Consider the following 57,671-nt stretch of genomic DNA (forward strand, 5'->3'; position numbering starts at 1 on the left):
CTGTTTAGCGGCAAGTTTAGACCCCATCACCTCAATCGAATCAGGAGCTGGTCCGATAAATATCAGGTCAGCAGACTTTACTTTTCTTGCAAAATCCGCATTTTCCGAAAGAAACCCATATCCTGGATGTATTGCATCCACTCCCAGTTCCTTACACACAGCAATGATTTTATCCCCCAATAAGTATGACTTTGATGATGCTGGAGGTCCTAGGCAAACTGCTTCATCAGCGAAAAGTACATGTGGCGAAAGTCTATCTGCCTCACTATAAACTGCTACTGTGGCAATGCCCATTTCCTTGGCTGTCCGCATGATACGTAAGCTAATCTCTCCCCTATTCGCAACTAGTATTTTATTGATTTTCGACATTATAGTTGGTATTAAAAGCTAAAATTTTGGGTTTTGGCTAAATAAAGAAAATATTCTGAGCTTTGTTAAGAATCGTTTGTTTCAGCGTCGTTTTTTGCTTGGCAGGCATTTAAGTTTTATTTTTGTCGGATTTTAATGAACAGATCATTAAATCCAATATCACTTAAATTCGAAAAGCTTTGGATCTATTTGCAAAATTAAAAATGAACATGGGCCCTTTGGGCAAACACTCCGAGTTTGCAGACGGCTATTTCTCCTTTCCAAAATTAGAAGGGGAAATTGCTCCAAGAATGAAATTTCAGGGGAAGGATGTTCTAACCTGGAGTTTGAATAATTACCTAGGCCTAGCAAATCATCCTGAAGTACGTAAAGCTGATGCTGATGCTGCTGCCCAATATGGCGCCGCCTATCCTATGGGTGCACGTATGATGTCAGGGCAGACCAGCCTACACGAACAGCTAGAGGATGAATTAGCAGCCTTTGTCAATAAAAAGAAAGCCTATTTATTGAATTACGGTTACCAAGGAATTATGTCTGTCATCGATTCACTCCTTGATAGAAAAGATGTAGTTGTCTATGATTCCGAATGCCATGCTTGTATCATTGATGCATTGAGAATGCACTTGGGTAAGCGCTATGTTTTCCCTCATAATGACATAGAAAACTGCGAAAAGCAACTTGAGAGAGCAACCAAACTTGCCCATGAAACCGGCGGCGGAATACTTGTGATTACAGAAGGTGTATTCGGTATGACTGGTGATCAAGGTAAATTAAAAGAAATCGTTGCATTGAAGAAGAAGTTTGACTTCAGACTACTTATTGACGATGCACATGGTTTCGGTACTTTGGGAAAAACAGGTGCAGGTACAGACGAAGAGCAAGGTGTACAGGATGAAGTGGATCTTTACTTCTCAACTTTTGCGAAGTCTATGGCAAGCATCGGAGCGTTCATCGCGGGAGATCCAGAGGTAATCCTGTATTTGAGATATAACATGCGTTCTCAGATCTTTGCTAAATCACTTCCAATGTTGTTGGTAGCTGGTGCCTTGAAGCGTCTTGAGCTGCTGAAAAATCAGCCTGAACTAAAAGATAATCTCTGGAAAATCGTGGAAGCTCTGCGCAAAGGACTTCATGACAACGGGTTTAGCACAGGAAAATCCAACTCCCCTGTCACCCCAGTAGTACTTAATGGAACTGTAGGCGAAGCAGCGGCACTGACCAAAGATTTAAGAGAAAATTATGGCATCTTCTGTTCTGTAGTTATCTACCCAGTAGTACCTAAAGGAATGATTATCTTGAGATTAATTCCTACGGCTGTGCACACCATCGAAGATGTGGAAGAAACCATTACTGCATTTGCTGCAATAAAAGAAAAACTGACCAGTGGATTCTATAAGAATTCTGAATTAGCAATTTCGTTTGGTGAGTAAAAAAATTCAAAAAAAATGCCCTCAGGATTGAATTAGCAAGTATTTGGGCTATATTGAATTACAATAAACTTATCAACAACTAAAAAAAACACTTTTACTATGAGCAAATTTAGTGAAGTAAGCGAACTCGTTAATTCTCTTAAAGACGATTTTGAAAAGTTCTACGAAAAAGGTAATCAGGCAGCTGGTACACGAGTAAGAAAAGGAATGCAAGACTTGAAAAACATGGCTCAGGACATTCGCAAGGAAGTTCAGGACAAGAAAAATGCAGGATAATTCCAGCAACAAAAAAGGTGACTGATCAGTCACCTTTTTTTATGTACCTAAGATTACAAGTGGAGCTTAATACTCCACTTTATTATTTTCCTGATTTATATCAGCTAGTCTTTTACTAGGATCAATCTCGATTGATTTGATTGTATCAGATTTTTTGTTGAGGCGAATTGTCTTCGTCAGATTTGTCCAAGGCCAGTCTTCAGAAATTATGCGGTTTGGTTCATTTGTTTCCGGAGCTTTTTCTCCCCTCATTATCTCTAGAGGCAAATATACCATTTCAGAAGTTCCATCTTTATATGTAATCACTAAATCTACTGGCATTGGCATCAAGCCTATGCGCTCTAGTGTAATTGCTGTGCCTTCTCCATCTGCCTTAACATCCTTGATTCCGTAATCAATTGTTTTGGTGGTGAAAACGAAGTATTCTTTATACCAATCCAGTTCCAAGCCACTTTCCTTTTCCATCACACGGATAAAGTCATTAACATTTGGATGTTTGAAACCCCAGGTGTTCCAGTAGCTCAGCATACCTCGGTCTCGAACCTCATCTCCTATAACATATCCCAACTGGGCTAAGAAAACTGCTCCTTTTGAGTAAGCCGCAGAGCTGTAGGCAGAATTTGTATGGTAATGATCTGAATGGGTACTCATAGGCTCCTCCAACTTAGAAGAAACTAATCTATAGTATCCTGAATAGGAACCTTTCAAAGGGTCTTCACTAGGTCTGAAAATTTCTGACATCGCAAGGGAGGAAGCATAGCTGGTAAATCCTTCATCCATCCATGGGTAAAGAGCTTCATTTGTTGCTAAGACCCCCTGGAACCAGCTGTGAGCTAGCTCATGAGCCATTACTCCTACAAGACCGTTTAAGTTACGTCCCCCAGTTACCAAAGTTGACATTGGGTATTCCATACCTCCATCTCCTCCTTGAATGACAGAGAATTGCTTATATGGGTATTGACCAAAATGCTTAGACATAAACTCAATCGCTTTAGGAGTATATTCCTTTAGCTTTTCCCAGTTTTCAATGACATCGGGAGATGGAATATATAAATGGTGTACAGTAATACCATTTGACATTTCTACTTTATCATGACGATACTTAGGATCTGCGGCCCACATAAAATCGTGAACTTTTGGAGCTTTGAAATGCCAGGTAAGCTTATCTCCTTTTGGCTGAGTTACTTTAGCTTCTTCGTCCTCATAGCCATGGCCGATTTCATTCGGGTTTTGCAAATAGCCAGTTCCGCCAAGAACATAAGTTTTGTCGATGGTAATCTTCACATCAAAATCACCCCAAATACCATAAAACTCCCTTCCAATATATGGATTGGCATGCCAACCTTGTTCATCATACTCGGACATTTTAGGATACCACTGAGACATGGAATATCTGACACCTTCTCCGCTATCTCGTCCTGATCTTCTGATCTGAATTGGAACTTGTCCGGAAAAAGACATTTCAAATTTAGCTTCGGAGTTTGGCAATATCGGTTCAGCAAGTTCTACCTCCAGAATAGTACCTACTTCACTGTATTTTAAATCTTTACCATTCATCTTCAGGCTACTAACTCTCAAGTAACCGATTTCATCAGGCTTCAATTTGCTAATCCGGTCCCCAACTCTTCGATCAGGGTCAGCTATACTTCTGGATCTCTCATCCATCATACTTCCTGGCTGGAAGGCGTTGTAATACAAGTGATAGAACACCCTGTCTAGCGTATCCGGAGAATTGTTTGTGTAAATCAATACTTGATTTCCTGTGTATTGATTTGTGTTGACGTCCATCTCGACGTCCATTTGATAATTAGCAGCCTGCTGAAATCTGCCTGTCTGAGCTATCGCGGCGCTACTAAGAGCCATCAAAAGAAAAAGCCCGTAAAAAGGCTTTACCAAGTTAATATGCATAGTAATTAAGTTTTTACAAAGAAAACCAAAATGGCAAATCAGCCCAAACCACCCGTAAAAAACAATGGCACTGTAAGTAAGTCCAGTGCCATGTTATTATATAGGTATTTTAATTATCGTAGTGCTTAGTATAATATTCCTGATATGCCCCAGAAGTCACACCATCAAGCCAATCTTGATTTTTAAGATACCAATCGATTGTGATTTCTATTCCCTCTTCAAATTGTAGACTTGGCTCCCAGCCCAGTTCTTTTTGTATTTTGGTAGCATCGATCGCATAGCGCAAGTCATGACCTGCGCGGTCTTTTACATAAGTGATCAACTTCTCGGAAGTCCCAGGAGTTCTACCAAGTTTTTCATCCATTTTAGCACAAAGAAGCTTTACGATATCGATGTTTTTCCACTCATTGAATCCGCCTATGTTATAGGTTTCACCTTCTTTTCCTTTATGAAAAACTGTATCAATCGCTCTGGCGTGGTCTTTAACAAAAAGCCAGTCGCGGATATTCTCACCCTTTCCATAAACCGGAAGAGGTTTATTGTTTTTTATATTATGAATGCAAAGCGGAATCAGTTTCTCCGGAAAATGATTTGGCCCGTAATTGTTAGAACAGTTCGAGACTACCGTTTTCATTTTGTATGTATTAGCGTAGGCACGCACAAAATGGTCTGAAGATGCTTTTGATGCAGAGTAAGGTGATTGTGGGTCATATGGCGTGTCTTCCAAGAAGAACCCCCCATCGTGCAATGAGCCATAGACTTCGTCTGTTGACACATGGTAAAAAAGATGTTCTGATAGATTCTCGTTCCAGAATTCCTTTGCTGCATTTAGCAAATTCACCGTTCCGAAAACATTGGTTTTTACAAAAGCCAGTGGATCAGTGATAGATCTATCCACATGGGATTCTGCTGCCAAGTGAATAACGTCTGTGATATTATGTTTTTCAAAAATAGCCGTGAGAGCATCAGCGTCTTGAATATCAGCCTTCTCAAAAATATAATTAGAAGCTCCTTCTACTGCTTTGAGATTTTCTAGATTTCCTGCGTAAGTCAATGCATCTAAATTGACTATCTTATACTCAGGATACTTTTCTACGAAAAGTTTTATAACATGGCTACCGATAAATCCGGCTCCACCTGTAATCAAAATTGATTTATCCATCTTATTTCTTATAATATTCTAAATACCACTCGGTGAATGATTTTACTCCTTGCTCTATGGATGTATCAGGTCTATAGCCGGTGTCCCTCACCAAATCTGAAACATCGGCATGTGAAGCCATTACATCTCCCGGTTGCAATGGAAGCATATTCATTTTAGCTTCCTTGCCCAAACCTTTCTCCACAGCATGAATGTAATCCATCAATAAAACAGGAGAAGAATTTCCTATATTATATACTTTGTACGGCGAATTGGAACTTCCGGGATCGGGGTTTTGAGCATCGAAATCAGCATTAGGGCTTGCTGGTCTATCTGCTACTTTTATCACTCCCATCACTATATCATCAATATAAGTGAAGTCACGTTTCATATTTCCGTAATTAAAAACATCAATCGGCTCGCCTTTTAAGATTGCTTCTGTAAACAGAAACAATGCCATATCTGGTCTTCCCCACGGACCATAAACTGTAAAAAATCTTAATCCCGTAGTAGGAATATTGAAAAGATGACTGTAGGTATGAGCCATTAATTCATTTGACTTTTTCGAAGCCGCGTACAGGCTGACCGGGTGATCCACGGAATCTGATGTGGAAAATGGCATCTTTTCATTTGATCCATATACAGAGCTGGAAGAAGCATATACCAAATGCTTTACGGGATGAAAGCGGCAACATTCCAGAATGTTAAGGAAAGCCACAATGTTACTGTCGATGTAAACTTCAGGGTTTGTTAGAGAATAGCGAACACCAGCCTGTGCAGCCAGATGAATCACCACATCGAATTTTTCTTGTGAAAAAAGATCAATTAATGGATCTTTAACCGAAAGATCCAGCTGAATAAACCTATATCCACTAAAACTACCCGATTGGACGACTTTACCTTTCTGTACCTCATCACGATTGATTCCCATATGGGATAATCGTGCATATTTAAGATTGACATCGTAATAATCATTGATAACATCCAAACCCACAACCTCATCCCCTCTTTCCAAGAGTTTTTGGGCAACGTGAAATCCAATAAATCCGGCAGTTCCGGTAACTAGGTACTTCATCTATTTTTCATTTTTTATACAGACCTTGTCGCGTACATGATATCTAAGAGCCATCAGAAGAATTCTCTCAAGTTTAACAATTAATGACGCACTAGTCATGTTCGGCTTCAAAGTTAAAAATTCAGTTTTTCTGTTGACCAAATATAAGTTATTCCTCTCTATCTGATCCGGAAAGGATCAATTGGTATTGAGCTAAAATCTCTCTCTGGATCTTTTCCCGATCGTAATTTTCTATAATTTCCCTGTATAGATTAGCTGCCAACTCAGCCATTTTATCACGCTTCACATAAGCAAATTCCATTGCTTCTTTTAATACCTCTACGTTTTTCACAGGGAAGATCAATCCGGTTTTTTGTTGGGTTATTATATCTGTATTTCCAATAATATCCGAACAAATGATTGGCAATTCCATCGCTCCAGCTTCCAAAAGCACATTTGGGAAACCTTCCCGGTGAGAAGGATGCACGAGCACATCTGCCAAAGCAAGATAATGTGCTACATGATCAGTCCAATCAATCTGTACAATTCTAGGATGGTCCGTTATAATTTTTATGGTCTCGGGATCTAGTGGATTGAGATCTTGCTCAAAACTACCAAGTAATACAAGCTTCGATTTACCAACTATTTTGCTGCTAAGAAAAGCATCGACTAATTCCTGAATTCCTTTATCTTTCACAAGTCTACCCACAGAAAGAATAATGAAATCATCTTCTCCAGGAAGAATCCTCATAGTAGCAGCAACCAGGTGATTTTCCTTCAATACTTCTCTATTGAATTTTTTTAGGTCCACTCCATTTGATGAGCCCTTTCCAATCACCGTAAGTTTATCCGGAGGACATAGCTTATTTTCTATAACAAAATTCTTCAGGCCATTGGAATTTGGCCATACGTGTGTCGCGTAAGAATAGGTAAGCTTTTCCATATTTTCCAAAAGCCCTCTTTTACCCCCTTCTGCTACCATGTATGGAATGCCGGCAAGTGTGTGGATTCTTATCCTCACTCCTGCCAATTTCGCAGCAATCATACCCAGCAGGCCGGCTTTTGGAGTATGTGTATGCACGATTTCCGGTTTCTCTCTTTTAATCAACTGATATAATTGCCAGAGACATTTCAGATCCTGGAAAGGTGTAATTTTTCGGGTAAAAGGAATAATTTCATGCTTAGAACCTTCCGCTTTGATTACTTGAGGAAGCTCTCTACCGTCAGCGCTCACCATTAATACTTCCCATCCTTGGTCCCTCAAAAATTTAATTTGCCCGGCAAGCAATAATTTTAGTGAAATTGGAACAGTGGTGATTCGAATAAGTTTTGGCATCAAAAAGGAATTCTATATAAAAAGCGAAGGTAAAGCTTTTGTAATTTCTATCGCGGAAAAAGTGCAAATGGTATTCCAAAGTGGACTTTTATATAATTTCAATTATTCTGATTTCGACTTTATTTTTTTGGTTAGACCCAACTATTCTTATTTCTTTCGAAAAAATTGGCCAACCCCAACCATGAATTACAGAGACATTTTCTATAGTATTAGAAAGTTCACCACCTTCAGACATTAATTTGTCGATTTCTTCCTCAGAGGCATTTGGCATCATAGTTTTCAGTACCAACTCAGTCTCGGAAATCAATTGTTCTGAATTAGCTTCTGAAACTGAAACTATTCTATAATCATTATCATCTGGAAAAATCTCCTCCAACAAAACGTTTACTTGGGTTTCCAATCTATTCTTCCCAAGCACATTTGCAGAATTTATCACACCGGACAGTTCCTCACCAAGTTTGTATTCAGCGCCATGAAAATTAAGAAACTGCAATATATCTTTGATGCTTTGGGTTTCAATTGAATTTTTATTCCGATAGTTTTTAAAAGTTTGATCAACCATTTCATCAATCTGCGGAATATTACCAAACATTAATTTGAGGGTATCACCAGCCTTTCTATAAAACTCACTTATTTCCTCGACGTTGGTCACTTGCTGAAAAGCACCATACTCATCTGTTCTAAATTTCACCAAGGAACCCTCCGTAATAGACAGCATTTTATCGATAAAGTATTGATAAGTGGAATCTCTTTCTCCCAAATCAAAAGTGAATTCTCTATAAGTCCAGGAAACCTCATAATTAGCTGCAGTGCTATCCAAAATTTCCATATCTACCAAGTAACTTACCTTATTCCAATTGCTAGTGTCTTGATTGATAAGATCAAAAGATTCCAGAGATATTTGATAGGTATTTATCTCTTTATGATTCCAATAGGCAATGGTTCTGACCGTGGAATCTTCCATGTTAATTTGTGAATATGAGATTTGAGAAATGACCATGAAAATGATCAATAGCAATACTTGTCTTTTCATAAACATTACAATTGCCCGCAAGAAAGCTAATTTCTAAATCAAACTATCATTTATTTATTCAAAACGGGTATAATTTATTTTATGAAATTTTTTCTAAAAATGGGCGGGAATGTATACCCAAGAATTATCAAAGGAAGCTTCTATTAATCCCCTTCTTCCAACTGAAAAATCTCTTCAAGACTTACCGAAAAGATCCTAGAAATCTTAAGTGCTAACACTGTTGAAGGCACATACTTCCCAGCCTCTATGCTGTTGATAGTTTGTCTGGACACACTTACTTTTTCCGCCAAATCCTGCTGAGTCATATTATGTCGTGCCCGTTCTACTTTAATAGAGTTTTTCATATAGAAATTAAAAAAACCAAACCTGCTATAACCTGGTGAAACCTATGCAAAAGAATCATAGAAATATTGATATGAATCAGTCTTTGGTTGCCATAAACTTCTGGTATTGAAATGCGGCATAGACGTAAGCATTCAGTAGGAATAAAACCAAGTAAGCTGTGAAAATCTCTGAGGTTATTCTGTCAAAACGCAGGTAATTTATCAGCATTAAAGCAGCAACACCCCAAATCAGCCAATAAGACCCAGTTTGGAAAGCTTGGAGCCGGAATGATTTAATCATTTCATCTTCCTCTTTTTCTCTGGAAAGATTTAACAAGCCAAATCCTATTGCCCAGCAACCATAAATCACTTGAGTGGATTCATTAGGACTAATGTCCATTTGGGAAAATGCCATTCCAATTACTAGTAAAACCGGCAATGGAAAGAACAGATAAGCAACTTTCTTCCATGCTGGAGAAAGTAAGGGTACATGTAAAATTGATTTCTCTTTCATATGATTAAATTTTCTGGACAGCTGAATGAAATATCGCATGATCTATAAAATTACTAAGTGGAATGATACACTTAATACTCGATTTATAAGTCAAATTTATTTTACCAAATGTAAAACAAACTTTACTTAATGTCAAAAAATTTTGTCTAATAAATAGCTTTTTATTATTGAAGTTAAAAACTATAGATCCATTATGTCCTGTGAATTCTGACATAAACAGCCTATTTGTTTACCTTTAATTAATAAATCCAATAAATAATTATTTTCTATGATTTCGAAAATGAAAATAGCCATAATAGGTTGTGGCAATCTGGGTGCTTCCATTGCAAACGGACTTTTAAGACGGGAAGATTTTGATCCAAAAAATCTCACACTTACAAAAAGACACTTGGATAGCTTAAGTGGATTTGCTGTATTAGGATCAAATATCCAAAGTGATAACCTCTCTGCTGCGGCAAATGCTGATATTGTTATTCTGGGTGTCAAACCCTACAACGTCACTCCTATTCTGAATGAAATCAAGTCGTCACTCGATCCTAAGAAACAGATAATCATATCTCTGGCTACAGGAATATCGCTAGAGGAAATGTATCAGGTGATCGATCCTACAAGTATAGCATTCCGTGCGATGCCAAACATCGCTGCGGATATTCAAGAGTCTGTCACATGTATTTGCTCTCAAAATGCAAATCCTGATCAGATTAAGTTGGTTTCTGAACTGTTTGATGGAATAGGCTTTACCATTCCTATCGACGAAAGCCTAATGGAAGCAGCTACCGTATTAGGCGCATGTGGAATTGCATATGTTTTGAGATTTATGCGGGCAATGATTCAGGGAGGAATTCAAATTGGATTTGATTCGGTCACAGCAAGTAAAATTGTAAACCAGACGGTAAAGGGCGCCGCCGAACTTATGATTCAAAAAAATATCCACCCGGAAGCTGCTATTGACAAAGTGACTACTCCGAAGGGTTGCACCATAGTTGGATTAAATGAAATGGAGCATCAGGGATTCAGCTCTGCGATGGTTAGGGGCGTGATTGCGAGCTATGAGAAAATTGCTAAAAATTGATATCGCAATTAATTATTAATTTTCAAGGAATATTAAATCTAATTCAGGAAAAATTAATATTTATTTAAATAAGAATAGCTTTAAGATTGTTTTTCTTTTGAATCTTTTCAGTAGATTTGTCTTGGGTGATAAACAACTTTTGCTATTCCTTTTTCAATGACACGATTTTTAAAGGAAGGACTGTTTGGTACTTTTTCTTCCTTCCTTTCATGTTTTACTTATCCACAAAAAATCCTTCTGGAAATTCCAGAAGGATTTTTTGTGGATATTAGTGAATGCTTTTTCTAGTCAAAAATTTCCTCAAGTTTGGCTCTTAAGCTTGGCCCGCGTAGATCTTTTCCTATAATTTTCCCATCAGGGTCAATCAGATATGTCGCAGGGATTGCATCGATCTGGTAAAGATCTGCCGCAACAGAATTGAAATACTTTAGGTCGGAAACTTGTGTCCAAGTCAATCCATCCTCGGCTATAGCCTCTACCCAATCTTCTTTGGCTCTGTCTAAAGAAACACCGAAAACTTCAAAACCCTTTTCTTTATATTGATTGTAAAGCTTTACCACATTTGGGTTTTCTTCACGACAAGGTTTGCACCATGCAGCCCAGAAGTCAATCATTACATATTTACCACGAAGATCAGACAGCTTTACAGTTTGTCCAGCTGGATTTGGAAGTTCAATTTCCGGAGCTATTTGTCCCATAGAAAGTGCCCTCATATCATCCAATTGCTGCTTAAGTTGAATAATTGTCTTTGTCTCTGGATACTTTTCGTCGAGTTTGGCAACAAGACTATCCATAAACTGAAATTCATTTTTCGGATTCAATAAGCCGATTGCAGCTAATGAAGCAAAACTATCGCCCATGCTATTAATAACTTTCTTCACTTCAGTAGATTGGTTACTCTCTAATGCCATTGCATCAGTTTGAATCTTTTTAATCTCTTCAGTATTGTTGTCACCCATTGCTTTGTAATAAGCCTCATTGAGTGCATTTACTTTTGCCTGATATTCTTCCATCAGTTTTTCGATTTTCAGCATTTCCTGGCTATCCTTGGAACCTTTGATAGCTAGACTTTCTGGTTCAGAAAAATCGTAAGTAACTTCTACATCATCTTTAAATAGGGCTAATCTCACAGACTTTTGACTGTAAAGGTTTAACTCATAGAAAGTTGGAGAATCCACAGCTACTTCATAACTGAACTTACCTTTGTCGTCCAGCTGAAGGGTATCCAAAACTTTTGGTCGACTATCGGTAAATTGAGATAGTATCACAGCTCCCGCAGGTGCATTTTCTATAGTTCCTGAGATTTGGACCTTCCCATCATTCGTCTGCTTTTCCTCGCATGAGAAAAAGGATAACAGAGCAAGTAGTATGATTACGTTCATTCGATTAAGCATGGGTTATTTCTCTAATAATTCTGTCAATAATTTTGTAGCGACTTTAGGATCAGCTTTACCTTTGGATTGTTTCATCACTTGGCCCATAAATAAGCCCATCAACCCTTTTTTGCCTGATTTGTACTCTTTCACCTTCGCAGCATTTGCAGACAATACTTCTTCCACAATTGGTTTTAGAGATGATTCGTCGCTCTCTTGAATTAGGTTCAGACGCTGCGCTATTTCTAACGGTGATTCTGTAGTACTCTTGAGCATCTCGGGATATAGATTTTGAGATGCTGCCGTATTGCTTACTTTTCCTGCATCGACCAAAGTGATCAATGCTGCTAAGGAATCCGTACTAATGGGAAAATCTGTAATGGTAACCGATTGTCCGTTTAAGTACGATTTCAGTGGACCCATCATCCAGTTAGACGCTGCTTTATAGTTTTGGGTTTTGGAGCAAAGCTCATCAAACCACAAAGCAACTTCCTTTGCCTCCGTCAAAAAGCTCGCATCGTAGACTGGAAGGCCATATTCATGCACAAACTTCTTGTGTAGATCTCTCGGCAAAACGGGCATGGTGCCTTTAACAGCATTCAGCCATTCATCGGAAATCACTACAGGACTCAAGTCTGGCTCAGGGAAATAGCGGTAATCATTCAAATCCTCTTTGGTACGCATACTGGCAGTGAGTCCGGTATTAGCATCAAAAGTTCTGGTTTCGGAGATCACCTCTTCACCTGCCTCTATCAAACCTATCAGACGCTCATGCTCATGCTCTATAGCACGGAAAACATTGCGGAAGGAATTCATGTTCTTCACTTCCACTTTTTTTCCCAACTCGGTTGAGCCCTTCAACATCACGGAAACATTGGCATCGCAGCGAAGCGAACCTTCCTCCATATTGCCATCACAGATTTCAAGGTATTTCACCAGCTTTTTCACCTCAGCAAGGAAAGCATACGCCTCCTCTGGACTATGAATATCCGGTTCAGTTACGATTTCTATCAGTGGAGTACCGGCACGATTGAAATCCACCAAAGTATCAGCCTCTTCCGCTAGGTGAATCGATTTGCCAGCATCTTCTTCCATATGCACGCGATTCAGAATCACATCCTTTTTGCGGCCGTCAGCTAGCTGAATTGGAACAGTCCCTCCTACACAGATAGGACCTTTGTCCTGAGTGAGCTGGTAGCCCTTTGGAAGATCAGGGTAAAAGTAATTTTTGCGGGCAAAGACATTATGTTTGGTAATTTCAGAATTACAAGCCAATCCCATCTTGATGGCATAAGCAATTGCCTTTCTATTTACCTTGGGCAGAGTGCCAGGGTGTCCAAGAGTGATAGCAGAAATCTGAGTATTTGGAGCTTTTCCATACTCATTGGCATCAGCGGCAAACATCTTACTCTCAGTCAAAAGCTGCGCATGCACCTCAAGACCGATCACTAACTGATATTTATTCTTTAATTCTTCACTTAGCATCCGCGCTTGTTTTTCTGATTTCTAAAGATATAACTCCTTGGCTTTGGTTACTACATTTTCTAGTCCAGCTAGATTTTTTCCTCCAGCAGTGGCAAAAAATGCTTGACCACCCCCTCCACCTTGGATTTCCTTAGCTAGTTCTCTTACTATTTGACCAGCATTTAGATTTTTGCTTGAAATTAATCCTTCGTCAATAATAACAGCGATTTGTGGTTTATCATCGACTTTGGCAGCTAAAATCACAAAAGCATGCTCCATTTCATTTTTCAGCTCATAAGCCAGTTTCTTTAAAGAATCCGCATTTGGAAGTTCCACTTGGGCTATCAAGGTATTGATACCTTCACCAGCTTTAAACTGCTTGAGCAATTCGACTTTCACGCCAGAAGCTTTCTCCAAATGCAAAGCCTCAATTTCTTTTTTTAGATCATTCCTCTCCTCAAGCAAAGACTCAATTGACTTCATCAGATCCTTGGGATTCTTCAGCAATTCCTGAATTTCCTTCACCAAGCTCTCCTGCTTACGGAAATATTCCTCAGCAGCCTTTGCTGTAATAGCTTCGATTCTTCGGACACCGGACGCGCTGGAACCTTCAGAAACGATCTTGAATAATCCAATCTTACTAGTCTGAGGCACGTGCGTTCCTCCACAAAGTTCTACGGAGAAATCTTTATCAAATGTAACCACACGCACAAAGTCTCCATATTTTTCTCCGAAAAGCGCCGTAGCTCCTTGACCTCTTGCTTCATCTATCGGCACATTTCTTTGCTCTAAAAGCGGAATATTCTGTCTGATTTTCTCATTTACTATATCCTCAACTTTTGAGATTTCCTCATCGGTTAATTTGCTGAAATGAGAGAAATCAAAGCGAAGCAAATTCTGATTCACTAAGGAACCTCGCTGCTGAATATGATCTCCAAGAACCTCTTTCAATGCAGCCTGAAGCAAATGCGTAGCTGTGTGATTATTCTCGGTTAAAAAGCGTTTTTCTGCATCGACTTCAGCACCGAACTGAGCTGCTGGATTTGCGGGAAGCTTTTCCACAAAATGAACGATCAAGTCATTCTCCTTCTTTGTGTCAATTACTTTGACTGTTTCGGTATCAGAAATCAGCACACCTGTATCTCCTACCTGACCTCCACTTTCTGCATAAAATGGAGTTTTATCCAAAACTAACTGATACTTGTCGCCTTTCTTATCGGAGATCACGCGATACTTTATAATCTGAGCGTGTGCTTTGAGATAGTCATAACCCACAAATTCAACACCGTTATCTTCGTTCACGATGACCCAATCGCCAGTTTCTGATTCGGATGCTGCGCGGGAACGAGTCTTTTGCGCTTCCATTTCCTGCGCAAAGCCTTTCTCATCCAATGAAAGTCTGCTTTCTCGGGCGATCAATGAAGTTAGATCCAGCGGAAAACCGAAAGTATCATAAAGTTCAAAAGCTGTTTTGCCTGGAATTACATTTTCACCTTTCTCATTCAATTCAGCCTTAATCTGATCTAGCATTTTCAAGCCGTTATCCAAAGTACGAAGGAAGGAAGTTTCCTCTTCGAAAATCACTTTGGATATAAACTCTTGCTGCTGCCTCACTTCAGGGAAAATATCTCCGAAATTATCAGCGATCAGACTTGTCAACTCATATAGAAACGGTTCGTGGAAACCTAAGAAGGTATATCCATAACGAACAGCTCTTCTCAGGATTCTTCTAATTACATAGCCAGCTTTGTTATTGGATGGCAATTGCCCATCGGCGATGGTAAAGGAAATCGCACGGATATGATCCACGATCACTCGGAATGCAATGTCAGTCGGCAAATCTTCGCCGTAGACCTTGCCTGATTTCTTTGCCAAAGCAGCCAAGAATGGTGCAAATAAATCCGTATCGTAATTGGATGTTTTATGCTGGATAGCTCTTACCAATCGCTCAAAGCCCATTCCTGTATCCACATGGGTAGCAGGCAATGGCTTCAAAGATCCATCTGAAACTCTATTGAACTGCATAAATACCAAATTCCAAATCTCGATCACTTGTTCGTGATCGTTGTTTACCAGATCCTTACCTGCTATTTGAGCACGCTCTCCATCCGGTCTTAGGTCAATGTGAATTTCCGAACAAGGTCCACAAGGTCCGACATCGCCCATTTCCCAGAAGTTATCCTTCTTGGAACCCATAATAATACGGTCCTCCGGAACTATCGCTTTCCAAAGATCATAGGCTTCCTGATCAATACTTAGGTTATCGCCAGAATCGCCTTGGAATACCGATACATATAATCTGTCTTTATCAAGTCCATATACCTCAGTCAATAATTCCCAAGCCCACTCGATTGCCTCTTTTTTGAAGTAATCTCCAAAAGACCAGTTGCCTAGCATCTCAAACATGGTATGGTGATAGGTATCTACTCCAACTTCCTCGAGATCATTGTGCTTACCGCTCACTCTAAGGCATTTCTGTGAATTGGCGACACGGGAATATTTAACTATTTCATTACCTAGAAATGCGTCTTTGAACTGATTCATTCCCGCATTTGTAAACATCAGGGTTGGGTCGTTTTTGACCACAATAGGTGATGAAGGAACGTAATGATGCTGTTTGGATTGGAAAAACTCAATAAAGGTGCTCCGTATTTTCTTTGCTTCCATGAAGGTTTTGAGGCAATTAAGAATGCTATTTAGGCCGATCTACAGCCATTTTAATTGGGTGACAAAATTAACAGAATTGATGGTGTTACCTGCATTGGTACGAGAATTTCTCACTTCTGAAAATCTCCCGCAACGGTGCCAATGAGCAATTTCAATTATGTCTAATTTGGAAAATTATAGACATATAAAAATAATTCCACTCATCGGTAATCTCGTAAGTCGTATTTTTCACTTCATAAATCTTTACTACTTTCAATAAAATTTTTAATAACTCAACAATTACTAATGAGCTACCTTGATCAAATATCCTCACCTACATTACTTCTTGACGAAAAAATCTGCCGTGCAAATATCAAACGTATGGCCGATAAAGCTGCACGTCACGAGATGAAGCTTGTTCCGCATTTCAAAACCGCCCAATCTCATCAAATCGGCGATTGGGCAAAGGAATATAATATTACCGAAGTGACTGCTTCCTCGATTAAAATGGCAGAATACCTGACAGGGCAAGGTTGGGTGAATATACATATCGCATTCCCATTCAATCCTCTTGAGATTCCAAAGCTTAATAAGATTGCTGAAAGACAATCCATTTCAGTCCAACTAATTAATGCGCCAACTGCACAAATGCTGGTGGATCAATTAGAACATCCCGTTGGTTTTTTTATTGAAATCGATGCTGGATATGGCAGAACCGGTGTTGAAGTATCTGACTTCGGTTTGATCGAAGAGATCTTACTGATCGCCAAAAAGTCGGACAAACTTAATTTCAAAGGCTTTTATCTACATGCAGGTCACTCCTATTACATGCCGGATATTCCGGCGCTTTATGAGCAAACCAGAAATGCACTCAGCATGCTGAAGCATAAATACAATTCCGAGTACCCTAAGCTGGTAACGCGAACTGGAGATACTCCTGGCTGTGCAGTGATGGAGGACTTTGGTGATATCGATGAGATGGGCCCAGGTAATTTTGTCTTCTACGATTTGATGCAAGTGGAACTGGGTGGATGCGATAAAGAAGACATCGCTGTTTGCCTAGCGGTACCTGTGGTTGATATCAAAAAAGATAGAAAGGAAATTCTAGTTCATGGTGGCGGAGTGCATCTGGCCAAAGATGTCTTGGTAGGTGAAAATGGCCTGAAGAATTTTGGGGAAGTGGTCTACCTTAATGAAAACGGTTGGACAATTCCTGAGGAAAAATCCTTTCTAAAAAGTATTTCGCAAGAACATGGCATCATCAAAGCTTCCGACGAATTGCTCGCCAAAGTGAAAGTTGGAGATCTTCTTGGAATACTTCCTGTCCATTCTTGTATGACTGCGGATTGCATGGGAGAATACATGACACTAGATGGAAAAATGGTGGATCACGCAGAGGGAAGTCGTCAGTAAACAGTTTCAATTTTTAGTAAATTTTCAAACAAACCCAGACAGCAACTCTGGGTTTGTTTTTAGCAAAAGACTAAACCATGATCAAAGACATCAAACTTTTAAATACTGAAGTGCTCTCAGACAATTGGTACACACTTCGTAAAATCACTTTTCAATTCACCAAGAATAATGGTGAAATCATCACGCAGGATCGTGAAGCGTATGACCGGGGAAATGGCGCTACCATCCTTTTATATAATCAGGAAAAGAAAACAGTCATTCTCACACGACAATTTCGCCTTCCTACTTATATAAATGGTAATGAATCCGGGATGATGATCGAGGCCTGTGCTGGACTTTTGGACAAGGATAATGCAGAAGATTGTATACGCAGAGAAACTGAGGAAGAAACTGGCTATGTAGTAAAAGATGTGAAAAAAGTCTTCGAAGCTTATATGTCACCGGGATCAGTTACCGAGATTCTCCACTTTTTTATCGCTGCTTATTCCAATGATATGAAAGTAAGTGAAGGAGGCGGAGTAGATCATGAAGAGGAAAATATCGAAGTGTTGGAAATTCCTTATGAAGAAGCGCTAAAAATGATAAATACCAGTGAGATCAAAGACGCTAAGACGATTATGCTAATTCAGCATTTGAGGTTGCAGGGGATTCTTTGAGATTGTTTACTTAACTTTATTTTCAGACCCATTATGTCCTGGCCTACATTCCCAAATATTCTGAGTTCAACTAATTATCTTCCGTGAAAACTATAGTTAAAAAGATACGATGGTGGGTGTTTTCATTACTGTGCATCACTATTGGCCTTTATCCTATCTTATATTTCATCGTCGATAGAAACTTTGGATTACTCCAATCCAAAGCTGCAGAATTACTCACCAATCCCACTTGGAATACTGCATTCTACACTCATATAATTTTTGGAGGTCTTGCATTATTGATTGGTTGGACTCAGTTTCCTAAAAACTTTAGAGATAGAAACAGAAAGATTCATAAGAAAATCGGAATGGCATATGTCACTTTTGCATTCTTGAGTAGTGTTTCTGGAATTTATATAGCGCTATTTGCCACTGGCGGAATGGTTAGCATAGTAGGATTTGTTAGCTTGGGAATTGTCTGGTTTGTGACCACGATGATGGGATGGCTTACTGCCAAAAAACATGATTTTGATTCACATGAAAACTGGATGATCTTTAGCTATGCTTCATGTTTTGCTGCTGTGACTTTGAGAATCTGGCTTCCAATTCTGATCACCTTACATCATGGAGACTTTATTCCTGCCTATCACATGGTAGCTTGGCTATGTTGGCTTCCAAATATGGTGGTCGCGTTTTGGATAGTCAAAAGAAGGAAAGTTGAAAATAATTTAAACTTAAATATGGGTTGAATTACCATTTCAAACTTAATAAACACCCATGATCGAAATCCTCCTCAAAAACAAAAAGTCAATTAAAGCTCAAACGGTAAACGAGCTATCAGTTTCTGAGCTTGATTTTCATATCATGCAGTTTCTCGATCACAGCAATTCCGATTTGAAATGGCTGGAGCAGAACTATGGACTTGATTTCACTATCATGAAGCATTTTGAGGATATAGAAATCAGCTCACATTTTTTGGAAAATGAATCTCAGGCTGCTTTTCACTTTTCTATCCCCTACTTTAATAAGGATAAAAAATTAATTGAAGAGCCGCTTTTCATAATCATTTCCCAACTTGGGCTATTCCTTTTTAGCAGTTCAAACCTGGATGAATATATCAATGAGATTTATCCTGGCAAAGTCTCTACACTTCGTAAGACTTCTAGCTTGAATGATATTTTCAAATTTCAATTTGAATTTATCTCTGATTATTTCGCAGATATAACCGAAAATCTGAGCAGAAAGATAAAATTCCTTGCAAATGATGTGCTGATAGAAAAGGAATTTTCCCGTGATGTCATGGATATCATTACCCATAATAACTTCAATAACCTATTGATTAAAGAGGCACTTATAGAAACTACGCGTGTGTTGAGGCTGTATCTAAAAAGTGACTGGGAGAAAAAAGCAGATTTAAAAGAAAGCGTGAGAGCTGAACTGAATGACCTCACAGCAATTTCCGATTACATCCAATTCAACTTTGACAGGTTGGACGATCTGAAAGAAAATGTCTCGAATAAGATTGACCTTGAGCAAAACCATATTTTTAAAATGCTTACTGTCGTCACGGTGTGTATATCTCTCCCAACTTTTATTGCCGGCGTTTATGGAATGAACTTTCAAAAAATGCCTGAGTTGACCTATGCTTATGGATATCCGATTATATTGATTTCGATGATTTGCTCTGCAATACTGCCTTTCATATACTTCAAAAGAAAAAAATGGCTGTAAACGGCTTCTAATTATGGCACATAAAAAAGCCCTGATTTGTAGACCAGGGCTTGTGGTTATAGTTGGTTTAGACTTCTCTTAGAAGTATAGCGTTTTTACTCTTCCTTTAACGTCCTTTACTTCCATAAAGACATCGTCTGAATTAAATCCTGTAAAAGAAAAGTTCTTAATAAATCCTTCAGGCTGATCTATTTGCTCTTCGTAAATTACTTTTCCTGAATCAGCAGAATAGACTTTCACATTTACTCCTGGTTCCAAAAGACCGACTACTGCAAGTCTAACTGTATTCTCGTTTAGAGCTTTACCGTAAGCCATCAAAGGAAGATCAGAGGAAGAGATTGGTTTTTCTTTTGTTTCGACAGTATAGACTACCTCTTCATTATTGGTCTCGATACGTACTTGATATTCACCTACAGGAAGGCTTTCCAAATCGTACGGAACCATCACATTTTCATCTTTAACATATACTCTTTTACTGTTGAGATTTCTGCCATCCAGAGTAAGGATAGAGATTTTGGCAGAACCGACACCTTCTTTAAGAGTTACATTTACTTTTTTATAATTAGAATTCACTGTGGAAAGTTCTTTCAAATCTTCGCTTGCGTTTGCTGCGAATGCGCTAAAAGATAGGGCGCCTACTAGTGCTACTGTTAATAGAGATTTCATAATTTGTTGGTTTAATGTTATGCTTTCCTTTATGCTAAGCTCGTACCAAGAATGGATTGTGCTCTTCACCAACAAGCTTTTAAATATTTATTTTTTAACTTTATTAACAGATATTCAGAATTAAATTCCGAATCGATCACAATTTTTTAACAAAACTTGTACAATAAATGGTCACTATCTTGACCGAGTGTATTACAAGCGGACACATTTAGGCTATTTCTCCGGATTTTAAAGTTGCATGACTGATGCTTTGTTAAGGAAATTTAATTTTGAAAATAGCTTGAAAAGATTGTTTTCATTCTTGTGGCATTTTTATTCATGTACACTTCCGAACACATTTTGTCCGATAGGATTCATGTAGCCGAACTAATCCCGGACAAGAGCTAATTTCCTAGCATCATCACTTAATAGAATTCTTACCTAAAGCATTTCATAGAAATGTAAAATTTAACTACCTCCAAGATCGGTTTTTTGGAAAAAAGGTAATTATTGCAGTAATTGTCATCGTGACACAATAGATTTTATTTAAATAAAAAATTAACTGTAATCCCAAAGAATCCTTTTCATGAAAAGAAATTTATTACTCTCCTTCCTAACGATTTTCCTTATTGGAATGAACGCTCAAGCTCAGGAAGCTTTATTTGGCGCTCAGCAAATTACCTCACCGGAAATCCATGAAAATAGTACAGTCACATTCCGGATTTTCGCACCTTCAGCCAGCACTGTTCACGTAACGGGAGATTTTCTTTCGACTGTGAAAATGGAAACTCCTATGGGAGAAATGGATGGCCCAGGTAAGGCCGAACTCACCAAAGATGATAAAGGCATATGGTCTTTCACGTCTGAAATGCTTTCACCGGAATTGTACAGTTACTCCTTTATAGTCGATGGACTAAAAACAACAGATCCCAATAATCCTTTTCTGATTCGTGATGTAGCATCAGTTACCAATGTTTTTATAGTTGGAGAAGGTCAAGCAGCATTATACCGTGTGAAAGATGTTCCGCATGGTACTGTAGCACGTCGATGGTATGATTCCCCTGGATTAGGAATGGATCGCAGACTGACGATCTACACTCCTCCAGGATACGAGCAATCGAATGAAGAATTTCCTGTTCTTTACCTTCTGCATGGCGCAGGTGGGGATGAAGAAGCCTGGATAGCTTTGGGCAGAACTGCTCAAATCATGGATAACCTGATAGCACAAGGGAAAGCTAAACCAATGATCGTGGTAATGCCTAATGGCAATGTAATCCAAGATGCTGCCCCAGGTGAAGGAAATGAAGGTATGTACAAGCCGGCGTTCATGATCCCGAAAACTATGGACGGAACGTATGAGGGAAGTTTTAAAGACATTATCAAATTCGTAGAAACCAACTATCAGGTGAAAGCCGATAAAGCTCATCGCGCTATCGCCGGTCTGTCCATGGGTGGCTACCATACGATGCATATTTCTAGATATTATCCAAATACCTTCGATTACATGGGGCTATTCTCCGCTGCTATCATGCCTCGGGAAGATGCTACGAGTAATGTCTACAGCGATATTGATGGAACGCTAAAAACTCAGATGGACAATGGCTACAAACTCTATTGGATTGCAATAGGCAAAACTGATTTTCTCTATGATGCCAATAAAGAAAATAGAGCCAAATTGGATGATATGGGTATGCCTTATGAATATGTGGAATCTGAAGGTGGTCACATCTGGAGAAACTGGAGAGTTTATCTTACACAGTTTGCTCCACAGTTGTTCCAATAAAACAATAGCCTGCGACTCGAGTAATGCGCAGGCTATTGTTTGTATAACACAAATCCACTGATCATGAAAAAATTAATCGCTCTGCTATTTCTTAGCATTTTGGCAAGTCAGGCAATTGCTCAAATGCCTGCTGTAGGTAAAATGGAATACGCTTCCATGCCAAGTGAAATATTAGGTCAAGACCGGGAGTTTGCAGTTTACTTACCCAAGAACTACGCAAATAATCCAGATAAAAATTATCCAGTGCTCTACCTCCTGCATGGCGGCGGAGATACGCACACTGCTTGGCCTGAGAAGGGACATCTAGCTGCAGCTGCCAATCAGCTCATCGATTCGAAGGAAGCAACTGAGATGATTATCGTTTGTCCTGAAGCTGGAAAAGTCCATATGAATTATTTCAATGATTCCGAATGGAGATACGAGGACTACTTCTTTGAAGAATTGATTCCTTATATAGAATCCAACTATCGAGTAATCGCTGACAAAAACCATCGGGCCGTAGCTGGATTATCGATGGGTGGTGGTGGTTCATTAGTGTACGCGCAGCATCATCCTGAAATGTTTAGCGCTGCTTATGCGATGAGCAGTTATATGTATAGAATGGATCTGCCTTTTCTCGACCGCAATGATCCGGAAACAGAGAAACGTCAAAAAATTGTAGAAGACAATAACACAGTGAAAATGCTACTTAATGCGTCTGAAGAGGATGTTGAAAATCTCAAAACGGTGAACTGGTTTATCGATTGTGGGGATGATGACTTCACCTTAACTCCTAACCTTGAATTTATTGCGGCCTTACAAAAGAAAAACATTCCGTTCCAACTTCGAATTAGAGATGGTGGACATACGTGGGAATACTGGAATTCCGCACTTTACATCGCTCTCCCTCATATATCAAATGTATTTAGGGAACATGCACACTAATGCTTTCAATAAAATAACCCAAAATCATGAATCTAAAATCTATTAAACTATCGATGGCTGCCATTCTTTTATTTGGCAGTTCATACGTAACAAATGCGCAGGAAATATCTGCCATGCAAGCCCCGCAAGTCGTTTCCCCAGAAATTGGTGCGGACAACTCAGTAACTTTTCGGGTGTTTTCTCCAGACGCCAACAAAGTAGAACTTAATGGGAGCTGGATGGGGTTCCGCGATAAGTTACCTTTGACTAAAGCCGAAAATGGCGTTTGGGCAGTGAAAATAGACCCATTGGAATCCTCGATGTATCATTACAATTTTTTCATCGACGGAGTATCAGCGATTGATCCTACCAATCCTGAAGCACTCAGAGATGGAACTAGATATGCTAGTTTGCTGATCGTGCCTGGCGAAGGATCAAAGGTTTTTGAGCTGAATGATACTCCGCATGGAAATTTATCGAAGGTTTGGTATGAGTCACCATCTTTGGATAGCTATCGAAGAATGTATGTCTATACTCCCCCAGGGTATGAAACCGACTCACAAAGCTATCCAGTCTTATATCTATTGCATGGTGCCGGTGGAGATGAAGACGCATGGTCAGCACTTGGTAGAGCAAACTATATTTTGGACAACTTAATTGCCGAAGGTAAAGCAAAGCCAATGCTAATTGTCATGACCAACGGAAATGCATGGCAGACCAGTACTTTAAAAAATAAGTCTGGAATTGGAGCCATCACCCGAGAAAATTATGCACAGTTCCAGGGAAAATTTGAAAAGAGTCTGGTTGAAGACGTGGTACCTTACATAGAGAAAAACTACCGTGTTATCAAAACCAAAGAAGGAAGAGCTCTTGCAGGCTTGTCAATGGGCGGAGGCCACACAATTACTGCGACGATAGAATACCCTGGAACTTTCGATTACATAGGTGTATTCAGTTCTGGTATTTTCGATGCAAATGCAGACATGGCTGCTTTGGAGGAAAAATTCAAAGCTTTGAAAGCTAGTGGAGTGACCAAATACTGGGTGGCCTGTGGAGTCGATGATTTTGTAATGGATTCTAATAAGCGTTTGCTTTCAATTCTGGAAAAAACAGATTTTGAGCACGAATACCACGAAAGTGCAGGCGGGCACACTTGGGCAAATTGGAGAGATTACTTAGCTATTTTTGCACCGATGCTGTTTAAATAATACCTACAAAACTGAAATCGAAGTGCAGTCAAAGCTGCACTTCTTTTTTTTACACTGATTTTTATTCGAAAAGTTAGTTTCTTAGATTAAGCATATCTAACACCTAGTGAACTTAAACTAATGAAGGAATCACAACGAATCCAGAGCCTTTTTGCTAAACAGTACAACCAAGATCCATGGTTGGGAGTAAATTTTGTGGATAAACTAGCTCAGCTTTCTCCCAATCAGGCTGCCTTTAAATTTACTCCCGACGCCAATTCCATCTGGGAAATTTTAAATCATCTCATCAGTTGGCGAGAAATGGTTCTTGAAGGCATTCATGAGAAAAAATACACCAGCCCAAGTCATAATTTTTTCCTACCTATATCGGAACCATCTCAGATAGAATGGAAAAAGACATTGGATCGACTCAATCAGTCGCAGGATTCTTGGCTGACCTATTTGTCAACTATGGATGAGGCCATTTTCGATGAGCAGTTCAATGATAAAAACTACACGTATTATGAATTGATACTAGGTGTATTGCATCACGACATCTATCATCTGGGTCAAATATCATTATTGGCAAGATTAGTAAGTGTGCTGCGGTAAGAATTCTGACAATAATTTATTCAGAATAATCTTAGAAAGAAATTCATTTGCTTTAAATCGTCAAATCAGCGGTGAACCATTATAGATTTCATTTGATCTAACTTTTAAATGGGAAAGTCGTTTTCCAAGCATGAAATATTTTCTGTTGACTGTAGTTAGTATTGCAATTTCAGTGGGCATCTGCGTTGGTCAGGATATAATTTTAAAATTGAACCCTGAGAAGAACCCAGTTGAAAGCCGTAATTATCAATTTGAAAAAGCGATAGATTCCAGAATTGACAAATCTCTTGGCTTTCTTCACGATGCGCAGCGAAATAAACATATTCTGACTTTCGGGGAAAATTTTGAAAAGGAAGTGCTACATTTTTATAACTCAAAAATTAAAACCTCCTCATCTCCAAGTCACCGTATATTGGTCAAAATCTATTCTCTGGATTTAGAAGAAATCTATCTGACGGATCGCAGAGCCTACAAGGGGGAGGTGGAATTAAAACTGGGCTTCTTCTTAATGAGCGAACAAGACCCTATTAATCTGGTGGATTTCAGCAGCAAATTCAACTATACAAGATCGTCTTCTCAGAGCCAAACCATTGAGCCATCTATTCAGAAACTATTTGATAACAGCTGGCAATACTTCGATGATTGGATAGGCTCACAAAGTCTTAGCAATCGCCTACTGGCTAAGTCAATACGGCTGAATATTCTGGATCCTATCAGAGCAAGCGACTCAGACACGGTATTCTATGATCCGGATAGACCATTGACTTGGGATGATTTTATTGGGCCAATTACACCGCGCAGTTCGTATAACGCTACTATCTTCAGTAGCATGTCTATCGCAGGAAATGCCGCTATCGTAAACGGAGAGATAGTACAGACGATAGATATCAAAGTATATATGATCCCAGATCAATCTTGGGTAAAAGATGCGAACGCATATGCCAATAACCATGAGCAAAGGCATTTTGACCTTACCCGGATAGCTGCTGATAGAATGATAATAAAATTGAATCAGATGGACAAAGAGCCCTATTTGTTCGAGGCGACTCTTAACGACATTTATTTGGATGCTTACCGGGAAATGAATCATTTGCAGGACTTTTACGATGGTCAGACGCGGAATGGTATCAATAAAGATATTCAGGCAGATTGGGATAAAGCTATTTCAGACGCCCTGAAAGGCAATTATGAAATTTTGGAATCCCTCATGGAAAAAGGTAACTAAGCTAAAGCTCAAAATACCCAACGTTAATTTTCAAAAACGTGACTGCTCATTTGCATTTCCTAAATGACCTCCTATCTTTGCCAATGATAATGGAAAACACCAATAGAAATATTGATTTTTTGGCAACAGCACATCAAGGCAACTTGATGCACCATTTCCATCATTCCTCCTGAGGAATATTTTTACACACCCGGTGAAGCCGATGATAGGGATTCCGCTTTTCCCCAAAATACTTACAATCTTTTACTTCTTAGCGTAACTTACGACCATGGAAAAAATAATCCGTATTGCTGTACAAAAAAGCGGCAGATTATCAGACGATTCACTGAGCCTCATCAAAGAATGCGGCATCAAATTTTACAACGGAACAGGTAAACTCAAGTCTACCTCCACAAATTTCCCAATTGAATTCTTGTTTCTTCGGGATGACGACATCCCAGGATATGTTGCAGATGGAGTAGCTGATTTGGGTATAGTGGGCCAAAATGAGGTAGTAGAAAAAGACAAAAATGTCACTACTCTCAAGGCTTTGGGATTTTCAAAATGCAGACTCTCTTTAGCTATCTCGAAAGGTCAGGAATATTCAGGAGTGGAATTTTTCGAAGGAAAAAACATAGCCACCTCTTATCCTAAAATCCTCGGCGACTACCTCAAAAGCAAAAACATCAATGCCGATATTCACGAAATCTCCGGGTCTGTAGAGATTGCTCCAAGCATTGGCCTGGCTGAAGGAATCTGCGACATTGTAAGCTCCGGTTCCACGCTCATGATGAATGGACTTAAAGAAGTGGAGGAAATTTTCAAATCTGAAGCAGTTCTAATTGCAAATAATGACCTGGCCGATTGGAAAAAAGAAATCTCTGACAAACTGCTTTTTAGAATCAATGCCGTTCAAAAAGGTAAAAGCAGCAAATATGTTTTGCTAAATGCTCCAAACGAATCTATTGAAAAGATCACTAATTTGATCCCTGGAATGCGAAGTCCAACTATTTTGCCATTGGCACAGAAGGGATGGTCCTCTGTCCATTCAGTGTTAAACGAAGACCAATTCTGGGAAAACATCGAGGAACTCAGAGCTGCAGGTGCAGAGGGAATTCTCGTCGTGCCAATTGAAAAGATGATTCTTTAATTGCGTCAAGCAAAACTTTCTACTTAACGTCAAACAAATGAAAATCCTTGACAACCCCGCTAAGGATACTTGGAAAAAGCAACTGGCCCGGCCTGCCTTTAAAACCAAGCAGATAAATAAAATCGTAAAACCAATCCTGCGCAAAGTGAAAAGAAATGGCGATAAAGCCCTTTTCAAATTCGCAATGGAATACGATCACGTGGAATTAGAATCCTTATTTCCCTCTGAAATAGAAATCCAAGCTGCTTCTGCAGCATTATCTCCGGCTCTAAAAGAAGCTATTGAAGTAGCAAAATCTAATATCGAGCGATTCCATATGGGTCAGGCTACTCCTGAATTGATCGAAGAAGTGATGCCAGGAGTAGTGTGTAGCAGAAAAAGCGTTCCAATCCAAAAAGTAGGTTTGTATATACCTGGTGGTACAGCACCACTTTTCAGCACCGTATTGATGCTAGGAATTCCAGCAGTCTTGGCAGGATGCAAGGAGATTGTACTTTGCTCTCCGCCAAATAAAGAGGGTAAAATTCATCCCGCGATACTTTACACAGCAGCACTGATTGGGATTACCAAAATTGTCAAAGTTGGTGGAGCTCAGGCTATTGCAGCTATGACTTTTGGAACTGAAAGCGTACCAAAGGTGGATAAGATCTTTGGCCCTGGAAATCAATTTGTGACAGCTGCCAAACAAACGTGTACCAAGTACGGTGTGGCGATAGACATGCCTGCAGGTCCATCAGAAGTTTTGGTGTACGCAGATGATTCTGCTAATCCAGCATTTGTGGCGGCAGACTTACTTTCCCAAGCCGAGCATGGTGTGGATAGTCAGGTTATTTTGGTTACAGATTCGGATAAATTTGCGAAGCGTGTCATCAAAGAAATGGATGAACAGCTGGAGGATTTACTCAGAAAGGATATTGCAAAAAAGGCTTTGTCAAATTCCCGTGCGGTAATCATAGACAGCCTGGAAGAAGCTATGGAACTAATCAACTTCTATGCTCCAGAGCACCTTATCATCAGCGTAATAGATGAAGATAAAGCAGTAGAAGCAGTATATAATGCAGGGTCCGTTTTCATAGGTAATTATACTCCCGAATCAGCTGGCGACTATGCATCAGGTACGAACCATACTTTACCGACCTATGGGTACGCCAGAAATTACAGCGGCGTATCTCTTGATAGCTTTGTAAAGAAAATTACCTATCAGAAGATAAGTCCTGAAGGCTTAAAAAATATAGGACCAACCATAGAAATCATGGCAGAAAATGAACTGCTGGATGCACACAAAAACGCCGTATCAATAAGACTCAAACATCTCAAAAAACTGAAGAAATGAAGTTTGACTTGACCCCATTACTCAGACCACACATCGCGAACCTTCAGCCTTATACATCCGCCCGTGATGAATATACCGGCAAGGAAGGAATATTTCTTGATGCAAATGAAAACCCCTATGGATCTATTACAGATGAGGATCATAACCGCTATCCAGATCCCTATCAGCTTGAATTAAAAGCTGAAATAGCTAAAATCAAACATGTAAAACCTTCCCAAATATTCTTGGGAAATGGGTCTGACGAAGCAATAGATTTGCTCTTCAGAGCATTTTGTAATCCAGGTATAGACAATGTAATCCTGCTACCTCCTACCTATGGGATGTATGAAGTCAGTGCTGGCATCAACGACGTGGAAACCCGAAAAGTCCCACTCACAGCAGACTTCCAAATACAGACAGATCTAATACTACGAACTGTGGATAAAAACACAAAGATTATTTTTGTCTGCTCACCAAATAACCCAAGCGGGAATAAAGTAAATAGAAAAGATATTCTTCGTCTATTAGGAGAATTTAATGGGTTAGTAGTTGTGGATGAAGCTTACATAGATTTTAGTGATGAGCCGAGTTTCACTACGCATTTGGGTGAACATGGTAATCTTATTGTAATGCAGACTTTTTCCAAAGCTTGGGGGCTTGCATCATTGAGACTTGGGATGGCATTTGCGAGCAAGCAATTGATCAAAATACTGAATCGTATCAAGCCTCCGTATAATATTTCCGGACTTACACAGCAGACTGTTTTAGCATCTATTCAAAAGGTGGATAAGGTAAATTCCATGATAGCAGATATGCTACAGGAGCGAGAATTTCTCAAGAATGAGTTGAGCCAACTGGATTTTGTAGAGAAAATCCATCCTTCGCATGCAAATTTCCTTTTGGTTAAAATCCCAAATGCAAGTCATGTGTACGATGATTTAATAGAAGAAAAAATTATCGTAAGAAACCGGTCCAAAGTTCAACTCTGTGAGGAATGTCTTCGGATTTCTGTGGGAACAAGATCTGAAAATGAGGCCTTTATCAAAGCTCTGAAGAAAATCTATACAGAAAGCTTTAATCTATAAATGATGAAAAAGAAAGTACTTTTTATTGACAGAGATGGTACTATCATCAAAGAACCGCCTACTGATTATCAGGTTGATAGCTTAGAGAAATTAGAGTTTTTGCCTAAGGCTATTTCTAACCTTCGCAAGATCGCTGAAGATACGGACTTTGAACTGGTAATGGTCACCAATCAAGATGGTTTGGGTACAGAATCGTTTCCTGAAAGCACCTTCTGGCCGGCTCAGTTTAAAATGTTAAAAACACTGGAACAGGAAAATATTTTCTTCAAAGAAATCCATGTAGACAAAACCTTTGAGCATGAAAATGCACCAACTCGAAAGCCAAACACTGGCCTATTGACACAGTATTTTTCAGAGGAATATGATTTAGCAAATTCCTATGTGATCGGTGATCGACTCACAGACGTGAAGCTAGCTGAGAATTTGGGAGCAAAGGCCATTTTCATAGGAGAAGCAACTGAAAGGGCAGCTTTAAGCACAAAGGATTGGGATGTCATCTACGAGTTTTTGAAAATGCCTCCCCGCGCTGCAGAAGTAAGTAGAAAAACTTCCGAGACAGATATTTATATCAAATTAAATCTGGATGGAAGTGGACAATGCGATATCAAAACAGGCTTACATTTCTTTGACCACATGCTGGAGCAACTCGGAAAGCATGGCAGCACTGACCTGGAAATCAAAGTAAACGGTGACTTGCATATAGACGAGCACCACACGATTGAAGATACTGCTCTTGCTCTTGGAGAGGCTTATTTGAAGGCTTTGGGAGACAAAAAAGGTATTTATAGGTATGGTTTCCTTTTGCCAATGGACGATGTCCTGGCACAAGTTTCCATAGACTTTGGGGGTAGACCATGGATAGTATGGGATGCGGAATTTAAGCGAGAGAAAGTTGGCGATATGCCCACTGAAATGTTCTATCACTTCTTCAAATCATTCTCAGACACAGCAAAGTGTAACCTGAATATCAAAGCTGAAGGTGGAAATGAGCATCATAAGATTGAGGCTATTTTCAAGGCTTTGGCGCGCGCTATCAAAATGGCGGTCATGCGGGATCCGAGAAATATAAACCAACTTCCCAGTACCAAAGGAGTCCTTTAATTATCAGGAGATTAGCACTTTTTCTCCTATAAAATTTAAATAAAGAAAGAATATCAGCAGGATTAGGAAAATAATAACAGAAATATTTTTCCTAATCCTGTTTTTTTTGTTCTTTTAGTCATGAAACGACTTTTACGTACCCTGACTATTCTTTTATTAATGTCCGCAACTAGCTCATGCTCAAGCAACATTAAAAATATAGAACATCTTTTTAACGATAAGAAATATGATGATGCGATCTCTGACCTGAATCAATATCTATTTTTTCATGTGACTGATATAAAGGCTCTACACATGAGAGCAAGATGCTATGAGGAGATTGGAGAATTAGAAAAGTCAAAGAAAGATTATGAACGCATCATATCAATTGATGATACTTACGCGCATGCATATGCGGGGCTGGCAAAGCAACTTTTCGATAAAAAAGACTATGAAGGAGCTGAACTTCTCATCCTCCGTGCAGCTACACTTCAGGACGATCCCGATTTTGAAATAGTTTATCTCCTTGGTCGTACCATGCTTATGACTAAGAAGTATAAAAAAGCAGAAGAATTTCTAAGATTAGCGGCAGAACTGAAACCTGATTATGCTAAAGTGTATTTCTACACAGGTATGGCACTTGCTTCTCAAGGTGATGCCTTAGGTTGTGCGGCTTCTTTCAACTCGTACGTCAAATATGAACCAGACAATTTGATTGGTAGGTATAACCGTGGGTTTGCCTATATGAACGCTGGCTATTTGACATGGGCGATGGAAGATTTTGACGCAGTGCTGAAACAAGATCCAAATCATCTGGAAGCAATGGCTCATAAAGGCATGTGCATGACTTATCTGGGCGATACTGATGGTTGTACATTGATCCAAAATGCTGCAAACAAAGGAAGTCAATATGCTAAGGAGCATGTAGAACGTTGCGCTTCCTAAACTATTCGGTCTGCAAGAGCATTTTTGTAATTATTAATAGCCTGATCACTAACCGCTAAAAACAAGTAAGGTTCGATCAATTCCAGTTCCATAAGGTAGAATATCCCTGCTATCTCCACTCCATCCACTCTAACGTAGAGACAATCTTTGGTAAATTCCTGTACCAATTCTTGACATGATGCAAGCATGGACTCAGATGGTACGATGGATTTGATGGTTCCTCCAAAATAGTGTTGCACTCTAAAATCATTTTTTAATGGAGTTTTCAAAACTGCATGAGAAAACTTGCCATTGAAAAACACTAAGGAATATTCACCTATCTCTTCTACTTCACTGATAAAAGGTTGTACTAAAAAAGATTCCTCAGTGACCCAATCTTGGATTTTATCTGCGTGAGTATTCCAATTTTTTCGATCTAATTTCAAGGTCTTTTTTGCACCTCCACTTACTAATGGCTTTATTACCCACGTTTCGGACTTTGTTTTTGTGGCTATTTCCTCTTGTGAGATATGACTCCCTTTTTCCAAAATCATCCCAGAAATGACGGGGAACCCTTTAGATTCAATTTCCAACAGATATTTCTTAGAGGAATTCCACAGAATGACATCCAAATTATTCAATGTAGGAATCCCCAGTTTTTTAATATCATCTAACCAAGCCAAAAACTCAGGATAAAAGTCAAAGTAATCCCAAGTAGATTTAAATAGTAAAAGTGAAAAGCGATTCCAGTTAACTGAATGATCTGACCAGATTACAATTTCATGTGAAATATTCAATTCTGTAAGTATGTCGGAGAGAATCTGATTTTCATCCACAGTGTTAGAGTCGTAAGCTCCAACTGAAAAATAACTTAGAATTGCTACGTGTTGCTTCATTGTATATATTTTGTCCAAATCTATACTTTAACCAAAATTTACATGGACCGTTCTTCAAAAATCGGTCTTAAGGCTTACTTTTGGCCTTTGCCCAAAATATGGATCATCGAAAACTAGTCTTAATTCCAACTTTTAACGAAAAAGAAAACATCCTTGAGATGATTCAAGCGGTAATGAATCTATCCGGTGGTTTTGAGCTTTTGGTCATTGATGATGGAAGTCCGGACGGCACTGGCGATCTGGTAAAATCACAGCAAAACACTTACCCTCAAAGACTTCATTTACTAGAGCGAGAAGGAAAGTTAGGTCTGGGAACTGCTTATATCACTGGCTTTAAATGGGCTTTGGAAAGAGGATATGATTATATTTTTGAGATGGATGCGGATTTTTCACACAATCCAAATGACCTCCTTAGACTATACGCTGCATGTGTAGATGGTGGATTTGATTTAGCTATTGGCTCAAGGTACATCACAGGAGTAAATGTAGTGAACTGGCCGATGGGCAGAGTTCTTATGTCTTACTTTGCCAGTGTGTATGTAAAATTCATAACAGGTCTGCCTGTAAAAGATGCCACTGCAGGATTTAAATGCTATCATAAATCAGTTCTTGCAGGAATAAAACTTAACGAGGTTCGCTTTGTAGGATATGCATTTCAGATTGAAATGAAATTCACATCCTGGAAGCTTGGTTTTAAAATTGTTGAAGTCCCTATTATTTTCACAGATAGAACTAAAGGAATCTCAAAAATGAGCCCAGGGATTTTTAAGGAAGCTGGATTTGGAGTGATCTTAATGAAAATCAAAAGTATTTTCAGCCCTTACCAACTCAATCAAAACGGATTGACTGAATAGGGTCTACTCTGGAGATTACCATAACAGGAATCCAAAGAACAGCAGCTGTCAATAAGGTGATCCCAAGGTTTATGAGTATAAAAGCAGGCCAGTTCCAATCAATTGGCACGTAACTCATGTAATAGCTAGCAGCATCTAATGGGATTAATTTGAATTGGTCTTGCAACAGCCCAATTCCAAGCCCTATGGAATTGCCGATAATCAGCCCTCTCAGGAGAATGTTGATTCCATTCCAAAAGAATATGCTTCTAATTTGCTTGTTGGTAGAGCCAAGAGCTTTAAGCAAACCAATCATTTGGGTGCGCTCCATGATCAAAATAAAGAGAATCGCTCCCATATTAAAAATTGCTACAAAACCGATCAGCCCTATAAATACATAGACATTGTTATCTAAAAGTTTTAGCCAGTCAAAGATTTCCAAAAACTTGTCTTGACTGCTTATTAGCTTCAGGTCAAAATCCATTAGCTCTTCAATTTTTGGCGTGTAGGAATCGATCTTGCTGTGGTCATCTACAAAAATCTCCATTCCGCCAATCTGATCTTTTGTCCAATTATTAAGATTTCTGATAGTTTGAAGTTCTCCGATAATTATCTTTTCATCGAAATTTTCCAGATAAGTCTGAAATATCCCGACAACTTCCACTCTCCGGTACCTAGGAGGGTCCTGTACAAAATACAAAGTGATCTTGTCTCCTACTTTAAGTAAAAGCTTGTTCGCTATAAACTGGCTCAGCATGACTTCATTGCTTGTTCCCTCATCAGGAGTATGAAGCATCCGTCCATCAATCACATATTTTTTGAATCCTACTGTGTCAAAATCCTGGCCGACACCTTTCATAATAACCCCTTCCACTTCCTCATCTCCTTTGATCAAAGCAGCTTTGTGCGCAAATGACTGAACCTTCGTAATAAATGGTAGTAGCTGATGCGTTTCACTAAACTGAGAATTGAGCGAAAAAGGAGCCTCCTCGAACGCATTACTCATCGTAAATCGCTGTACCTGATAGTGTCCGGTAAATCCATAGACTTTCTCAGAAACTGTCTCCTGAAAACCTCCCAAAACCATAAAGGAAATGAGAGAAACAGCCAGTCCCAAGGCAAGACTTCCTACTGCAATTTTATGTATGGTGGCCGAAAATCCCCCAGCTTTCTTAAAACTGATTCTTTTGGCGATGAAATAGGAAAGGTTCAAAGGACTGCTTTAATTTGTTCGATCAGACCGCAAAATAGCATGAAGCAAATGAAACTTACTCCCTTTATTTATTTTTTGAGTTTTGTCATATAAATTCTAATAAATCCAAGCGCCAATCTTAGTAATTAATATTCCTCTGCCAAGTGCTGATCTTTACTTAGAACCACTTCACAGAAATAGAAAAAACAATGAATAAGAACCTTCGAATCATATATATGGGCACACCGGAATTTGCGGTCCCTGCATTAGAATTATTAGTAGAAAGCGGATGGAATGTAGTGGGTGTAATAACTGCACCAGACAAGCCAAAAGGACGTGGTCAGAAGCTGGTTCCTTCACCAGTGAAGGAAGCTGCGCTCAAGATGGATTTAAACATACTCCAACCAACTAACCTAAAATCACCTGAATTTCAGGAAAAACTTCGAGCCCTAAATGCAGATTTACAGATCGTAGTGGCATTCCGAATGCTTCCTGAAGCAGTTTGGGATATGCCACCTTTAGGCACTTTCAATCTTCATGCTTCTCTCCTACCTAATTATCGTGGCGCTGCGCCAATCAATTGGGCTATTATCAATGGAGATAAGGAAACAGGAGTTACCACATTCTTCCTTAAACACGAGATAGACACTGGAAGCATAATCTATCAGGAGAAAGTTGCTATTCTTGATGAGGATGACTTGGGGACTGTTTATGAAAAATTGATGAACGTAGGATCGAAACTCGTCCTAAAGACAGTTGAAGATATAGCCGCAGACAAAGTGCAGTCACTACCTCAGGATGAGTCTCAAGCAATTCACCATGCACCGAAAATCTTCAAAGAGACCGGAGAAATTAACTGGTCAAATTCTGCAGAATCAATTCATAATTTAGTGCGTGGTCTATCCCCTTATCCGGCAGCATGGACAAAATTTGACGGGAAAATCTGCAAAATTTTCAAGACCAAGGTTTCATCAGATCACAACAGCAACAAAGCAATTGGTGAACTACAAACGGATAATAAAACTTATTTAAAAGTTCAGACTGGCGATGGCATTTTGGAAATACTAGAACTTCAGATAGAAGGAAAAAAACGAATGAAAGTTGATGATTTGCTTAGAGGTTATAAATTCTGAAAAGCTAGTTTGCTTATCAGTAATAATTTGAGATGTCAAAATTCTTACTTTCCGATTGTCAGGTACTGGTACTTATACCGGAAATCTGTTATTAATAATTACTAAAAGATCCCTTTATACTAATTGATTTGTAACAAATAAAATCTGCTCTCATTTTCACTTTTTACTGGTTTTTAAGAACTTGTAGTATACTAATTTCAAATTTTTAAACTATAACTTACGATGAGCGTCTTAAAAAATTTATTCATTCTAGTTTTTATTTTCTGCATTTCAATTCCATCAAAAGCCCAATTCATTAAAAAGATTCAAAATGCTGCAAATCGTGGAATAGAAAAAGCCATAGAAAAGAAAGTAGAAGACGAAGCTTCCAAAATGACCCAAAAACAATTAGAGAAATTGTTTTCGGATATGTACGGAAGTGACTCTTCCAGCAGTGCCGGAGGGTTTGATATGGGTAGCATCATGAAAGGTATAGGGGAACCGGTTGACACTGAATCTGAATATTCATTTTTTGGTCATGTCGTAATGGAAATGATCAGTACAGACGAAAAGGGTAAAACCCAGGATCCAATTTTGATGAAATCATTTTTAGCAAAGACTACTGACTTCACTGGTATAGAAATCATCGATCCAAAAAATGCGGAAGCATCTACATCTATGGTTTTTGATGCGAAAAATCAGGCTTCAGTTCTCTTTTTAAATAACAAAGGAGAGAAATCAAGCTTTGCTTACAAACTTGACTTAGATGGTATGGAAGATATGATCGACTCCCAAATGGATACAACCACGCTGGACAAAGATGTTACCTTAGAAAAAACTGGCAATACAAAAGACATTCTGGGCTACTCCTGTGAGGAATATCATGTCAAAAGTAAAGATGGTGAAGGTTATTATTGGGTGACTGAAGATCCTATCGGAGGTTACACTTCCTTTTGGGGAGCGAATAGTCCCATGATGACATCAAAAGCTCAAGAAAGGTACGCGAAACATTTCAAGGACCTCCCAAAAGGAAATTTTATGGAAATGACTTTTACCTCCAAAGACAGTGGCAAAATAGATATGAAAGTGACTGAGATAGATGAGACTACAAATAAAACCTTTACGCTGGCAGAATATCCAAACATTATGAATTCAATAGAGCAGAAGTAATTCTGCTCTTATTTATTTTTTCCAGGGTGTTTCCCTGTTATCTTCAAGGCAAGAAGCATTTGCATGAAGATATCACTAATAGCTGCATTGGCTACCAATAATGTCATAGGTCAAAATAATGACTTAGTGTGGAGATTACCGGACGATTTTAAACGATTTAAAACAATCACTTCTAACCACTATATCTTAATGGGAAGGAAGACATTTGAATCTCTGGGTAAGCCTCTTCCAAATCGAACACATATTGTCATTACCCGAAATCAGGATTACAAAGTTCCGGAAGGACATTATGTCTTCGAGAGCTTGGAAAAAGCATTAGAATTTTGTCAAAGGAAGGAGGTAAATCAGCTTTTTGTAATTGGAGGAGGAGAGCTATACAAGCACACTTTGCCGATTGCCGATGAACTAGTACTCACAGAAGTGGAAGCCACCCCTGAAGGAGACACCTATTTTCCGGAATTTGATAAAGAAGACTGGAAAGTCACATTCTCAGAATTTCATCCTGCAGACGAACGCCACCAGTACGCTTTCACTTATGTCAATTACGAAAGAATCCAAAAGCAGCATGTCTAAAAAAGTAATTTGGATCACTGGTGCCTCCTCAGGAATAGGTGAAGCTTGTGCGCTAAAATTTGTAAAGGAAGGATATCAAGTCATCCTTTCGGCTAGAAACAAAGAAGCTTTGGAAAAGGTCAAGCGATCAAGTGTTTCTCCTGAGAACTGTAAAGTACTTCCTTTGGATCTAATCGATCAGGCAAGTTTTGTAGAGAAAACAAAGGAGGCAATCGCTTCTTTTGGTCATATAGATATGATGCTGCATAATGGAGGAATCAGTCAGCGATCTCTGATCAAGGATACTCCGATTGAAGTTGACCGTAAGTTGATGGAAGTTAATTTCTTTGGAACCGTGGCACTTACGAAGGCACTCCTACCCCATTTTATTGCCAGAAAATCCGGTCAGTTTGGAGTGATTTCTTCGCTTGTAGGAAAATTTGGATCACCTTTTAGATCAAGCTATGCTGCTGCAAAGCATGCACTGCATGGTTTTTTTGAATCCCTCCGTTTAGAGCATTTCGAAGAAAGTATAGCTGTGACCATGATTTGCCCTGGCTTTATTAAGACTGACGTTTCTAAAAATGCACTGACAGCTGATGGAAGTCCTCTCAATGAGATGGACAAAGCTCAGGAAAATGGGATGAGTGCTGACGATTGTGCAAAGGAGATTTTTCTCTCACTTATGAAAAAAAAGGAAGAAGTTTATATCGGAGGAAAAGAAACAATGGGAATATATCTTAAACGATTTGTCCCTACTATTTTCACAAAAATCCTCCGTAAATCAGAGGTAAGATAATTGGATGAAATCTAATATCATTCAAATGTTACCTAAAAAGAAAATGAAAAAATCCTGCAAGATCACCTTGGATAGATACCGGACAGATCATTAAAAATCCTTTATAAACTGATGAAAGTAGTCAGAGCCGAAATAATTGCCATTGGAGATGAATTGCTCTATGGTCAAATAGTAGACACAAACAGCCACTGGATTAGTCAGGAACTTGATTTAATGGGAGTCAAAGTTGTCAGAAAAACTACTGTGGGTGATGATAGAAAGGATATACTTGCTGCCTTTGCGTCAGCTGAGGCCAGAGCGGATATCATTTTGATCACTGGTGGACTTGGTCCTACACAGGATGATTTGACAAAACCACTATTGGCGGAATACTTTAATTGTCCTATAGTTGAAAATGAATCAGCGGTAGCTGCAGTTACAGAGTTTTTCATACAAAGGGGAAGAGAAATTACACCACTGAATATTCTTCAAGGCCATCTACCAGCGTGCTGCACCTATGTACCAAATGAAGTTGGCACTGCTCCTGGAATGTGGTTTGAGCGCAATGGCACCTATTGGATGTCCATGCCTGGCGTACCGCATGAGATGAAAAAGCTGATGACAGACTTTGTACTACCAAAGTTACCTACACTTTTCCCCCTACCTGTCATTGTTCACCGTATGATCAAAACAGTGGGAATTGGTGAGAGCTGGCTGGCAGATCTGATCAGAGATTGGGAAAATGCACTTCCAACTAATATACGGCTAGCCTACTTGCCTTCGTTAGGCCATGTCAAGCTAAGGCTTACAGGTTTTGGGAACGATAAAATGGAAATTGAAGGCCAGATTCAACATCAAATTGACCTAGTTTTACCAAGTATTGAAAAGTACGTATATGGCTATGATTCAGAATCACTGGAGACGGCAATAGGCAAGCTTCTATCTTTACATAATAAAACAGTTGCTTTGGCAGAAAGCTGTTCCGGAGGCTATATTTCCCATCTCATTACCAGCATTTCCGGAAGTAGCAACTACTTTCAAGGTAGTGTGATCCCCTATCACAATCAATTTAAAAGTGAAATTTTACATGTGAAGGCTGAAACCTTAATGGAGCGTGGAGCTGTCAGCGAAGAGACAGTTAGAGAGATGTCATCTGGAGTTAGGGAATTATTTCAAGCTGATTTTGGGTTAGCAAGTAGCGGAATAGCTGGACCCAATGGAGGAACAGAAGAAAAACCTGTTGGTACAATTTGGATAGCTTGTGCTGGGGAAGGTTTTATTGAAACAAAAAAGCTGCAGTTAACAAAAGACAGAATGCTTAATATTCAACTGACAGCAGTTGCAATATTGAACTTGTTGAGAGTTTGTATTCTGGAGAAATAACAAATAAAATTTCTATTAAAAGGTTTGTGATACTGTTTCATAAAATTTAATTTTAAAACTTATACATAAACCCAATAAATCATTAAATCATAACCATGGCAATTGTAGAAATGCTGATGCCCAAAATGGGCGAGAGTATCATAGAGGGCACAGTATTAACCTGGCTTAAAAATGAGGGTGACACTATCGAACAGGATGAATCTGTTCTGGAAGTAGCTACAGACAAAGTAGATACCGAAGTTCCTTCTACTCATGCAGGGATTTTGAAGCAAATTATTGCCAAAGAAGGGGATGTAATCGCAGTAGGCGCCCCGATAGCTATCATCGAGACAGCTGAGGAAGAAAAAAAAGCCTCTCATAAAAGCGAGTCCGATGGTAATAAAAAAGACGAGCTTTTAACCAGTGCTCCTGCTAATACAGAAATTTTATTTGATAAATCAGACACTGAAAAATCAAGTTCGTTGGGTGATGATAGATTTTATTCCCCACTGGTTCAGAGCATTTCCAAAGAAGAAGGGATATCTAAAGCCGAACTTGCAAAAATCCCGGGAACTGGAAAAGATGGCAGAGTAACTAAGCAGGACATGCTGACCTATCTCGAATCTAGAACAACTAGCTCCAAAAAATCAGATACTACAGCTATCCCATCCATTTCTGCGCCAAAGGTACAGGTGAGTGTGTCCGGAGAAGATGAGATCATCGAGATGGACCGCATGCGTAAGATGATTGCTCATCGAATGATCGAATCCAAGCAGATTTCGGCCCACGTTACTTCTTTCGTAGAGGCTGATATGACTAATATTGTCTTATGGAGAGAGAAGCACAAGTTGGATTACAAAGCTAAATTCGGTGAATCTATTACGTACACTCCTTTTTTCATAGAGGCTGTAGCAAAAGCAATCCGGGATTTTCCAATGATCAATATCTCCGTGGATGGAGATAGAATAATTAGAAAGAAGGATATCAATGTAGGTATGGCAGTCGCTCTTCCAAATGGAAATCTTATCGTACCCGTGATTAGAAAGGCTGATCAATTAAACCTAGTAGGGATTTCGAAGAAAGTAAACGAGCTGGCAAACCTTGCGAGAAACAATAAATTAAATGCGGATCACCTGGCTGGTGGTACTTACACAGTATCAAACGTAGGTTCTTTCGGTAATGTGATGGGTACTCCAATAATTCCCCAGCCACAGGTCGCAATAATGGCTGTAGGTGCTATAGTGAAAAAACCAGCTGTAATCGAAACTCCAACAGGTGATGTAATAGCTATACGACACAAAATGTTCCTTTCGCATTCTTACGATCATCGTGTAGTTGATGGTTCGCTGGGCGGTAAATTTGTTAAGCGGGTTTCAGATTATCTGGAAGCATTTGACATCAATACTCCTCTATAAATATAAAGCCGGCTTTAAAAACCGGCTTTTTTATCACTTAAATACTGAATTCTTAATTTGACCCTTAAGAGCGTATTCCTTTAATTTTTCAGCCAGGGAAGCAAGACGAATTGGCTTAGTCAGATAATCATTCATTCCAGCTTCAGTAGCTTTTTTCTGATCCTCATCAAAAACATTCGCTGACAATCCAATAATAAAAATATCCCCTTTCTCGCTCATTTCCCTGATTTCTTTGGCAGCTTCCAGTCCATTTAGTACAGGCATTTGGACATCCATCAGAATTACATCGAATTCTTTATTCATAACCATTGCTACTGCTTCTTTGCCATTCCTTGCCACTTCAAAATCATATCCTAATTGATGAAGGATAAGGGTCATAAGCTGCAGATTCAGATCATTATCTTCAGCCAAAAGAATCCTCATAGGATACTCTTTAGCCATTCCAAGCCAATTTTTTCGTTTTGGATGATCGTTGGAGGTAGATTCTGACACTTCAGAAGGGGCTTTTTTAAGGATCACTGAAAATGAAAATACAGAGCCTTTTCCCAGTTCGCTAGTAATAGTAAGCTCTCCACCCATCAGTTCTACAATTTTCTTGGCTATTGCCAAACCAAGTCCGGTACCTTGATAGCTTCGGGAACTTGAACTTTCCACCTGATAAAACGGATCAGTAAGCCTAGGAATTTCAATGGCTGGAATGCCAATACCGCTATCCTTTACGCTGCATTTGAGATAATAAATCTCACCCGAGATTTTTTCCAGGTCAAGCTTCACCAAAACTTTCCCACCTTTAGAAGTGAATTTTACCGCATTACCTACCAGATTGAGTATTACCTGATTGATTTTTTCTACATCCCCCTCCATCAACTCATTTGCGATAGGCTCATACTCAACATTCATTATTACTCCCTTCTTTTGGGCTAGGCCATAGAAGATTTGAACTTGCTTATCCAATTCTTCGGAGGGAGAAAAAACAAACGAGTTAATGTCAATTTTACCTGCTTCAATTTTAGAATAATCAAGGATGTCCTTGATTATATTCAACAATGAGTTTCCGGAGTTTTTGATGATTTCCAAGTATTGGAGTTGCTCAGCATCCAGACTGGTCTGATCGAGTAAATCTATGATTCCCAAAAGTCCATTCATCGGTGTTCTGATCTCATGGCTCATATTTGCGAGAAATTCCGACTTGGCTCTGCTAGCCTGATCTGCTGCATTCATAGCTTCTACAAGTCCCTTTTCCCATATCCTTTGGCTAGTGATGTCTTTAGCAATTGACATCATTCTTTTTTTGTCCAACGGGAAAAAACGCATCTCAAAATATTGATTTCTCTGATTGGAGTTTACTTGCAAATCCACCGTTTGAATCTGTTCAGTTTTTCTAGCCAGGTTGAATGCGAACTGCGTTTGCTCACGCTGCTTTTGAGGAACTAAATCAAAAAGGGATTCCCCTACTATAGATTGATCTGTGGAGTTTAAAAATCTTTGATCAATTGCATGGGACTCAAGCACTTTCCCGTCATTATCATAGGAGAATATAATATCGGGAATATTGTCAATTAAGTTTTGGAGACGTTTTCCGCTTTCTATCAATTCTTGTTTGCTGAGAAATTGATCCGTGACATCAGTACAGATACCAAGTCCTCCATTGAATCTTTCGTTTTTATCAAATACTAATTTTTCAAAAATTCTAAGCCTGACTTTCTCCCCATTTGGTTTTACAAAGTCATATTCTAAATCAATAAATGTTTTATGCTGACTCACTGCATTTTTGACTAGTTCTTTGACATTCAGCGCATCCAGATTACCTTCCTCCTCTTTAAATGCTTCCAGAAAAACTTTTTTCGAATGTCCCAAAATATCTTCCACCTCGTCACTTACTCTTGTGATTTCTCCTTTGTAATTGTGGAAATAAACAAATCCGCGAAGCTCCTTTAATAATATGTTCTGCTGATCAAATAGCTCTGAAATCTCATTGGCATTTTGCTCTAGTAATTTTCTGGACTCCAAGTTATTCTGAAGCGATAATGTGAAAAACACGGCAGTTCCAATCAACAGAATTACGAAGCCTGTAAATAGGAATAAATAAGTACTATAAATACCACTTGTAATCGATTCAGATTCTATCACAAACAACAGAGAGGCATCTTCATAAAAGTCACCAAAATTGAATGGAAACTGAACCAATATTCCTTCACCTCCATCCTCACCTTTTACCCAATCGATCTCATAAATTCCAATTATACCAATCTCCACATCATTCTGAATTTGATTCAGTGACTCACTATCTATTGTCAGGATGTTCTCTTTTGGACCCGGATCCAGATTTTCCAACTTTCCTCCCAGCATCAGTAGTTTACTTCCTCCTTTGTTCAGATAATAATGGGTGACAAAAGCTTTGGTAAACTTTACAGGATTCAGAGAAAAAGTAAGCTCAAATCCATTATTCCTTCCTTTGGTTTTAAACAAAAATTCCCTATCATTTTTCTGCGGGACACTGCCTTCCAATTTGCCTCGTATAAAATCGTTTCTTTCTGTTCTAGTCAAATAGATAACAGAATCCTTGAGATTCACCCAAACCGTGTCTATAAGATCGGGATAGCTATTGAACACCCGCCTGGCGGAATTAGTAAAATCATCCCTATAATCATCACTGTCTAAGTCCTCATCCTCCAAAAATTCGATTAGGTGATTTGCATCTTCACCAAACCTAACCATTTCGATTTCTATTTCGGTAGCAGCAAGTTCTGTTTGTTTCCTTAAAAATTCCCTCTTTGATTTTGTTTCGGCTTCAGATATTGCTTTGAAAAAGCTTACACCCAAAATGATTACCAGAATCACTAATATGCTTCCACCGACAATGGTCAGCCAAAAATCCTTACGGTATCCATCCCTTCTTTTCATAATCATGCCGGATCAATTTCTATCAAATACCAATCTAGTATTGAAAATGGCATGGCATAAGCGGCCTCAGGACTAAATTCTCCTTCAAACAAAAACTTTGTTTCATTCTTCATAATAAAGGATTGTGCCATCATACGAACTTCATTGTTTTTACTGTTGAAGAGATTAAAGTCTGATATGCGAAAATTATCCTGAAGGATAGTTTCTAGGTAGACATGATTTAACAAGGGAGGAAAACTTAAAGCTTCTATTGCTCCTGCGTTTCCTGCTACTATATCTCCTTTGCCATTCACTATTAAAAACTCGCCCTCCTTATTTTCTAAATATCTCCCAATTATTTCATCTACTGTAATATCGATCCCTAAAACTGCATACAATTCTTCACCTTCAAAAACAGGATGGACTAAAGAGAGAATCCATCCTCTTCCGGCTGGATCAATATAGACTTCCGGTATCCAAACTGGCCCTTTTTCCGGATTATGAGTTTTATCCCCTTCGTAAAAAAAATTAAACCTAGTTAGGTCTAAACTTGGGTCAAGTAAAGTTTTCGCATCGTAGGCAGGAAATACACGCGAAATTTGATCGATAGAGTTATAATATACCTGAGCAAGAATGTCGTATTTCTTAAAAGTATTATAAAAGACCGAATCCATCCCATTCGTAATGGTTACGTTTTTTAACGCCTCATTATAATCAGGAGTTGTTTTTAGGATTACAATGGAACTTAATTGATCCGAATCTTTGGGTGTATTTGTTGAGAATCCATTATCGTAGCTGTACTTATCCTTCTCATGAAACTTTTCCAAACTGTCCTTATTTTCCAGTAAGAACTCGAAATGATCTTTCAGGAAAATAATTTCATCATTAAGCCGCGATAGCTCGGACTCCATCTCCCCAATTATAGAATTGTCAAATGAATTATTCAGATCTCTACCATTTTTCTCAGGCGAGCTACAGGAAAACAAAAAAATGAAAATTGGAAAAAGTAAGGCTTGGGTTGCTTTCATAAGTCTTTGCTGAATTGGGAAATTATAAATTTTCCAACTCAGCACGAAATGATTCTCCCATTTCCTTAAACCTCATTTTTACTTTATCAAAAAAAACACCAGCCCAAAAGACCTCTAAATCAGCTTCTTCTAGTACATCAGTTTCTGGAATCTTAAAGGTCTGTTCCATAGGACCGAGCTCAAACTTAACTATGTATTTATTGTTCCAGGAGAACACACTAATGCGTATATCCTCCTGAATAAATTCCTTTACTACTCTCATTAGGCAGTTTTTACTTCTGACGAGAATGTAATATTTGCTTTAAGCGAAGAGGCAACTGAGCAGTATTTCTCCACAGATAACGCTACAACTTTGGCAAATTCCTCTTCCTTGGCGTCGGGTGAAATCAGTATAAATTTCATATTGATATCAGTGTAATAGGCAGGAACACCTTCATTTCGATTTCCTTCTACTTCCACAGTAAAATCAGTAACCGTCCTACGCTTCTTTTTCATCATCAAAACAGCATCTACTGAGGCGCATGAACCCAACGCAGAAAGCAACAAATCCATAGGAGACTGCGCTTTTTTATCCTGAGGATCATACATATCTATCTGAACCACATTTCCTTGTGGGTTTACCGCCTCGTATTCGTGATCCGCTTTCATGCGAACCGTAACATTTCTTTTTGCCATTTTATCTCTTATTAATCTCTAGAATTACTCTTCTTAAGAATATTGTAATCTTCCAATTTTTCAATCTATTTATCAGGTTACATATTCCTTCGGTACTGTCCACCCACTTGATAAAGTGCATGGGTGATCTGTCCAAGTGAACAATACTTTACAGCCTCCATTAGTTCCTCAAATATATTTTCATTCTTCACAGAAACCTTCTTCAATGCCTCTAAGTGCTTATTTACTAATTCTGGGTTTGCAGCATGCAACGTTTGCAAGGTTTTGATTTGAGCTTCCTTTTCTTCTTTCTCCGCTCTGATTACTTCACCTGGAGTGACAGTTGGAGATCCATCTGAGGAGAGGAATGTATTGACTCCAATAATTGGGTATTCTCCAGTATGTTTCAGCATCTCGTAGTGCATACTTTCCTCCTGGATTTTTCCACGCTGGTACATCGTTTCCATTGCACCTAAAACTCCACCTCGTTCTGTAATTCTATCAAATTCTACATAGACAGCCTCTTCAATTAAGTCTGTCAATTCTTCGATGATAAATGCACCTTGAATAGGATTTTCATTCTTCGCTAATCCCAATTCCTTATTGATAATCAATTGAATAGCCATCGCTCTGCGAACTGAAGCTTCAGTAGGCGTAGTGATTGCCTCGTCATAGGCATTCGTATGAAGAGAATTACAATTATCATAAATCGCATAAAGTGCCTGCAGCGTAGTTCTGATGTCATTAAAATCAATTTCCTGCGCATGAAGTGAGCGACCGGAAGTTTGAATATGATACTTCAACATCTGCGAGCGCTCGTTTGCACCGTACTTCAATTTCATGGCTTTTGCCCAAATCCTACGCGCAACTCTTCCTATAACCGCATATTCCGGGTCAATACCATTTGAGAAAAAGAAGGAAAGGTTTGGTGCAAACTGGTTGATGTCCATTCCACGGCTTACGTAATATTCAACGTAAGTAAACCCGTTAGAAAGCGTCAAAGCCAATTGTGTAATTGGATTGGCTCCTGCCTCGGCAATATGGTAGCCCGAAATGGAAACAGAATAAAAGTTACGGATACCCTGATTTATAAAATATTGCTGCACATCCCCCATCAATCTAAGTGAAAACTCTGTGGAGAAAATACAGGTATTCTGTGCCTGATCTTCTTTTAAAATATCAGCCTGAACTGTCCCTCTAACTTTGGAGATTGTATCGGCTTTGATTTTTTGATAAATCTCAGCTGGTAGCACCTGATCACCTGTAACACCCAAAAGCATCAGACCTAGTCCGTTATTGCCTTCTGGAACTTTGGCATTATAGGTAGGCCTCGGAAGATTTTTAGCTTTATAGATTTGATCTATTTTCTGATTTATCTCAGACTCGAGGCCATTTTCTTTGATATAAACTTCGCATTGTTGATCGATGGCTGCATTCATAAAGAATGCTGTCATGGTAGCTGCAGGACCATTAATAGTCATTGACACTGAGGTCATTGGATCTACTAAATTAAAGCCAGAGTATAACTTCTTCGCATCATCTAAACAGCACACGCTCACACCAGAATTCCCTATTTTGCCATAGATATCAGGGCGATGATCGGGGTCTTCTCCATAAAGTGTGACCGAGTCAAATGCTGTGGAAAGACGCTTGGCAGCCATGTCCTTTGATACATAGTGAAAGCGTTTATTTGTACGCTCTGGCCCACCTTCTCCAGCAAACATACGTGTAGGATCTTCTCCTTCTCTTTTGAAAGGAAAAACCCCGGCAGTGTATGGGAATTTTCCCGGGACATTTTCTCGTAGTCCCCATTTCAATACATCTCCCCAAGCATCATATTTAGGCAAGCAAACCTTTGGAATTCTGGAATCAGAAAGTGAAGTTGAATAAGTTTTAATCTTGATCTCCTTATCGCGCACTTTGAAAACATAAAAGTCCTCACTGTATTTTGCAGCTTCTGAAGGCCATTCCTCAAGCCATTTTTTGTTCTTTGGGTCAAACTCAAGCTCTACCTGTGCATACACTTCCTGAAGTTCTTTGATCAAACGATCCTTGTCCTCCACTTTGGTGTTTTCAATTGCTTCAATAGACTTGGTAATGCTATACAATTGCTGAGCAATTTCTTTTTGCTCCTCCACCCATACATCGTAATTTCTATTGATTTCCGAGATCTCCGACAGGTATCTGGTTCTAGCAGGTGGAATAATGTAGATTTTCTCAGAGTTGCCGGCAGTCAGTTCAAAGTCACTTTTCATTTCAGGGTGACTCTCTGCTATTTTAGAAATCAGTGTACGATACAAATGATTCATGCCAGGATCATTGAACTGAGAGGCTATGGTTCCAAAAACAGGTAAATCCTCATCCTTGGCTTCCCAGAGGTTATGATTTCTTTTGAACTGCTTCTTCACGTCACGGATCGCATCCAAAGCTCCTCGTTTATCAAACTTATTCAGCGCAATAACATCGGCAAAGTCGAGCATGTCGATTTTTTCGAGTTGGGACGCAGCGCCATATTCTGGAGTCATCACATAAAGAGAGAGATCTGAATGCTCAATGATCTCTGTATCTGACTGCCCAATTCCTGAAGTCTCTAAAATCACCATATCAAAACCAGCAGCCTTCACTGTATCCACTGCATCCTGCACATATCTTGAAAGCGCCAAGTTAGATTGTCTAGTGGCCAGTGAGCGCATGTAAACACGAGGATGATGAATCGCATTCATGCGAATTCTATCTCCAAGAAGGGCTCCACCTGTTTTTCGCTTAGACGGATCAACTGATATGATAGCCAGTGTTTTATCTTCGAAATCCATAATGAATCTTCGAACCAACTCATCCACTAGAGAAGACTTTCCTGCACCACCGGTTCCGGTAATTCCAAGAATTTGAGTTTTACATTCTTTACTTTGCTCTCTTACTTTTTCCAAAAGCTGAGTGGAATTTTCAGGGAAGTTTTCAAAGGCAGAAATCGCTCGAGCGACATGCTCTTTATTATCCACACCAAGTACAAAGCCTTCCGGAAGCTCATCTCCTATTGCAAAATCACATTGACTTACCAAGTCATTAATCATTCCCTGCAATCCCATGGAGCGTCCATCATCAGGAGCATAGATTCTATTAATGCCATAATCCTGAAGTTCTTTGATCTCTTCAGGAAGTATGGTTCCTCCGCCTCCACCAAAAATCTTAACATGAGCTGCTCCTTTTTCACGGAGCAAATCATACATGTATTTAAAAAATTCCACATGACCACCTTGATATGATGTAATTGCAATTGCCTGCACATCCTCTTGGATGGCGCAATCAACAATCTCCTGCACAGATCGATTATGTCCTAGATGTATCACCTCACAGCCAGTTGACTGAATGATTCGACGCATGATATTGATCGCGGCATCGTGCCCGTCAAACAGAGACGCGGCAGTTACAATTCTAATGTGATTTTTGGGTTTATAGCTCTCAGGAATGGTTGACATCGAGTTGAATTAACTTGGTATAGTATTATTATTCTGCAGCTAACCATGGTTTTCTAGCTAATCTGCTCAGAAGACAAATATAACAATTATAGGCGCTCCACTTTATCTCAACTATATTCGCGAAATATTATTTGGTGTAATAATAGAGCAAATCCGGAAATATAGATTTTGATTTATTCGGCTTCTAGTTAGTTTAGCAAAATAATCATACCCCAATAATCTATGTCCTCTAAACAATATGCTTTTTTCATCTCTCTGACAGCCGCATTAGGCGGTTTTTTGTTTGGTTTTGATACCGCCGTAATTTCCGGTGCAGAGAGGGCAATACAGGAAGTTTGGCAGTTGAGTGACTGGATGCACGGACTTGCCATAGCCTCGGCACTTTATGGCACTGTGATAGGAGCATTGTTTGGGGGAATTCCAGCTGATAAGTGGGGAAGGCAAAAGAGTCTCCTCTGGATAGGTTTATTTTATCTGATTTCAGCAGTCGGATCAGGCCTTGCATGGGATGTCACCTCTTTTACCATTTTTCGATTCATAGGAGGATTGGGAGTGGGTGCTTCTTCTGTAGTAGCCCCAATGTATATCTCAGAAATCGCCCCTGCCAAAAACCGTGGATTGCTGGTAGCACTTTATCAGTTCAATATTGTTTTCGGGATTGTGATCGCTTACGTATCCAATTACTTAATCGGGACAGCTGAAATAGCTCAGGAATGGCGATGGATGCTGGCTGTAGAGGGAGTACCTGCTTTAATTTATAGCGTTTTGATTTTCAGAATTCCTGAGAGTCCTAGATGGTTGATAGGAAAGAAAAATGACCAAGAACAAGCCAGGGCAATTTTAACACGAACAGATCCTGAAGGTGTGGATGATGCTATCCGATTAGCTATAGCAGAAGAAAAGAAAATTGATGAGAGAGGGAGCTTCAAAGCAATTTTTGCGAAGCGATTTCTTCCAACTACGATCATGGCTATCATGTTCGCATTTTTCAATCAAGTTTCAGGTATAAACGCCATCATCTATTTTGCACCAAGAGTATTCGAAATGGCAGGGATTTCCACCGAAAGTGCTTTGATCTCCACCATCGGAATTGGTATTGTGAATTTATTTGCCACATTTCTAGGGCTTTATCTGATCGATAGAATAGGAAGAAAAAAATTGATGTACATGGGTTCAATTGGATACATTATTTCCCTGTCATTAATGGCCTATAATTTCCTTGGTACGGGAATTCCTTCTTTCTGGCTGCCATACTTCGTTTTTGCTTTTATTACTTCACATGCAATAGGACAAGGTTCTGTCATTTGGGTATTTATATCCGAAATGTTTCCAAACGAGCTACGTGCTTACGGTCAATCCATCGGTTCATTCACCCATTGGATCTTGGCAGCAATTATTGCAAATGTCTTTCCGTTCTTTGCCAACCAATTTGGTCCTGGCTACATTTTCTCGTTTTTTGCAGTGATGATGGTTTGGCAATTGCTATGGGTAATGTTCAGAATGCCTGAAACTAAAGGAAGATCATTGGAAGAAATTCATCAAAATATTCATTAATCCATGAAAAAAAAGGTAGTAATATTTGGTGAAATGCTTTGGGACTGTCTTCCTTCCGGGCCTGTGCCAGGTGGAGCTCCCATGAATGTAACCCTCAATCTCCACCAACTTGGATTAGATTCAAAACTTATATCAGCTGTCGGGAATGACAGTGATGGTGAGAAGCTTATCGCATTTTTAAAAACTTTCGATCTTCCCGTAGATTTGATTCAGGTTAATGAAGAGCACGAAACATCCAAGGTACTGGTAAATGACTCGGATCCAGAAAATATCAAATACACGATCGTGTCTCCGGTCGCATGGGATTATGTGGATTGGAATGAGGAAAATGATAATGCGGTATCCGGAGCTGAAGCTTTTGTGTTTGGCACGCTGGGAGTGAGAAATTCACATAGTCTGCAAACCTTGCTTAGACTGCTTCATCACCAAACTCTACGGATTTTCGATGTAAACTTTAGACCACCGTTTTATGATTTTGAGATAATCGAAACCTTACTCGGGTTCACAGATATTCTAAAAATCAATGAAGATGAACTGGGTATTTTTGCTGACTACTTTGACGTAAAGCCAAATGTGGAAAGTGTGTGCAATTACCTTGACACACATTATCCTATGGATTTGATTTGCGTGACGCAAGGATCCAAAGGGGCTCTAATTTATAAAGAAGGGAATATTATTTCTCATGAAGGTTATAAGGTTACAGTCGCGGATAGCATCGGAGCAGGAGATGCATTTCTCAGTGGCTTCATCAAAACTTATCTTGAAGAACAACCTCTTAAGAAAGTTCTTGATTTTGCCTGCAAACTAGGCGCATTTGTAGCCAGCAAAAAAGGAGGCACACCAAGGTATGAGATTTCTGATTTGTAAAAGTGAGAAGTCGCATTGATCAGCCTCTATGTTGAGTTCTGATAAGCGACCTGACCCCAGTAAACAGACCTCTAATTATTAAAATCCTCCTTTAATCTTCTCAGCGGTTTCCGCCAATTCTTCCTTTGAAGGCTTCAACTTGGGTCTGGTGAAATTAATATCATCCATTGTTCTAAGTGGAACAAGGTGCACATGCACGTGAGGAACTTCAAGGCCGATCACAGCAACACCAATTCGTGTACATTTGATCGTTTTATCCATAGCTTTAGCCACCTGCTGCGCAAAAAGATGCAAACCAGAAAGCATTTCCGGTTCCATGTCAAAAATGTAATTGACTTCTTTCTTGGGAACCACCAGAACATGTCCTTGTACCAAAGGCATGATATCTAAAAATGCGATGTAATTTTCGTCCTCAGCCACTATGTAACCTGAGATTTCTCGGTTGATAATTTTGGTGAAAATTGAAGGCATAATCGAATAATAAAAATCCCGACTAATGTCGGGATTGAGTTAGAAAGTGATATCTAAAATTTCGAATTGGAGAGTTCCTGCCGGTGCTTTAACTTCAGCGATTTCCCCTATTTTTTTACCTACTAGACCTTTTCCGAAAGGTGAAGCTAAAGAAATCTTACCCGCCTTTAAGTCAGCTTCCTCTTCAGAAACTAACGTATAGCTTACAGTCATTCCGTTTTTCACATTTTTTATTTTCACGGTAGTCAGAATACCTACCTTAGTGGTATCCAGTTGAGAACTGTCCAAAATCCGGGCATTACCCACTACAGCTTCCAACTTTGCGATCTTCAATTCAAGGTGGCCCTGAGCATCCTTAGCTGCATCATATTCTGCATTCTCGCTTAAGTCACCTTTGTCTCTAGCTTCTGCTATTTGATTGGAAATATCCGTTCTGCCTTTTGTCTTAAGCATTTGAAGTTCGTCCTTCAATCTTTTCAGACCTTCTTCAGTATAGTATTGTATTGTTCCCATATTCTACTCTTCTATTAATTAAGCCACAAAAACAAAGTAACGGTCGCAAGACGTGACCGTTACCTTGTTGTTAGCTTGTATTTGAACTACAAAGATAACAAAGCTTTGAAACAAAGCAAAGCAGGAATTTCATTCTTCACTAAGCATGAACCCCTTATGAAACGGCTAAAAATCAATATGCAGCAAAAAGTAAAACGATTTGGTAAACGCTAAATCATTTTAGTCTAGGTTCCTTTTTAGCCGCAATCCATTCTTTCTCTCCACAAACTTCGCAAGTGATACTGTCAGGGTTTTCCGGCTTAGTTTCCCCGCAATGCTTACAGCAATAAACTCCTCCATTATGAAATGTAGTGACTGGAAAATCATAAATATCTGGTAGAATTGGTAACCCAAAAATCACCTTTTCATCAGAGTAATAGAAAATACTTAGATCTCCTGAAGTCTCCAGATAGGCGAATTCCACCTGCCCCAGATGAGATACGCTATTTTGCCTAAGCTGGGAAAATAACTCATCGTAAGCCAAAGATTCCTTCCGGAATGATTTGTAAAGGATTTTACCATTCTCTATCAATTTCACCGGTTTCCCTTCTACAAATTCTTCTACCTTCTCATATCTACCAGTCAGGTAAGTTATGAGTTTATATAGGCTGATCACAACTATGAAAACTAAAATAGCCGGAAGCAAGGCCACATCTTCATAAAACATGGGGTCGCCAGCGGCAGATCCCAATGAGATAATAATTGCCAGTTCAAAAACAGAAAGCTGCTTGATTCCCCGCTTGCCAGACATCCTTAGTACCAAAAGCACAATAAAAAACATGACAACTGAACGCACAAAGACTTCAGCTAGGAAAGCGTAAGGAATATCTTCACCAATCAAAAGCCTCCTTGCGTCAAAAAGATTTAGAGATTCATTGGATTCCATAACGTGTAAAATATAAGTTGATATTCTCCCAGCACAACAGCTGTTTGTTATCCGAAATATAGGTTCTTTGATGTGACTTTAAACCTAAATTTTACACTATGATTTTGATTGATAGCTTTTCTTCAATTGAAATTAAACCTAACTCAAAATCCATTAAAAAATTCTTAAAAAAATTTATTTTAAATATCTGAGATCCAAAAAATCAAAGTGATTAATTGAGTATTTTAATCACTGACTCTTAAAGTTTTTCTTTATTTTTTTTACCAAGACTTTGTTGATCTTTTCATAAGATTCATATGTCCATCCTGCCACGTGTGGACTAAATAATACATTGTCTCTAGCTGCCAGTTTTTCAAATTCTTCTTTTTGCTCTGAGGTAAATTTCTGAAACTTTTCATTTTCCAATACATCCAGTAGAGCTCCTCGCAAAATACCCTCATCCAGTGCTTCATTTAATGTCTTGAAACTAATTACTTCTCCCCTAGCTGTATTGATCAGCCAGAAAGGTTTTGCAAAACTTTTTAGTTCTTTCATAGTAAAAAAGCCTTTAGTCTCTTGAGTTAGTGGTACATGGATACTCAGAATATCCGCTTCAGCTTTTAGCTTTTCCCACATGACCTCCTGAACGAAATTATCCCCAAAATCCATCTTGTATTTGTCATAAGCGAGGATATTGACTTTAAAACCTTGCAATCTATGGGCAAAGGATTTCCCCATATTTCCATAGCCCATAATGCCTACGGTTTTTCCCATAAGTTCGTGGCCGCGATTTCCCTCTCGGTCCCAGATGCCTTTTCTTACTTCCTGATCTGCTTTTTTAACATTGTTGAAAAGAGCCAATAACATCCCTACTGCATGCTCCGCCACGGCATCACGATTTCCTTTCGCAGCATGAAAGAGTTTAATCTCCCTTTCTGCCATGTAATCCAAGTCTATTTTATCTAGTCCAGCTCCTGCCCTTCCAATAAATTTTAAATTTTTGGCGCGTTCTAGCAGCTCCTTGTCCATAGGAGTCTTGGAACGAATAATAAGCCCATCGTATTCAGCAACGGTTGCCAAGATTTCTTCACGGTTGATTTTGGGCAAATAAATAACTTCATGCCCTATCTTTTGAAGCATAGGCATGATGCTTTCGTGCATTTCGTCAATGATAAGAATCTTCATTTTTTTGAAAGGAATTAAATGTTCAATAAGGACATGGCTACTAAAAAATATACCGCTAGACCAATAAGATCATTTGCTGTAGTGATAAATGGACCTGAAGCTAAAGCTGGGTTTATACCCACTTTGTCAAGAATAATCGGTGTGATAGTTCCCATAAATGATGCAAGGAGCACAACCGAAAATAAAGCGATGGAAACAACCATTGCAAAGGAAACATCAGTTTTATAGAACAGCACGACCACTCCAAAAACGAAAGTTGCCAGAATCAATCCATTTAGAATCGCTACTAAGAGCACTTTGAGAAACCTCTTTGCTAAGGAATCATCGAAAATAGACTTACTGGCAAGTGATTGCACCACAATGGAAGAAGTTTGAATCCCAACATTTCCACCTGTCGCTGTAATTAAAGGTATAAAAAATGCCAGTGCAGTTACCTTGCTAAGGCCTTCTTCAAAAAAGCCTATGAATCCGGCTCCCAATAAACCACCGCAAATACCAATTAACAACCAAGGTAGTCTGGCTTTGGAGAGTTTGATTACACTGTCATATTCATCGACCGTATCCGAAATACCCGTCATCGCCTGTATATCTTCTTCAGCTTCTTCACGGATTACATCCAGAATATCATCCACTGTAATCCTACCAACCAATTTATTTTTGCTATTCACCACAGGTAGTGATTCCAAATCGTACTTACGCATGATCTCCGCTACCTCCTCCTGATCCATATAGGTAGGTACAGAGATTACTTCCTCCTCATAGATATCCTCAATCTTTGTGTCGTCAGAAGCTAAAACTATCCGCTTCAGAGAAACAATTCCCATCAGTTGTTGCCTATTATTTACTACGAAAATGGAATAGATTTTACTTACATTTTCTGCCTGTCGCCGAATCTCATTGATCGTCTGAACAACATTCCAGTTTTTATTTGCACGAATGTATTCCTTCGCCATAATCCCCCCAGCTGTATCTTCATCATATCTTAACAGCTCGAGGATCTGATCGGATTTTACTTTATCCTGAAAGTGGCTGATGATGTCTTCCCGCTCTCTTTCCAAAAAAAGATTAAGAATATCCGCACCATCATCGGAATCCATTAACTCGATGAGATTGGCCATTTCCTGCACTTCCAGTTCCTTCAGGACCCGGTGCTGATTGGTGGCTTCCAACTCAATAATAATATCCGCGGCTAACTGAGCATCCAATACCCGAAGCACGAAGATGGATTCTGCCATCGACAACTCATCGAGAAGTGCTGCAATATCAGCCACATTTACCCCATCCAAAGACTCCTGAATGAAAGTCAAATCTTCTGACTCAATTGCCTCTTGCAGGCTTTCTAAGTATTCTTTCGAAAGTTCAAATTGCTTAATTATTTCCACGGGAAGCTTCGATAGTCTGAGTTAAAAATATAAAATCGGCCACATCCAGCTGTTCGGCTCTTAAATCCAAAATGGGATTTGAATTAAAGTCAGCAGGGAGACTAAAAGGTTTCATGCAGTTTCTGAGCGTTTTCCTCCTGTTTCCAAAACCTGCTTTTACTACCTGTTTGAAAAGCTTTTCGTTGCAATCCAATTTGTCTGTAGCATTTCTTGTAAGGCGGATCACTCCTGAGTTGACTTTGGGAGGAGGGTCGAAAACATGTGGCGGAACAGTAAATACATATTCTATATCATAATATGCCTGTAGGAGTACTGACAATATTCCGTAGTCTTTATTTCCTTTTGGCGAAGCTATTCGCTCAGCTACTTCCTTCTGTAGCATACAAACCACTTCAGTTACCTGATCTTTGACTTCCAATACTTTGAAGAAAATCTGGGAAGAAATATTGTATGGGAAATTTCCTGCGATGGCAAACTTATCTGGAAATGCTTCTTCAAGATTCATTTTAAGGAAATCTCCTTCAATGATCCTATCTTCCAATTCCGGATATTTTTTATGAAGGTAGACTATTGATTCTTTATCTATATCTATGAGATGCAGATCGAGATTCACTTTCAAAAGGAAATCAGTAAGCACTCCCATACCAGGACCTATTTCCAGGACTTTAGATACTCCACCATGCCCTTTGACCGCTTGAGCTATTTGCTCCGCAATACCCAAATCGGTCAAAAAATGCTGTCCCAAGTGTTTCTTGGCTTTGACCTTTTCCATCGACTAGCTCAGATAATTTTTTATAAATTGCGAAATCAAAATTAAGATAATAATTCTAAAGGACTAGCTAACTGACTCAGGCTTGACCAAAGCTTAACAACTAGCCCACATAATATTTTATATGCATCAACGAAAGATCAAACCCATTATCGGGATAAGTATTGGCGACATCAATGGAATCGGTGTGGAAGTCACCATGAAAGCTTTGCTGGACAATCGAACCTATAAGTCCTTCACTCCCTTGATTTATGCTCATGGAAAAGCATTTACTTTCTATAGAAAAGTTTTAGGGTTGGATGATTTTAATTTTTCCCAAATCAGAAGTATTGACGAGATCCAACACAAACGGATCAATGTCATCAACGTAAGCGAAGATTGTCCTGAGGTAATCCCTGGAGTAGAGACTCATGAGGCAGGGAAATTTGCCTTGGCAGCCTTGAGAATGGCTGTAAATGATCTGAAAGAAGGAAACATACAAGGTCTGGTAACAGCACCACTGAATAAAAACAATGTTAATTCAGAAGAATTGCATTTTATAGGTCATACAGAATTCATCACTGAAGCAGTAGGATCCAAAGAAAGCTTGATGCTGATGGTTGCTGAGCAACTCCGTGTCGGCTTAGTCACTGGTCATGTTCCTTTATCAAAAGTGGCAGACAATGTAACTCAGGAGCGAATTATCCAAAAAGCCACTATTTTGCTAAACTCACTGGAAAAGGATTTTGGCATCAATAAGCCAAAAATCGCAATTCTTGGCCTAAATCCACACGCGGGAGAAGATGGACTTTTGGGTGAAGAAGAAGAGCAAATCATCAAACCTGCAATTCACACCTTAAAGGATCAAAACAAAATGGTATTTGGCCCCTATCCCGCTGATGGTTTTTTCGGGATGGCTCATCAGACAAAATTTGACGGGATATTAGCTATGTATCATGATCAGGGATTAGTACCTTTCAAATCCATGGCGTTCAGCACTGGAGTTAACTTTACAGCAGGATTGCCTATTGTGAGAACTTCCCCGGACCATGGCACTGCGTACAATATCGCAGGTAAAAATGTCGCAGACGAA

Annotated in this window: 52 protein-coding genes (2 of these 52 cut by a window edge); 27 read left to right on the forward strand and 25 right to left on the reverse strand. The window is 39.2% G+C overall.

What is annotated here, in order from left to right; all coding sequences use genetic code 11:
- On the reverse strand, positions 1-369 hold the beginning of the coding sequence (locus AACZ73_RS16325) for an acetyl-CoA carboxylase biotin carboxylase subunit (protein WP_339879480.1). Its footprint begins 1,128 nt before the window's first position; only the first 369 of its 1,497 coding nucleotides appear in the window; its start codon is at positions 367-369; its stop codon lies off the left edge, out of view.
- A 179-nt stretch (positions 370-548) separates the two neighbouring features.
- Between AACZ73_RS16325 and AACZ73_RS16330 the strand changes: the two genes are divergently transcribed.
- Both AACZ73_RS16330 and AACZ73_RS16335 read left to right on the forward strand, forming a co-directional pair.
- The gene (locus AACZ73_RS16330; protein ID WP_339879482.1) at positions 549-1,799 is read left to right on the forward strand and encodes an aminotransferase class I/II-fold pyridoxal phosphate-dependent enzyme; all 1,251 of its coding nucleotides are present in this window, start codon (positions 549-551) and stop codon (positions 1,797-1,799) included.
- Between the two features lie 99 nt (positions 1,800-1,898).
- Positions 1,899-2,075, forward strand: a complete 177-nt coding sequence (locus tag AACZ73_RS16335; RefSeq protein ID WP_339879484.1) for a histone H1 — start codon at positions 1,899-1,901, stop codon at positions 2,073-2,075.
- A gap of 66 nt (positions 2,076-2,141) precedes the next feature.
- Here AACZ73_RS16335 and AACZ73_RS16340 read toward each other — a convergent pair whose 3' ends face one another.
- From AACZ73_RS16340 to AACZ73_RS16370, 7 genes are all read right to left on the reverse strand, one after another.
- Positions 2,142-3,983: a M1 family metallopeptidase gene (locus tag AACZ73_RS16340; RefSeq protein ID WP_339879485.1), complete on the reverse strand. Its 1,842-nt coding sequence runs from the start codon at positions 3,981-3,983 to the stop codon at positions 2,142-2,144.
- Positions 3,984-4,092: 109 nt separating this feature from the next.
- The gene (gene rfbB, locus AACZ73_RS16345) at positions 4,093-5,145 is read right to left on the reverse strand and encodes a dTDP-glucose 4,6-dehydratase (RefSeq protein WP_339879488.1); all 1,053 of its coding nucleotides are present in this window, start codon (positions 5,143-5,145) and stop codon (positions 4,093-4,095) included.
- 1 nt (position 5,146) lies between these two features.
- Complete coding sequence (locus AACZ73_RS16350; protein ID WP_339879489.1) at positions 5,147-6,199, reverse strand: NAD-dependent epimerase; 1,053 nt, start codon at positions 6,197-6,199, stop codon at positions 5,147-5,149.
- 148 nt (positions 6,200-6,347) lie between these two features.
- Positions 6,348-7,514: a glycosyltransferase family 4 protein gene (locus AACZ73_RS16355; RefSeq protein WP_339879491.1), complete on the reverse strand. Its 1,167-nt coding sequence runs from the start codon at positions 7,512-7,514 to the stop codon at positions 6,348-6,350.
- 88 nt (positions 7,515-7,602) lie between these two features.
- Positions 7,603-8,547, reverse strand: a complete 945-nt coding sequence (locus AACZ73_RS16360; protein WP_339879493.1) for a hypothetical protein — start codon at positions 8,545-8,547, stop codon at positions 7,603-7,605.
- 143 nt (positions 8,548-8,690) lie between these two features.
- Positions 8,691-8,891, reverse strand: a complete 201-nt coding sequence (locus tag AACZ73_RS16365) for a helix-turn-helix transcriptional regulator (protein WP_339879495.1) — start codon at positions 8,889-8,891, stop codon at positions 8,691-8,693.
- A 76-nt stretch (positions 8,892-8,967) separates the two neighbouring features.
- Positions 8,968-9,384: a hypothetical protein gene (locus tag AACZ73_RS16370; protein ID WP_339879498.1), complete on the reverse strand. Its 417-nt coding sequence runs from the start codon at positions 9,382-9,384 to the stop codon at positions 8,968-8,970.
- 268 nt (positions 9,385-9,652) lie between these two features.
- Between AACZ73_RS16370 and proC the strand changes: the two genes are divergently transcribed.
- Positions 9,653-10,456: a pyrroline-5-carboxylate reductase gene (gene proC / locus AACZ73_RS16375; RefSeq protein WP_339879500.1), complete on the forward strand. Its 804-nt coding sequence runs from the start codon at positions 9,653-9,655 to the stop codon at positions 10,454-10,456.
- A gap of 284 nt (positions 10,457-10,740) precedes the next feature.
- Here the strand turns inward: proC and AACZ73_RS16380 are convergent, their stop codons facing one another.
- Genes AACZ73_RS16380 through alaS form a run of 3 tightly spaced genes read right to left on the reverse strand, consistent with a single transcriptional unit; the run spans position 10,741 to position 15,960 of the window.
- On the reverse strand, positions 10,741-11,838 hold the full coding sequence (locus AACZ73_RS16380; RefSeq protein ID WP_339879501.1) for a TlpA disulfide reductase family protein: 1,098 nt from the start codon (positions 11,836-11,838) through the stop codon (positions 10,741-10,743).
- Positions 11,839-11,853: 15 nt separating this feature from the next.
- Positions 11,854-13,314, reverse strand: a complete 1,461-nt coding sequence (gene gatB / locus AACZ73_RS16385; RefSeq protein WP_339879502.1) for an Asp-tRNA(Asn)/Glu-tRNA(Gln) amidotransferase subunit GatB — start codon at positions 13,312-13,314, stop codon at positions 11,854-11,856.
- A 21-nt stretch (positions 13,315-13,335) separates the two neighbouring features.
- Positions 13,336-15,960: an alanine--tRNA ligase gene (gene alaS, locus AACZ73_RS16390; RefSeq protein WP_339879504.1), complete on the reverse strand. Its 2,625-nt coding sequence runs from the start codon at positions 15,958-15,960 to the stop codon at positions 13,336-13,338.
- 285 nt (positions 15,961-16,245) lie between these two features.
- Between alaS and AACZ73_RS16395 the strand changes: the two genes are divergently transcribed.
- From AACZ73_RS16395 to AACZ73_RS16410, 4 genes are all read left to right on the forward strand, one after another.
- Positions 16,246-17,352: an alanine racemase gene (locus tag AACZ73_RS16395; RefSeq protein ID WP_339879506.1), complete on the forward strand. Its 1,107-nt coding sequence runs from the start codon at positions 16,246-16,248 to the stop codon at positions 17,350-17,352.
- 77 nt (positions 17,353-17,429) lie between these two features.
- Positions 17,430-18,008 (forward strand): GDP-mannose pyrophosphatase NudK, encoded by a 579-nt coding sequence (nudK, locus tag AACZ73_RS16400; RefSeq protein WP_339879508.1) that lies wholly within the window; start codon positions 17,430-17,432, stop codon positions 18,006-18,008.
- An 83-nt stretch (positions 18,009-18,091) separates the two neighbouring features.
- Complete coding sequence (locus tag AACZ73_RS16405) at positions 18,092-18,736, forward strand: DUF2306 domain-containing protein (RefSeq protein ID WP_339879510.1); 645 nt, start codon at positions 18,092-18,094, stop codon at positions 18,734-18,736.
- 28 nt (positions 18,737-18,764) lie between these two features.
- On the forward strand, positions 18,765-19,718 hold the full coding sequence (locus AACZ73_RS16410) for a CorA family divalent cation transporter (protein ID WP_339879512.1): 954 nt from the start codon (positions 18,765-18,767) through the stop codon (positions 19,716-19,718).
- Between the two features lie 78 nt (positions 19,719-19,796).
- Here AACZ73_RS16410 and AACZ73_RS16415 read toward each other — a convergent pair whose 3' ends face one another.
- A complete protein-coding gene (locus AACZ73_RS16415; RefSeq protein ID WP_339879513.1) occupies positions 19,797-20,384 on the reverse strand; it encodes a hypothetical protein in 588 nt (195 codons plus the stop codon).
- Between the two features lie 565 nt (positions 20,385-20,949).
- On the opposite strand from AACZ73_RS16415, the gene AACZ73_RS16420 reads away from it, so the two are divergent.
- The 10 genes from AACZ73_RS16420 to AACZ73_RS16465 all read left to right on the forward strand — a co-directional run bounded on the left by AACZ73_RS16420 (position 20,950) and on the right by AACZ73_RS16465 (position 31,624).
- The gene (locus AACZ73_RS16420) at positions 20,950-22,146 is read left to right on the forward strand and encodes an alpha/beta hydrolase-fold protein (RefSeq protein ID WP_339879515.1); all 1,197 of its coding nucleotides are present in this window, start codon (positions 20,950-20,952) and stop codon (positions 22,144-22,146) included.
- Between the two features lie 63 nt (positions 22,147-22,209).
- Positions 22,210-23,070: an alpha/beta hydrolase-fold protein gene (locus AACZ73_RS16425; protein ID WP_339879516.1), complete on the forward strand. Its 861-nt coding sequence runs from the start codon at positions 22,210-22,212 to the stop codon at positions 23,068-23,070.
- 26 nt (positions 23,071-23,096) lie between these two features.
- Entirely contained in the window at positions 23,097-24,257 is a 1,161-nt protein-coding gene (locus AACZ73_RS16430; RefSeq protein WP_339879518.1) for an alpha/beta hydrolase-fold protein, read from the forward strand.
- A 120-nt stretch (positions 24,258-24,377) separates the two neighbouring features.
- The gene (locus AACZ73_RS16435) at positions 24,378-24,848 is read left to right on the forward strand and encodes a DinB family protein (RefSeq protein WP_339879520.1); all 471 of its coding nucleotides are present in this window, start codon (positions 24,378-24,380) and stop codon (positions 24,846-24,848) included.
- Between the two features lie 130 nt (positions 24,849-24,978).
- Positions 24,979-26,073, forward strand: a complete 1,095-nt coding sequence (locus AACZ73_RS16440) for a hypothetical protein (protein WP_339879521.1) — start codon at positions 24,979-24,981, stop codon at positions 26,071-26,073.
- A 268-nt stretch (positions 26,074-26,341) separates the two neighbouring features.
- Positions 26,342-27,202: an ATP phosphoribosyltransferase gene (gene hisG / locus AACZ73_RS16445; RefSeq protein ID WP_339879523.1), complete on the forward strand. Its 861-nt coding sequence runs from the start codon at positions 26,342-26,344 to the stop codon at positions 27,200-27,202.
- Positions 27,203-27,239: 37 nt separating this feature from the next.
- Positions 27,240-28,535 carry a histidinol dehydrogenase gene (gene hisD, locus AACZ73_RS16450; RefSeq protein ID WP_339879525.1) on the forward strand — a complete coding sequence of 432 codons (1,296 nt, stop codon included), beginning with the start codon at positions 27,240-27,242 and terminating at the stop codon, positions 28,533-28,535.
- A complete protein-coding gene (hisC, locus tag AACZ73_RS16455; protein ID WP_339879526.1) occupies positions 28,532-29,599 on the forward strand; it encodes a histidinol-phosphate transaminase in 1,068 nt (355 codons plus the stop codon). Before hisD ends, hisC begins: the two co-directional genes overlap by 4 nt.
- A 3-nt stretch (positions 29,600-29,602) precedes the next feature.
- A complete protein-coding gene (hisB, locus tag AACZ73_RS16460) occupies positions 29,603-30,700 on the forward strand; it encodes a bifunctional histidinol-phosphatase/imidazoleglycerol-phosphate dehydratase HisB (RefSeq protein WP_339879527.1) in 1,098 nt (365 codons plus the stop codon).
- A gap of 120 nt (positions 30,701-30,820) precedes the next feature.
- Positions 30,821-31,624, forward strand: a complete 804-nt coding sequence (locus AACZ73_RS16465) for a tetratricopeptide repeat protein (protein WP_339879529.1) — start codon at positions 30,821-30,823, stop codon at positions 31,622-31,624.
- Here AACZ73_RS16465 and AACZ73_RS16470 read toward each other — a convergent pair.
- Positions 31,621-32,499 (reverse strand): glutathione synthetase, encoded by an 879-nt coding sequence (locus tag AACZ73_RS16470; protein ID WP_339879530.1) that lies wholly within the window; start codon positions 32,497-32,499, stop codon positions 31,621-31,623. The genes AACZ73_RS16465 and AACZ73_RS16470 overlap by 4 nt on opposite strands.
- A 98-nt stretch (positions 32,500-32,597) precedes the next feature.
- Between AACZ73_RS16470 and AACZ73_RS16475 the strand changes: the two genes are divergently transcribed.
- On the forward strand, positions 32,598-33,353 hold the full coding sequence (locus AACZ73_RS16475) for a polyprenol monophosphomannose synthase (RefSeq protein ID WP_339879531.1): 756 nt from the start codon (positions 32,598-32,600) through the stop codon (positions 33,351-33,353).
- Here the strand turns inward: AACZ73_RS16475 and AACZ73_RS16480 are convergent.
- The gene (locus AACZ73_RS16480; RefSeq protein WP_339879533.1) at positions 33,328-34,545 is read right to left on the reverse strand and encodes an FtsX-like permease family protein; all 1,218 of its coding nucleotides are present in this window, start codon (positions 34,543-34,545) and stop codon (positions 33,328-33,330) included. The two genes, AACZ73_RS16475 and AACZ73_RS16480, sit on opposite strands and share 26 nt — an antisense overlap.
- 188 nt (positions 34,546-34,733) lie before the next feature.
- Between AACZ73_RS16480 and fmt the strand changes: the two genes are divergently transcribed.
- The 6 genes from fmt (at position 34,734) to AACZ73_RS16510 (ending at position 40,913) form a co-directional block, all read left to right on the forward strand.
- The gene (gene fmt, locus AACZ73_RS16485) at positions 34,734-35,657 is read left to right on the forward strand and encodes a methionyl-tRNA formyltransferase (protein ID WP_339879534.1); all 924 of its coding nucleotides are present in this window, start codon (positions 34,734-34,736) and stop codon (positions 35,655-35,657) included.
- A 222-nt stretch (positions 35,658-35,879) separates the two neighbouring features.
- The gene (locus AACZ73_RS16490) at positions 35,880-36,806 is read left to right on the forward strand and encodes a DUF4412 domain-containing protein (protein WP_339879536.1); all 927 of its coding nucleotides are present in this window, start codon (positions 35,880-35,882) and stop codon (positions 36,804-36,806) included.
- 63 nt (positions 36,807-36,869) lie between these two features.
- A complete protein-coding gene (locus tag AACZ73_RS16495; protein WP_339879538.1) occupies positions 36,870-37,379 on the forward strand; it encodes a dihydrofolate reductase in 510 nt (169 codons plus the stop codon).
- Positions 37,372-38,157 (forward strand): SDR family oxidoreductase, encoded by a 786-nt coding sequence (locus AACZ73_RS16500; RefSeq protein WP_339879540.1) that lies wholly within the window; start codon positions 37,372-37,374, stop codon positions 38,155-38,157. The genes AACZ73_RS16495 and AACZ73_RS16500 overlap by 8 nt, the downstream gene beginning before the upstream one ends.
- Positions 38,158-38,268: 111 nt before the next feature.
- Entirely contained in the window at positions 38,269-39,519 is a 1,251-nt protein-coding gene (locus AACZ73_RS16505; RefSeq protein ID WP_339879541.1) for a competence/damage-inducible protein A, read from the forward strand.
- A gap of 95 nt (positions 39,520-39,614) precedes the next feature.
- Positions 39,615-40,913, forward strand: coding sequence for a dihydrolipoamide acetyltransferase family protein (locus tag AACZ73_RS16510; protein ID WP_339879543.1), 1,299 nt, complete (start codon positions 39,615-39,617; stop codon positions 40,911-40,913).
- 33 nt (positions 40,914-40,946) lie between these two features.
- Here the strand turns inward: AACZ73_RS16510 and AACZ73_RS16515 are convergent, their stop codons facing one another.
- The 5 genes from AACZ73_RS16515 to AACZ73_RS16535 form a co-directional block, all read right to left on the reverse strand.
- Complete coding sequence (locus tag AACZ73_RS16515; RefSeq protein ID WP_339879545.1) at positions 40,947-43,817, reverse strand: ATP-binding protein; 2,871 nt, start codon at positions 43,815-43,817, stop codon at positions 40,947-40,949.
- A 2-nt stretch (positions 43,818-43,819) separates the two neighbouring features.
- On the reverse strand, positions 43,820-44,824 hold the full coding sequence (locus AACZ73_RS16520; protein WP_339879546.1) for a hypothetical protein: 1,005 nt from the start codon (positions 44,822-44,824) through the stop codon (positions 43,820-43,822).
- Positions 44,825-44,846: 22 nt separating this feature from the next.
- The gene (locus AACZ73_RS16525; RefSeq protein WP_339879548.1) at positions 44,847-45,086 is read right to left on the reverse strand and encodes a hypothetical protein; all 240 of its coding nucleotides are present in this window, start codon (positions 45,084-45,086) and stop codon (positions 44,847-44,849) included.
- Positions 45,086-45,499, reverse strand: coding sequence for an OsmC family protein (locus AACZ73_RS16530; protein WP_339879550.1), 414 nt, complete (start codon positions 45,497-45,499; stop codon positions 45,086-45,088). The genes AACZ73_RS16525 and AACZ73_RS16530 overlap by 1 nt, the downstream gene beginning before the upstream one ends.
- Positions 45,500-45,576: 77 nt before the next feature.
- Entirely contained in the window at positions 45,577-48,954 is a 3,378-nt protein-coding gene (locus AACZ73_RS16535) for a methylmalonyl-CoA mutase family protein (protein WP_339879552.1), read from the reverse strand.
- A gap of 222 nt (positions 48,955-49,176) precedes the next feature.
- On the opposite strand from AACZ73_RS16535, the gene AACZ73_RS16540 reads away from it, so the two are divergent.
- Together AACZ73_RS16540 and AACZ73_RS16545 are read left to right on the forward strand one after the other, a co-directional pair.
- A complete protein-coding gene (locus AACZ73_RS16540) occupies positions 49,177-50,508 on the forward strand; it encodes a sugar porter family MFS transporter (protein ID WP_339879553.1) in 1,332 nt (443 codons plus the stop codon).
- A gap of 3 nt (positions 50,509-50,511) precedes the next feature.
- Positions 50,512-51,375 carry a carbohydrate kinase gene (locus AACZ73_RS16545; RefSeq protein WP_339879554.1) on the forward strand — a complete coding sequence of 288 codons (864 nt, stop codon included), beginning with the start codon at positions 50,512-50,514 and terminating at the stop codon, positions 51,373-51,375.
- A 78-nt stretch (positions 51,376-51,453) separates the two neighbouring features.
- Here the strand turns inward: AACZ73_RS16545 and AACZ73_RS16550 are convergent, their stop codons facing one another.
- The 6 genes from AACZ73_RS16550 to rsmA form a co-directional block, all read right to left on the reverse strand.
- The gene (locus tag AACZ73_RS16550) at positions 51,454-51,846 is read right to left on the reverse strand and encodes an HIT family protein (protein WP_339879556.1); all 393 of its coding nucleotides are present in this window, start codon (positions 51,844-51,846) and stop codon (positions 51,454-51,456) included.
- Positions 51,847-51,885: 39 nt separating this feature from the next.
- Complete coding sequence (greA, locus tag AACZ73_RS16555; protein WP_339879557.1) at positions 51,886-52,359, reverse strand: transcription elongation factor GreA; 474 nt, start codon at positions 52,357-52,359, stop codon at positions 51,886-51,888.
- 214 nt (positions 52,360-52,573) lie between these two features.
- Positions 52,574-53,284: a DUF421 domain-containing protein gene (locus tag AACZ73_RS16560; RefSeq protein WP_339879558.1), complete on the reverse strand. Its 711-nt coding sequence runs from the start codon at positions 53,282-53,284 to the stop codon at positions 52,574-52,576.
- Between the two features lie 228 nt (positions 53,285-53,512).
- Positions 53,513-54,448 (reverse strand): 2-hydroxyacid dehydrogenase, encoded by a 936-nt coding sequence (locus AACZ73_RS16565; RefSeq protein ID WP_339879560.1) that lies wholly within the window; start codon positions 54,446-54,448, stop codon positions 53,513-53,515.
- Positions 54,449-54,462: 14 nt separating this feature from the next.
- The gene (gene mgtE / locus AACZ73_RS16570; protein WP_339879561.1) at positions 54,463-55,830 is read right to left on the reverse strand and encodes a magnesium transporter; all 1,368 of its coding nucleotides are present in this window, start codon (positions 55,828-55,830) and stop codon (positions 54,463-54,465) included.
- Complete coding sequence (gene rsmA, locus AACZ73_RS16575) at positions 55,817-56,602, reverse strand: 16S rRNA (adenine(1518)-N(6)/adenine(1519)-N(6))-dimethyltransferase RsmA (protein WP_339879563.1); 786 nt, start codon at positions 56,600-56,602, stop codon at positions 55,817-55,819. Before rsmA ends, mgtE begins: the two co-directional genes overlap by 14 nt.
- A 121-nt stretch (positions 56,603-56,723) precedes the next feature.
- Here rsmA and pdxA point away from each other — a divergent pair, with 121 nt between their 5' ends.
- A protein-coding gene (pdxA, locus tag AACZ73_RS16580) for a 4-hydroxythreonine-4-phosphate dehydrogenase PdxA (RefSeq protein WP_339879564.1) crosses the window boundary here: on the forward strand, positions 56,724-57,671 show its 5' portion. The gene runs 75 nt beyond the window's last position; 948 of the gene's 1,023 nt are visible here — the first part of the coding sequence; the start codon lies at positions 56,724-56,726; its stop codon lies beyond the right edge, outside the window.

Source organism: uncultured Algoriphagus sp. (genome assembly GCF_963974835.1).
Taxonomy (GTDB): domain Bacteria; phylum Bacteroidota; class Bacteroidia; order Cytophagales; family Cyclobacteriaceae; genus Algoriphagus.

Bases quoted from the DNA above. Each gene is read 5' to 3' on its own strand.
- AACZ73_RS16435 (WP_339879520.1), top strand. From the start codon at position 24,378: ATGAAGGAATCACAACGAATCCAGAGCCTTTTTGCTAAACAGTACAAC.
- AACZ73_RS16565 (WP_339879560.1), bottom strand. From the start codon at position 54,448: ATGAAGATTCTTATCATTGACGAAATGCACGAAAGCATCATGCCTATG.
- AACZ73_RS16560 (WP_339879558.1), bottom strand. From the start codon at position 53,284: ATGGAATCCAATGAATCTCTAAATCTTTTTGACGCAAGGAGGCTTTTG.
- greA (WP_339879557.1), bottom strand. From the start codon at position 52,359: ATGGGAACAATACAATACTATACTGAAGAAGGTCTGAAAAGATTGAAG.
- AACZ73_RS16340 (WP_339879485.1), bottom strand. From the start codon at position 3,983: ATGCATATTAACTTGGTAAAGCCTTTTTACGGGCTTTTTCTTTTGATG.
- AACZ73_RS16335 (WP_339879484.1), top strand. From the start codon at position 1,899: ATGAGCAAATTTAGTGAAGTAAGCGAACTCGTTAATTCTCTTAAAGAC.
- AACZ73_RS16365 (WP_339879495.1), bottom strand. From the start codon at position 8,891: ATGAAAAACTCTATTAAAGTAGAACGGGCACGACATAATATGACTCAG.
- AACZ73_RS16525 (WP_339879548.1), bottom strand. From the start codon at position 45,086: ATGAGAGTAGTAAAGGAATTTATTCAGGAGGATATACGCATTAGTGTG.
- AACZ73_RS16490 (WP_339879536.1), top strand. From the start codon at position 35,880: ATGAGCGTCTTAAAAAATTTATTCATTCTAGTTTTTATTTTCTGCATT.
- AACZ73_RS16350 (WP_339879489.1), bottom strand. From the start codon at position 6,199: ATGAAGTACCTAGTTACCGGAACTGCCGGATTTATTGGATTTCACGTT.
- AACZ73_RS16360 (WP_339879493.1), bottom strand. From the start codon at position 8,547: ATGAAAAGACAAGTATTGCTATTGATCATTTTCATGGTCATTTCTCAA.
- AACZ73_RS16410 (WP_339879512.1), top strand. From the start codon at position 18,765: ATGATCGAAATCCTCCTCAAAAACAAAAAGTCAATTAAAGCTCAAACG.
- AACZ73_RS16495 (WP_339879538.1), top strand. From the start codon at position 36,870: ATGAAGATATCACTAATAGCTGCATTGGCTACCAATAATGTCATAGGT.
- AACZ73_RS16415 (WP_339879513.1), bottom strand. From the start codon at position 20,384: ATGAAATCTCTATTAACAGTAGCACTAGTAGGCGCCCTATCTTTTAGC.
- fmt (WP_339879534.1), top strand. From the start codon at position 34,734: ATGAATAAGAACCTTCGAATCATATATATGGGCACACCGGAATTTGCG.
- AACZ73_RS16520 (WP_339879546.1), bottom strand. From the start codon at position 44,824: ATGAAAGCAACCCAAGCCTTACTTTTTCCAATTTTCATTTTTTTGTTT.
- AACZ73_RS16380 (WP_339879501.1), bottom strand. From the start codon at position 11,838: ATGAACGTAATCATACTACTTGCTCTGTTATCCTTTTTCTCATGCGAG.
- rsmA (WP_339879563.1), bottom strand. From the start codon at position 56,602: ATGGAAAAGGTCAAAGCCAAGAAACACTTGGGACAGCATTTTTTGACC.
- AACZ73_RS16425 (WP_339879516.1), top strand. From the start codon at position 22,210: ATGAAAAAATTAATCGCTCTGCTATTTCTTAGCATTTTGGCAAGTCAG.
- proC (WP_339879500.1), top strand. From the start codon at position 9,653: ATGATTTCGAAAATGAAAATAGCCATAATAGGTTGTGGCAATCTGGGT.
- gatB (WP_339879502.1), bottom strand. From the start codon at position 13,314: ATGCTAAGTGAAGAATTAAAGAATAAATATCAGTTAGTGATCGGTCTT.
- AACZ73_RS16540 (WP_339879553.1), top strand. From the start codon at position 49,177: ATGTCCTCTAAACAATATGCTTTTTTCATCTCTCTGACAGCCGCATTA.
- AACZ73_RS16515 (WP_339879545.1), bottom strand. From the start codon at position 43,817: ATGAAAAGAAGGGATGGATACCGTAAGGATTTTTGGCTGACCATTGTC.
- nudK (WP_339879508.1), top strand. From the start codon at position 17,430: ATGATCAAAGACATCAAACTTTTAAATACTGAAGTGCTCTCAGACAAT.
- AACZ73_RS16535 (WP_339879552.1), bottom strand. From the start codon at position 48,954: ATGTCAACCATTCCTGAGAGCTATAAACCCAAAAATCACATTAGAATT.
- AACZ73_RS16475 (WP_339879531.1), top strand. From the start codon at position 32,598: ATGGATCATCGAAAACTAGTCTTAATTCCAACTTTTAACGAAAAAGAA.
- AACZ73_RS16510 (WP_339879543.1), top strand. From the start codon at position 39,615: ATGGCAATTGTAGAAATGCTGATGCCCAAAATGGGCGAGAGTATCATA.
- hisD (WP_339879525.1), top strand. From the start codon at position 27,240: ATGAAAATCCTTGACAACCCCGCTAAGGATACTTGGAAAAAGCAACTG.
- AACZ73_RS16470 (WP_339879530.1), bottom strand. From the start codon at position 32,499: ATGAAGCAACACGTAGCAATTCTAAGTTATTTTTCAGTTGGAGCTTAC.
- hisB (WP_339879527.1), top strand. From the start codon at position 29,603: ATGAAAAAGAAAGTACTTTTTATTGACAGAGATGGTACTATCATCAAA.
- alaS (WP_339879504.1), bottom strand. From the start codon at position 15,960: ATGGAAGCAAAGAAAATACGGAGCACCTTTATTGAGTTTTTCCAATCC.
- hisG (WP_339879523.1), top strand. From the start codon at position 26,342: ATGGAAAAAATAATCCGTATTGCTGTACAAAAAAGCGGCAGATTATCA.
- AACZ73_RS16420 (WP_339879515.1), top strand. From the start codon at position 20,950: ATGAAAAGAAATTTATTACTCTCCTTCCTAACGATTTTCCTTATTGGA.
- AACZ73_RS16505 (WP_339879541.1), top strand. From the start codon at position 38,269: ATGAAAGTAGTCAGAGCCGAAATAATTGCCATTGGAGATGAATTGCTC.
- hisC (WP_339879526.1), top strand. From the start codon at position 28,532: ATGAAGTTTGACTTGACCCCATTACTCAGACCACACATCGCGAACCTT.
- AACZ73_RS16500 (WP_339879540.1), top strand. From the start codon at position 37,372: ATGTCTAAAAAAGTAATTTGGATCACTGGTGCCTCCTCAGGAATAGGT.
- rfbB (WP_339879488.1), bottom strand. From the start codon at position 5,145: ATGGATAAATCAATTTTGATTACAGGTGGAGCCGGATTTATCGGTAGC.
- AACZ73_RS16440 (WP_339879521.1), top strand. From the start codon at position 24,979: ATGAAATATTTTCTGTTGACTGTAGTTAGTATTGCAATTTCAGTGGGC.
- AACZ73_RS16550 (WP_339879556.1), bottom strand. From the start codon at position 51,846: ATGCCTTCAATTTTCACCAAAATTATCAACCGAGAAATCTCAGGTTAC.
- AACZ73_RS16465 (WP_339879529.1), top strand. From the start codon at position 30,821: ATGAAACGACTTTTACGTACCCTGACTATTCTTTTATTAATGTCCGCA.
- AACZ73_RS16545 (WP_339879554.1), top strand. From the start codon at position 50,512: ATGAAAAAAAAGGTAGTAATATTTGGTGAAATGCTTTGGGACTGTCTT.
- AACZ73_RS16530 (WP_339879550.1), bottom strand. From the start codon at position 45,499: ATGGCAAAAAGAAATGTTACGGTTCGCATGAAAGCGGATCACGAATAC.
- AACZ73_RS16370 (WP_339879498.1), bottom strand. From the start codon at position 9,384: ATGAAAGAGAAATCAATTTTACATGTACCCTTACTTTCTCCAGCATGG.
- AACZ73_RS16395 (WP_339879506.1), top strand. From the start codon at position 16,246: ATGAGCTACCTTGATCAAATATCCTCACCTACATTACTTCTTGACGAA.
- AACZ73_RS16355 (WP_339879491.1), bottom strand. From the start codon at position 7,514: ATGCCAAAACTTATTCGAATCACCACTGTTCCAATTTCACTAAAATTA.
- AACZ73_RS16430 (WP_339879518.1), top strand. From the start codon at position 23,097: ATGAATCTAAAATCTATTAAACTATCGATGGCTGCCATTCTTTTATTT.